We start from the raw sequence: 57,671 nt of genomic DNA, 5'->3' as shown, positions 1-57,671 counted from the left end.
TGATGCTGAAAACTTGGCGGCCAAGCTTAATTACAAACGTGGGCTGGCTATGGCTTATCAAGAGGAGGCAGAAGTATTCCGGCAGCATGGTTATACCAAAAAGGCCCTGGAGTTATATTACCGATCTATTCAGTTAAGCCGCCAAACCAATGATGAATATAGTATAGCTAAAGCTAATCAGCATATTAGTACGATACAGCGGCATAACCATAATTATATTATTGCCTGGCGATTGCTAAATGCCAGTTTAAAAACATTTGTAAGCTTAAATAAAGCTGCGGATATAGCCGATATTCAATTGCGGATTGGATTGTTGCAGGCTGATTTGAAGAATTATCAAGCTGCCGTTAGGTGCTATAATGAAGCTTTGCGTTTAAGTATGCAGGTTAAATATTTATATGGTGAAAAGAAAAGTTACTATAATCGCGCCCTATTGTACGAAGATTTAGCTAAACCTGATTCTGTGGTTTATTATCTGAACAAAACGCTGCACATTGATACGCTGACTAAAGATACCTACGGCAAAACATTAGCCTATATTGAATTAAGTAAAACATACGCCAGTACAAAGCAGTGGGATAAATCATTATACTACGCGCAACAAGCTTATACCAATGCTAATAGTGTAAATGCGGCAGCTCTGAGTCAGGATGCTTTAAAGCTGCTAGTTGGTGCTAACAAGTTTTTCAACAATAGTGCGGCTGTAATTAAGTGGCAGGATGAACTGGTACGCATAGACAACTTAATAGCCACCCGCGAAAAAAAGGAGACCATAAACTTTTTAGATGTATTGCATAATGAGGAGTTACAGCAGCTCCGTATGCAGCGGAAAGTGACGGCTATACAAAGCCAGTTGCAAAAGCGGACTTTATTTATTGCGGCTTATACCTGTGTGCTCTTAGTGGTAATTGTTATTATTCTGAATTTAAATTACAGCTATAAAAAAGCAAAAACATACAGCCGTGAGCTGAATATCAAGAACGTACAGATTAACCAGCAGATGGCTTTGCTTGACCAGCTGAATACTGAGGTTATTCAGCAGAATCAGAAGCTGGAAGATGATAACGAGTTGAAAAGCAAACTGCTTTCCATTATATCGCACGATTTGCGTAAGCCATTGTCTAACACGCAAAGTTTGATGCAGCTAATTAAGATGGAATTATTATCGGCCGAAGAAATGGAAGCCACGCTTGCGCAACTGGAAGCCCAGTATGCCCGGGCTTTAAACCTGCTTGATAATATGCTGTTCTGGATTAAGGGACAGCTAACCGGCATATCAGCCGAAACTGTACCGGTTAATGTAAGCCATCTGGCTTTAAGTGTGATAGAGGAACAAAGAATATCAGTTTGTGAAAAAAAGATACAGGTTCGTAATCATATCGGTTCTGAGTTAACTTGGCATATTGAAAATGAAGTCATTAAAATTGTATGTCGTAATTTGTTAACCAATGCTATTAAATTTACGCCAGTAGGCGGCTGTATTGATTTATATGCACAGGTTAATGATACCAAAACCAGCTTAACCATTAAAGATAATGGTATAGGCATCAGTGCAGAGATGCTAGCGAAAATTAACAGCAAAATTTACCATACCTCTAAAGGTACCTTAAATGAGGCTGGTACCGGTTTTGGTTTAATGTTGATTCGGGATTTGATTAAAAAATATAATGGCGAACTGTTGATTGACAGTTTGCCGGGTAAAGGTAGCGCCTTCACCATCAGTTTTCCGGCCAAGCAGGTGATTATGGACATGCAAAGCTTGGAAAGTTAAAACTGTAAGCGTTATATTTGTTAGCAACCGGCCTGCTTACCGGCTACTGATAAATGCATTTTTCATATCCGGCTTTTCTGTTTGCCTTAGGTACACTGGCTATTCCAGTGTTGGTGCATCTGTTCAATTTCAGGCGTTATCAGAAGGTATATTTTAGCAACGTACAGTTTTTAAAAGAAATTAAGGAACAGCAATCATCTCGCCGTAACCTGCGCGAACGTTTGATTTTGCTGAGCCGCCTGCTGGCACTTGCTTTTTTGGTGCTGGCATTTGCCCGTCCTTACATACCCAATCATAACACCCGTGCAGCCGGACAACAACAGGCTGTTAGCATTTTTGTGGACAATTCATACTCTATGCAAACCTTTAGTAGGGAAGGGAGTTTGTTGGATGAAGCTAAGCGCAGAGCTAAAGAAATTGTATCTGCTTATAACCTGAACGACCGTTTTCAGTTGCTTACGCAAGATTTTGAAGGGAGGCATCAGCGTTTACTAAGACGCGAAGAGTTTAATGATGCGATAGATGCGATCAAAATTAGTGCACAAAGCCGAACGCTTGCACAAATAATCAATCGTCAGCAGAGCTTATTACAAACCCGGCCGGGTGCGCTGCATGCGGCCTACATTATTTCCGATTTTCAGAAAGCCCCGTTTAACCAGCAGCAATATCAAGCCGATAAAAGTTTACAATTAAGCCTGGTGCAGCTAAAAGCCAATACCTTGCCCAACGTAGCAGTAGATTCCGTGTGGTTGCTCAGCGCTGTTCACCGGCCCGACCAAACTGAAAAGCTGGTTGTAAAGCTGCACAACTACGCCGGGCAGGATGCAAAGGGAATTCCCCTCAAGTTATTAATTAATGGTACACAAAAAGCATTAGGCAGCTTTTCGGTAAAAGCACGTTCCGTGAGCCAGGATACGCTTACCTTTTCGGGCTTACCGGCGGGCTGGCAGCAAGGCGAAATTCAGTTGCAGGATAACCCCGTTATTTTTGATAATCAGTTTTATTTTACTTTTAACGTAAAGCAGCAAATGCCGGTACTGTTGGTTGATGGCGGCTTACCTAATAAATACCTGCAAACGGCTTTTACAGCTGATGAGTTTTTTGCACTTACGCGTACATCTGATGGTAACGTAAATTATGCAGGTTTGGGTACTTACACCATTATTATGCTGAGCGACATAAAAGCTATATCGGCTGGATTGGCTCAGCAACTAAAAACGTATGTAAATAAAGGTGGTACATTGGCTGTATTTCCGGCTACAGATGCTGACTTAGCTAGTTACCAATCGTTTTTGCAATCTGTTAATGCTGCTTACCCGGAAAAGCTGATTACTGAAGGTACACGCGTGGCGGCTTTAAACTTGCAGAATCCATTATTCAAAACCTTGTTTGAGGAAGTGCCCCGCAATCCTGATTTGCCTATGGTAACAAAGTATTACCCTTTGCATGCCACAACAGCCGGCGAAAGTCTGATGGAGTTGCCAGGCCGCCAGCCATTCTGGGCCGGGTACCGGAGTGGTGTCGGGAAAGTGTATATAGCTGCCGTGCCGCTTGATGAAGCTTATAGCAACCTGCCACACCATGCTTTGCTGTTGCCGGTTTTATTCAGAATGGCTTTATTAAGCGGGCATGATATGCCTTTGTTTTACACCATTGGCGAGCATGAAACTATTGAAACAGCACCTATACCGCTTACTGAAAAGCAAATTTTAAAGCTGAGTAAAGGTAACCAGACTTTGATACCGGATGCCCGTCGGCAGGAAGGAAGTTTGCTGCTTTACGTAGCTGATCAGGTGCAGCAACCGGGTAACTACCGGCTGCAAAAGCAGGATAGCACCGCAGCTATTGTCGCCTTCAACAGTAACCGCCAAGAGTCGGATTTAACTTATCTGGATAAAGCTGAGTTGGATAAATTATTGCCTGCTGGCAACCGTGTCATTGAAGCAGGTAAAGCTTCAGTAGCAGGTGTAATCAACGAAACAAATTTTGGCCTGCAATTATGGAAACTTTGTATAATTTTGGCCCTGATATTTGTGGCAGCCGAAATACTGCTGGTGCGGTTTTTTCGCCCAAGCAAACAGCAGCCACAGGTTTAAGATTTTACATTTTATCAAGTTTAAAGCCACCTTTACATGAACTTGCTCATTCAATCCGCTACCATTTTGTATCCTGGTTCGCCCTTTCATCAGCAAACAGCCGATGTTTGGATTAAAGATGGACGAATTGAAAATATAGGCACCCGTTTAGAAGTAGCCGATGCCGAGGTTATTAACGCTAATGGAAAATACTTAGCTCCCGGCTTTTTTGACCTGAACTGTAATATTGGTGACCCCGGACTGGAAACCAAAGAAGATTTAACCACTGGGTTAAAGGCCGCAGCAGCCGGTGGCTTTACGGCTGTAGCCTTAATGCCGACTACCGAGCCTGCTATACATAGTAAAACCGCTGTAGAGTACGTACTGAATAAAGCGAAAGGAAACCTGGTAGATGTATTCCCGCTAGGGGCTGTATCTTACAAGCGTGAGGGCAAAGACCTGGCCGAAATGTACGACATGTACCTGAGCGGTGCCGTTGCCTTTACTGATGCCGATCATCCGGTAAGTAATGCGGGCATGATGGAACGTGCTTTATTGTATGCTCAAGGTTTTGGTGCTTTAATTTTCTCCTATCCTGAAGATGTTGCAATTGCGGGTAGCGCTAAAATGCATGAAGGCGTAGTAAGTACATTGCTGGGCATGAAAGGTATACCTTCATTAGCCGAGGAGCTAATGATTGCCCGTGATTTGTATTTAGCCGAATATACCAACTCGCCTATCCATTTCAGTACCATATCAACCTCCCGCTCAGTCGAGCTTATCCGTGAGGCTAAACGTAAGGGTTTGCCGGTAACGTGCGATGTAGCAGTCCATCATCTGATTTTAACGGATGAAGCCTTGATGGGCTTTGATAGCCAATATAAAGTAAAACCGCCACTACGCACCCAAGCTGATGTTGATGCTTTGCTGCAGGGCTTGCAGGATGGTACCATTGATACCATTGTATCACAACATACGCCACACGAAATCGAATTTAAAGATGTAGAGTTTGAAGTGGCTGCTTTTGGTATAATTGGTTTACAAACCGTATGGCCATTAGCTTTGCAAACCGGCTTACCTGTAGAGTTGCTGGTTGAAAAGCTAGCCATAAACCCACGCCTTTTACTTAAAAAAGAAATACCGGCACTGGCAGCAGGGCAGGTAGCTAACCTGGTATTGCTGGATACCACTGCCGAATGGACGTTTAATGCGCAAACTAATTTTTCCAAATCGGCTAATTCTCCTTTTATAGGGCAGAACTTAAAAGGTAAAGTGCTGTTAACCTGTAATAATCAACAAGTATTTAAATTTTAAAAGAACTTCTACTCATGATTGATTCTAAAATAGATACCGCCATTCGGGCTGCATTCCAGTCTTATTCCGCTTATACTCCCATTAACGTGGGTGTATTAACCGACGAAATGGTTAAAGTATTTTCCACCGACAAAGATTTTATGGATAAGGTGGATGATATGGATGATGTATTTGATGCACATCCACATGCCGATGATTTGCGCGAAGTATTTTTTGATTTGCTGATGGTAAACTTTTTCAGTGCTGATTTAAACCGCTTGGAAGCAGATTATCTGGACTCTCCAGAATGGGAGAGCATTGAAGAAGAAACGCTTGACCGGGGTACCGAATTACTGAACCTGCTGTTGTACCTGAACGAGTGTGCTGATGAAGATATCGAACCCTCATTAGAAGATTACTTACAAGAATTTTTATTAATTGATGAGAGCGAGTTCCAGGATGAGTATCAGATTTATGAGCCAATTATTGCTAACCAGATATTGGTAGAAAGCTCGCCATCTGAAGTAAGGCGTGTAGCTGATACCTTGCCCGAAGATGAAGAACTGGGTTCACTGTTTTATCCGATGTTAACATTTTTCCAGAACATGTATCCATCTTTAAGTGATAAGCAAGAAATAGCAACCACTTCAGCAGCGCCTGATTTTGACATGTCTGTAATTGCTATACTGGAAACATTTAACCCGCGATAATATTGGATATCCTGCTTAGAAAAGAAGGTGCCCTGCGGGGATTGCTGTTTGGCGGCATTTTGCTGGCGGTTAATATTTTACTTATTTATTATACCGCTTACATAGCGCAGGTGCCTGGAGTATTTTTCGTGGTATCTTTTATCGGCAGCTTTGTGGTGCAAATCGGTTTAGCTTTATTATTCACAGCCAGTTTGCGCAAAAAAATAGGTGGCTACTGGACTTTAAAGCAAGCTACCAGCGGTTTGTTTGTAATGCTGTTTGTTACCTATCTAATATCCAGCGTGGGCAGATGGGTTTTTTCCAACTATATTGATCAGGCAACGGTACAAAAAGCTAATACAGAGACTTTGGCTATACAACGCAAGGCGCTTCAATCTACACACCGCTCTGAAGCTGATATTCAGAGTACCTTAGAAGCTACGCAGAAAAGTATGAATGAAGGAGATACGTTAAGCATCGGTCGTGTTATCCAAAATCTGCTCATTTCCGTTATCCTGATTTTTGCTATAGCAGCTATTTTAGGCGCTTTATTTAAGCGTGAGCCGCCTTTGCTCCGCCAGGTTCCTGATGATGCAGAATTATAATTATATTTTATAACGAATATAAAACGCCATTGTGGTAGAACTACAATGGCGTTTTGCTTTATAAAGATTTCAAAGTTGGTGTTAAATTATGCTATATTACAGAATAGCTCTGGTTGTTATAAGGGTGTAAAGCCTAATGTCTATCTTTATCACCAATATCTCCTGAATTTACTTTCATGACCGTGTTACATAAACTGTTTTTACCGTTTCTGCTGTTGCTAACGCTGCATAGCTTTGCCCAAATCACCTTGCCTGCACCCGTAAATCTGCAAAAAACTTACATTCAAGGCACACGAAGCCTGAATGGCGCACCGGGAAAGAATTATTGGCAAAACCGGGCTGACTACTTAATTAAGGTAAATTTTAATCCGGAAACCCGGGTACTGAATGGTACAATAGATGTGGACTACTTGAATAACAGTCCTGATACATTAAAACAGGTTTATTTTAAGCTGTATCCTAACTTATATAAAAAAGGTAGCATCCGTAATTCAGTTATTCAGCCCGAAGATGTGACCGATGGCGTACAAATCCAGCAATTAAGCATCAACCAGCAACCGCAGGAAGCTCGTAAATGGCGTATTGATGGTACCAATATGGTGTTAACAGTACCGGCTATTGCGCCTTCAAAGCAAACTCATTTTACTATCCGATATTCGTATGTGCTAAACAAAGGATCGCACACCCGTACCGGACAGGTAGATAGCGGTGCATTTTTTGTAGCTTACTTTTTTCCGCGCATAGCCGTGTATGATGATATAGATGGCTGGAACCGTTACCCTTACCGGGGTTCGGAAGAGTTTTATAATGATTTTTGCCACTTTAATGCCGAAATTACAGTGCCAGGCAATTATCAAGTTTGGGCCACTGGCAATTTGAAAAATGCTGGTGAAGTATATACCCGGCATATTACAGATCGTATTGTGGCAGCCGAAAAGAACGATGCTATTACTGATATTATTACCACCAGCGATTTAAAAGATGGTAAGATTACTACGCCAGGCACTTCACATACCTGGAAGTTTGAAGCCGATAGTGTTACCGATTTGGCTTTTGCCATCAGCAACCATTATGTTTGGAAAGCCAGCAGCTTGGTGGTTGATCCGGCCACACACCGGCGCACGCGGGTAGATGCTGTTTTTAATCCGAATCATCAGGATTACCTAACTGTAGCTGAACATGCCCGTAAAACGGTAGAAGCAATGAGCTATCAGTTTCCGAAGTGGCCATATCCTTATCCGCATGAAACTGTTTTTGACGGATTAGACCAGATGGAATATCCCATGATGGTGAATGATAATCCAACACCTACCGTTACTGATGAAATCGAGTTAACCGATCATGAAATATTCCATACCATGTTCCCATTTTACATGGGCATTAATGAAACCAAATACGCCTGGATGGATGAGGGTTGGGCTACCATTGGCGAATGGACAATAAGCCCGATTATAGACCCTAAGATAGTTGATGATTATGGTATGGATGGCTACAACCAGAGTGCAGGCACAGAAGAAGATCTACCGATCATGACGCTGACGCCAGCATTGATAGGCGCTTCCAAATTTACCGATTGTTATCCTAAACCGGGTATGGGCTACTGGTATGTGAAAGATATGTTAGGCGATGAATTATTTACTAAAGCTTTACATTACTACATTGGCCAATGGCATGGTAAGCACCCAATGCCCTTTGATTTTTTCAATTGCATGAACACCGGCGCTGGCATCAATCTGAATTGGTTTTGGAAAGCCTGGTTTTTCGACAATGGTGTACCCGACCAAGCCATTACTCAGGTCACCCATCAGCAAAGCAAATACACGGTAACCATCACGAATGTAGGCACCAAGCCTGTGCCGGTAAACCTGACCATCTATTATACAGATGGCACTAATCAATTAGTGCACCGCAGCATTGTTTGCTGGAAAGATGAACAGAAAACTTGTGTACTAAACTTTACCGCTCAAAAGCCAGTAACGAAATTGGTTTTAGGCACTACTTATGATGCAGACGTGAATAAAGCCAACAATGTGTATATAGTGAAATAGATATGAGCTGTGCTTCGTATTAAGCAGCTAACGGTCAAGTTAAGGCTGAGTAATAGTAGCTGGTCTGACAGAAAGAATACTATCTACTACAAAAACTGATACGCCACGCCAAGGTAGGGTATGGAAGTACTCTTTATAGTGTAGTTCTAGAAAAGCGCCTGCATTACGGTTCAACTCTTCCGCCACTTTAGCATCGGTTACCGAAAATTTAAACTCGTTAGATTGGATGCTACCTTGCGTAGGTGTAGTACGAATACCAGATTGTATCAATCTACCTTCGTAGGTTTTAAACATATATCCTTTATGCACAAAGTAATTCATGGTACCCGCCTTGATGCCATCGCCAAATACAAAATAATAACGATAATATACCACACCAGCTATAATCAGCAGCAGAACTAGCGTAACAATAGTAATAATACGTCCTTTCATGAGTTACAAAGTTTTGATATGTTAACCTAACAACCTTTATAGCAAATTGTAATAAACTAATTCGAAATACAAGATTTCTTCCTATGGAGGTCATTACTACTGCGAGTTGAATTGCAAAAGTTTATTTAGTCCTGTTCATGGGTGTTCATGAACTTTCACACACTTTCAAAAAAGGACACAGAGGCAATTGATAAAATAATTCATATTGTGTAGATGTGCAATCGATTGAAATGTTAACTTACTTCACCATATAAACTACCTGGTTATGTTCAAGAGAAATCAAAAACCTTTGTCAATCCTAAGCTTATGCCTCCTGGTGTGTTTAAGTTGTTATTCAGCCGTTGCGCAAAAGCTTAACAATGGGGCAGGTGCTTATGCTACTCACCATTATCGTGATTTATTTCAGGAAATGGGGCATTCGCCAAAACAGAGTAAAGCAAAAATAGAAGCAGCCTTCCAACAGCTGTTTTATGGTGATACTTCGCAGGTGATCTACTTTAAAGCCGGAAGCAATGAAAATGGTCCGATGGCCTATGTAAGTGATATAGCACATTATGATGTACGTACCGAAGGGATGTCGTACGCTATGATGATTGCTGTACAGCTAAATAAAAAAGCGGAGTTTGATGCTTTATGGAACTGGTCGGTAACGCATATGTACGTAAGCTCGCCACAGCATCCATCCGAAGGATATTTTTCGTGGTCAATGAAAACAGATGGTACTCCTAACGAAGAAACACCTGCACCTGATGGAGAAGAATATTATGTAATGGCATTGTATTTTGCTTCCGGGCGTTGGGGCAACGGACAAGGTGTTTATAATTACCATGCCTGGGCCGATAAGATACTTACTACTATGCGCCATCATCCGCTTAAAACAGGACCTACTAAGTTTGGCGAACGTACGGTATCCGTAATGGTAAGTGAAGAAAAAAAGATGATCCGTTTTGTACCCAGCACCAACCGCTGGGACTTTTCAGACCCATCCTATCATTTACCTGCTTTCTATGAACTATGGGCTCGGTGGGGGCCGGTAGCCGACCGTAGCTTTTGGGCTGCCGCGGCTGATAGCAGCCGTAGTTACTTTCAGAAATCCACTAACCCGCAAACAGGTTTAGCACCCGATCAGGCTGATTTTGAGGGCCAGCCTACCAAGCGGCGAAACGGGCAGTTTTCACATTTCGGGTTTGATGCCTGGCGTACCGCCAGCAATTGGTCGGTTGACTGGAACTGGTGGCATAAAGACACAAACGAACAAGTACTAAGCAACCGGATACAAGCTTTCTTCGCTTCGCAAGGCATGAATACTTACGGTTGCCAGTACACGTTGGATGGCAAACAACTACTGGATGCCCGGCATGCCAGTGGTTTGCTTGCCACCAATGCAGTAGCCAGTTTGGCAGCTACTCAACCTTTATCACGCAAGTTTACCGAAGCCTTATGGCAGGCACCTGTTCCGCACACTTGGGTTGAGCGCTACTACGATGGCCTATTATATATCATGAGCCTCATGCATTGCAGCGGTAATTACCGTATTTATTCACCTCGGTAAATTGGGAAACCTGATAGGTTGATTCATGTAAAAGCTGCTTTTAAGGTGGCTTTTCTTGTTTAAAGAGGTTAAGTATGATAATGTGTTGGGCAGCGTACACCTAAAAGATATAAGTTCAGTTTAAACAATTAAGGGTTTGTCAATGTATTTCTAATGAACATTTTCCGATCCTTTTAAAGTTTTTTCATGTCTGTATTAGCTGCTGCTACACCAGTCTTTGGACTTGTTGTAGCCGATCCTGTATTTCAAACTGCCGCCAAGCCTTTAACCGAACTTAAAGTGTGCGTTGTAGTGCCTGTAAAAGATGAAGCTTTGCACCTGCAACAAACTTTAGATGCATTACGCTGCCAAACTGATGAGGCTGGTGTACTGCTTAATGCGCAATATTATGAAGTATTGGTGCTGGCTAATAATTGTACAGATCATTCATACACCATAGCACGCGCTTATCAGCAACAATATCCTGATTTCCAGTTGCATGTTGATGAGGTTTTTCTTCCACCCGCATCAGCTAATATTGGTACGGTGCGCCGTATGCTGATGGATGAAGCTTACCGCCGCTTACTACAATCAGGTAATATAAATGGTATTATTGCCTCAACCGATGGCGATACTATAGTGGATAGCCAATGGATATACCATGTAATTAATGAGATTGCAGCAGGTAATGATGCTGTTGGTGGTCGCATACTGGCCCATAGTACTGCCAATAGTGCCCGGTTGCATCATTTACGCAATGTAACTTATCGTTGTTTGCTGGCTAAGGCAGAGGCATTGATTGATCCGCAACCGCACGACCCTTGGCCGCGGCATTTCCAATATTTTGGAGCCAGCCTGGCAGTAACCTGTGCTATGTACCACAAGGCAGGTCGTTTACCGCAAGTGCCTTATTTAGAAGATGATGCTTTTCATAAAGCGTTGGTTCGGCAGGATGCCCGTATCCGTAAGAGTTACAAGGTTAAAGTTTACACTTCCGATCGTACCTCAGGCCGGGTAAGTATTGGCTTTTCAGAGCAATTGAAAAAATGGACGGATGAATCTGATGCACAAATACCACAATTGGTAGAATCGACCATAGGGACATTGCATAGTTATCATATTCGCAAAAAGTTACGCGATTGCAGAGAACATTATTTACAAATCGGAGCCGTTAGCCGTAAAGCTGTTACGCAACTATCTCAAGAGTTGCAAGCTGATGTAATTTGGCTGCAACATCAAATTGAAAATCTGCCATCTTTCGGTCTGTTATGGGAAGTAGTAGAACCTTTATTGCAACGAACCACTTTGTATAACCATTATCAACCTGAGTTTATTGGTCATGCTATTCAGCAATTGCGTTCTTTCGTAAAAGAGAAATAAGGTAGAATGTATTAGATGCTATTGCCGCTCCAGTAAATCTAAACGGTAGGTTTCTGCATGTTGGCCATGTACATGTTTAAAAGGCTTATCTGGGCCGCATAGTTGCAAAAATTGTTCATGCACTTGGTCGCCGGTCAACGGATAATCATGCACAAACGGTGTCCAATGCACCAGCAGCAAATGTCCACCAACTTGTAAATGATCAGTAATTTGTTGCTGTAGTTTCTTTAAATCAGGTAAAGCCAGGTAGTAGCCAACTTCCGACATTAAAATTAAGTCAAACTGCTGTTCGGGAAACTCATGCGGTACAGTCATCTTTTGTACTGTTACCTGTGGGAAATTTTGTAGGCGGTGTTTGGCTTTCAATAATGGTGCATCTGCAATATCAACTGATAAAAGATGCTGGCACTTTGGCGCTAGCATTTGACTCAGTACGCCGATAGAGCAACCAATTTCAAAAACTTGCTGATACAAAGGTTTAGGTAGTGCGGCTACTGTAGTTTGGTATTTGCCTCGTTCATATTCACTAGCTTCAAAATTCCAGGGATCATCATGAGCTTGGTAAACATCATTAAAGTAATTTTCAGGTAAGGAATGTTCAGGTACTGGCATGTTAGGCAAGTTTATTAGATTCAACAAAAATTTCGTAAGGTTTATCAAAATGTGCCAACACCTCGGGCGACAGCATGAAACCTTCCGGGTCATCATCAATCAGGCGGGTGGTTTGCGATAGATGAGCAGCTATAGCTTGTTTTTTCAATTCGATAACTTGTTCAATATTTACTTGCCATATTTGCATTTCTCCAGGTTGTGGTAAATCGTTATCAGCAGCGCGTTCCCAGAGCCAAATCAAATATTCAAGTTGCCTTGCTGAAATGCCAGTTTCATTTATGGCTTCATCAACAATTTGCCAGGTGGCCCGGTGGTCAGTATGAGGGTCACGCCGCCAGGGCAGGAGGATAGTTTGCGGTTTAATATCCAGTAAGAGTTGTTGCATTTGGTTAACAGCTCCAGTAAATTGCGGATCGCCGTTAAAAGGTACACTGCCATCAGGCAAATGCATAAAAGTTACCTGATTGTTATTTATCCCTAAAATCTGTAGAGCAGCCAAAGCTTCCTGCTCACGCAAGGCTATACGTTTCTCAGTTGGGTATTTTTTAGAGTTAGGGTGCGATAGGCTGCCATCGCTCACAAATGCAACATGCACTGGTAAACCTGCTTGCCGCAATAAGGCTATAGTACCTCCACAACCTAATGATTCATCATCCTGATGTGGTGCAATAACCAGTACCTTGCCCAATTCTCTCAAGGAATTTATCGATAACGTGCCAGCATGCTGATGCCAGTTTTGTTGTGGCTTAATTCCAGATGTCATGTGTTGCAGGTTGATTAAATACGTATGCTCCTATAGCCGTCAAAGTAGCGTCAGGTGCTGGTTGTCGTAAATAGGTAGTTAAGTCGCGATGTACTCTTTCTAATCTATCAGGTCGCATCAATCCGCGCGAGCCTACCGAGCGTTCAGCTAATTGTAGGGTGCGCAGGCATATTTCTTCTATCATGGTGCGGGTCATGTTGGCATAAGCCAATATTTGGTCTGTTCGGTCATCACTTTGCAACCATTCATCTGTTTTTGCGCCGGCCTGGTTAATCCACAAATTGCCGCTTTCTGTTAAATATGTAATTTCTGCCATACGTGCTTGCTGAAATGGATCCTGCGTGCGGTTCATCATCGTGATAAAATGGTGCATTTCTTCCATTACAGCTTCGGCGCCACCCAACTGTACGGCCGCAAAGCGTATAGCACCACCACTAAAATAAGGCTGCTGGTAATAGGCATTTGGTGGTCCTAATAAATCCTCTTCACTAATCTCAATACCCGTAAAGTCCATTTTAAAGCTGGCTGAAGCTTTCATGCCTAAAGGTTTCCAAAAGCTACGATCTTCTACTATAATTTTTACCTTTTCGGTAGGAATAATGCACATTTGCCAACCTTTCTTGTCAGGCGATACCAACTCACCAGTAATAAGTGGTCGGGTTACATGGCTGCCGCCTGAGCAAAAGGTTTTACAACCTTCCAATCGGTAACGCCCGGAACCTAAATCATGAATACGAATACCATCTTGTGCTTGCGTATTCCAAACGCCAAAAAGTTGATGATGTTGGCTAACATCCGTATACCAGCGTTTTTGCTGCTCGGAAGTGGCATACAGATGAATTAGATATAAAGCATTAATATGACCCTCATAAATACGGCCTACTGGTAAACTAGCCCGCCCTACGTTTTTAAGCAACTGTAAAAGTGTTGGGGTGTTGCCACGTGTAAAATCCAGCAATTGCCCCGGTAAAGTAATTTGCAGCAAACTAGCATCAGCCAACCATGTAAATTCCTGTTCCGGGAAACACCCATCCTGATCAATGAGCGGCGCATGGCTAACAATATTCTGGTAAATGGTATTGAGTAAGTTCAAGTTGATAGTGTTAGTAACGGAAAATAATTTTGATCATTCATACAAAGAGCAACCTTTTAGTTTTGTTTGATAGCTCAACTATTTTGTATCCTATCCATTGAATGTATATAAGATATAGGTTGTAAAACAAACTATTTTACTAGTACCAAATATTCCTGCTGGAAAGGGCTAACTTGCTCGATTTTTTTTACATGATGAAAGATAGGAAGGTACCATAAATTGAAAATTTATTTGACAGTGTTATGCTTCCTATTAGGCCTATTTCACTATAAAATCGATTAAATTTTTGAGTGTGTTATTCTTCTGAAGTATCTTATAATCAGATAGTTGAGTTTTAAATTAGCTCAATTTCTTTAAATTTTTAATAAAGTAGCCGAATGTAACATTTATGTAACGTTACTTTGTAATTGTTATGCTGTATTTGCGTGTAGCTATAGCACCAATTTAATAAACCTGTTACGAACTAATCTTTCTTTTACCCAACAGAAATGGCTTTATGACGAGGCGATCAGTGTTGATTATTGGACTGTTTTTAGTTGGCTTTTAACACAGACTTATTAATATACCAGAGTAAACTTATGAGAAAACTTTTACTATTAATTAGCTTAACAATTGCCTGTTTGCAGACCCAAGCGCTGGAAATTAGCCGGCTTGAACCTGCCTGTTGGTGGACTGGCATGAAAAATAAAGAGCTACAATTAATGGTATATGGCAAAAACATTGGCCATGCTAAGTTTAACCTAAACTACCTGGGCATTACCGTTAAAGAAGTTGCTCATACCGATAACAATAATTACCTTTTTATTTACCTGAATATTGCTGCTACAGCTAAACCAGGAACTGTACGCTTGCAGTTTACTGATGCTGGTCAGCATGTAACTTATAACTATCCGCTTAAAGCACGTACTAATCAGGGAGCAGCTGGTTTTAGTACATCAGATGTATTGTACTTGATTACTCCCGATCGTTTTGCCAATGGTAATCCTAATAATGATGCTTTAGAAGGCGTGAACGTGAACCGCCAAGACCCTAACGCCCGTCATGGCGGCGATTTGCAAGGCATTGAACAACATCTGGATTATATCAAAAACTTAGGCTTTACAACCATTTGGCTGAACCCGGTACAAGAAAACCGTATGCCAGGTGGCTCGTACCACGGTTATGCCATTACTGACTTTTATAATATTGATCCACGTTTTGGCACGAACGAACAGTTTGCCTCGCTAGTGCAAAAAATGCATGGCAAAGGTTTAAAAGTGGTAATGGATATGATCTTCAATCATTGTGGAAGTTCACATTGGTGGATGAATGATTTGCCTGCTAAAGATTGGATTAACAATAACAGCGGTACTTATGTGCAAACCAACCATGCCAAGTATACGCTGATGGACCCACATGCAGCACCTATTGACCATGATATTCTGGTAAACGGCTGGTTTGTGCGTGAAATGCCCGACTTAAATCAGCGTAACCGCCATTTGGCTACTTATTTAATTCAAAATAGTATATGGTGGATTGCTTATGCTGGTATCGATGGCATCCGTCAGGATACTTATCCTTACCCGGACTATGATTTTATGGTACGTTGGGCTCGTGAAGTGCAGGCTGAATATCCACAATTTAACATTGTAGGCGAATCATGGTACGGTCGGGCTTCTGCATCAGCCTGGTGGCAAAATCATGATGTTTTAAATAAAGGTAATGCGGCATTAAAAACGGTGATGGATTTCCCATTAACCTTCATTGCTAATAGTGCTTTCAACTACAAGGATAGCCAATATGAAGGAGAGGGTAGCCAATTGTACCCTTTGTATGAAGAAATTGCACAAGACTTTATGTTTGCTGACATAGATCATGTACTTACTTTTTTAGATAACCATGATTTAGATCGGTTTGCCAGAAGTGACGACCCCGACTTGCGCCGTTATAAACAAGCTTTAGCCTTTTTGCTGACTACAAGAGGCATTCCACAAATTTATTATGGAACTGAAATTTTGATGGATGGCAAAAAAGCAAAAAGTGATGGCTATGTACGTCAAGATTTTCCAGGCGGATGGGGAGGAGATGCAACCGATGCCTTTACCGCTGCTGGCCGTACAGCCAAACAGAATGAAGCTTGGAACTATTTACAAAAGCTACTGGTATGGCGCAAAACGAATACAGCGGTTACGCAAGGTAAGCTGATACACTACATACTGGATAATACCGGAGTGTATGTGTATGCCCGTATAAAAGATAACAAAACTGTTTTGGTAATGCTGAATGGTACTAATCAGGATAAAACAGTTGCCATGAACCGTTTTATAGATGTAGTAAAAAGCAATAGGCAAGGCCGTGACGTAATTACCGGCAAAACCATGTCTGTTATTCAAAGCATTACCGTACCAGCCAAAGGCGAATATATTTTAGAATTAACTCAATAATAACCTTTATGCATAAACATTTACTCCCAACCTAAAAGGTTGCCATTCATTATGGTTAACCATAAAAGACCTTCTTAAACCTATTACAAGTTTTTAAACCAATTATTTATTAATAATCAAGCTTTTACAGAAAATTAAAAGTGTATGAGAAAAATTTATTTTAAACAGTATGCGCTTGTTTGTTTACTGCTCGTACTATCGTGCGCAGCATTTGCACAAACTGGCAGCATTACAGGCCGGGTGTTGGATAACAACAGCCAAACCTTGCCAGGTGTTACTGTAGGCCTGAGCAATAGTACCTTAGGCGCATCAACCGATGTAGATGGTAATTACCGTATCAACAATGTACCAGCTGGTACTTATACCATTTCGGCCCGCTTTTTCGGGTTTGTTACCCAACAAAAAACAGTTACGGTTACCGCAAGCGCGCCTGCTGCTGTCAACTTTCAGCTACAAGCCCAAACTCAGGCTTTAAATGAGGTTGTTGTAATCGGTTATGGTACCACTACTCGTAAAGAAGCTACTGGTGCTATCACTACTGTTTCTTCTAAAGATTTCCAGAAAGGTACTACAACATCGCCTGCCGAATTAATTCAAGGTAAAATTGCTGGTGTGGCGGTTACTACAAACAGTGGTCAACCTGGCGCTGGTGCTACAATCCGTATTCGTCAAGGAGCTTCTTTAAATGCCAGCAACGATCCATTGATTGTGGTTGATGGTTTACCATTAAGTCCTAACGGTATTTCTGGTGTTGCTAATCCATTATCATTGATTAACCCTGATGATATTGAAACTTTCACTGTGTTGAAAGATGCAGCTTCAACGGCTATATACGGTTCAAGAGCATCAAATGGTGTAATTTTCATTACTACCAAAAAAGGTGCATCAGGCAAACCTCAAGTTAACTTTTCATCTAAAAATTCAATAGCAACCCTGCGTAATAAGCTGGATGTTTTAAGTGCTGATGAAATACGTAGTTATGTAAAAGCATATGATGCTGCTCATGGTACTAGTAAGTCTTCACTGTTAGGTTCAGCTAATACTGACTGGCAAGATCAGATTTATCAAAATGCTTTAACATCAGATAATAACTTGAGCATTGCGGGTTCTACTAAAAAATTGCCTTACCGTGTATCTGTAGGTTACCTGGATCAGCAAGGTTTGTTAAAAACTGACCGTTTGCAACGTACCACAACTGCTATCCGCTTAAGCCCTAAATTTTTTCACGATGATTTGAAATTAGATTTCAATCTAAATGGTAGCTATGGCCATAGCCGATTTGCTAACCAAGGTGCTATTGGTGCTGCAGCCTTTTTTGATCCCACTCAATCAGTTTATTCATCTACATCACCTTACAATGGCTATTATGAGTGGTATAATACACCAGGTAATGCATCATCAGGCTTAAACCCTAATGCACCACGCAACCCGGTAGGCGTACTAAATGACTATCATAGTGTAGGTGATACTTACCGTAGCTTTGGTAACTTTACTGCTGATTACCGTTTCCCATTCCTGAAAGCTTTACGTGCTAACGTAAACTTGGGTTATGATTTATCAAAAGGCGGTGGTAGTGTATTCGTACCAGCTAATGCAGCTCAAGCTTATACAACTTTAGGTACCAGTTCAGAATATCATCAAAAGAACTATAATTCTGTTGCTGAAGCTTACTTGAACTATACTAATACTTTTAAATCAATTAAGAGCAAAATTGATGCTACTGCAGGTTACTCTTTTAATGATTTTAGAACGTCAACCCGCAACTTTGCTACTTATAATGCAGCCGGTACATTAATTGCAGGTACAACTCCGCTGTATAACTTTGATATTCCACGTTATACTATTGAATCCTACTATGGCCGTGTAATTTACACTTTTGATGATAAGTACATTTTACAAGGCTCTATTCGTACAGATGGTTCTTCTAAATTTTCGCCAGAAAATCGTTGGGGCGTATTTCCGGCAGTTGCTTTTACCTGGAGAATTATTGACGAAAACTTCTTGAAAGATTCAAAAGCGATATCTGATTTAAAATTACGTTTAAGCTACGGTTTAACAGGCCAGCAAGATGGTATTCCATATTATAGCTACATACCAACTTACTATCTGGGCGTACAATCATCACAGTATCAATTTGGCAACAACTATTACTACATGTACACGCCATCAGCTTACGATGCTAACCTGAAATGGGAAAACACTAAAACTACTAACGTAGGTTTTGATTTTGGATTCCTGAACCAGCGCATCAGCGGTACTATCGATGCTTACTATAAGAATACCTCAAACTTGTTGTCAACCGTGTATTTAGCGGCTGGTACTAACTTTACCAACAGACTTACTACCAATGTAGGTAATATGGTAAACCGTGGTATTGAATTTAACTTGAATGCGGTAGCTGTTAAGACTAAAGATATTAATTGGTCTTTAAACTATAATATTGCTTACAACTACAATAAAGTTACTAACTTATCAACTACGGGTAATGGCACCACAACACAAAACCTGGTAGGCTCAATTTCTGGTGGTACCGGAAATACAGTTCAGGTACAACAAGCAGGTTACACAGCTAATGCCTTTTATATTTACAAACAAGTGTATGATTCCAAAACCGGTAAACCTTTACAAGGCGTATATCAAGATTTGAATGGTGATGGCGTAATTAACTCTAGTGATTTGTATCAATACAAAACTCCATATGCTAAATTTATTATGGGCTTTAGTACGCAATTCACTTATAAAAAGTGGACAGCTAGTACTGTATTGCGCGCTCACTTAGGTAACTACATGTACAATAACGTACAGTCAAATTCGGCTACTGAAAACACTTTAATCAGTTCAACCGGTATTATCAATAATGCAAACAGCAATTTGTTGAGTACCGGATTTACCAATAGCCAGTACTTGTCTGATTATTACGTTCAAAATGCATCTTTCCTGCGCATGGATAATGCTGGTTTATCATACAACTTTGGTAATGTATACCACAAAAAAGTTAGATTAAACGTAGGCGCTAACGTGCAAAATGTATTTGTAATCACCAAATACAAAGGCTTAGACCCTGAGGTTTATGGTGGTATAGACAATAATTTTTATCCACGCCCAAGAACTTACACTTTAAGCTTGAATGTGGGTTTTTAATTAACTGATAGATTAGAGAAGGCATGAAAAATAATATAGTAAGATGTTTAAGTATTGCAGTATTAATTACCGTGAGCTTAGCATCGTGTAAAAAAGATTTAGACCGGACGCCTACCAACGCAACTACAGCTGATCAGGCATATAGTACGGCTACCGGTTACAAACAATCATTAGCTAAAGTTTATGGTGCTTATGCCTTAACAGGTAGTAGTGGCTCGGCCAGTTCTGACTTGGGAGGTATTGATGCGGGTACTTCTGACTTTTTGCGCTTATTCTGGAGCGTTCAGGAATGGCCTACTGAAGAGGCAGTTTGTGCCTGGAATGATGCTGATGTGCCTGACTTTCACAATTTGAACTGGAGTTCAAGTAACAGCTTGTTAAAGGGTTTATATTTTCGTTCCATATACCAAATTACTGTAGCTAATGCATTCATTCGTGAATCAACAGATGACAAAATTGCTAGTCGCGGATTTACTGGAACCGATGCCACCAATATTAAATATTACCGGGCTGAAGCTCGCTTTTTGAGAGCTTTCCAATATTGGGTTTTGATGGATTTATTTGGTAATCCTCCATTTGTTGATGAAACTACACCTATTGGTAAATATCTGCCAGTTCAAATAACCCGGGCTAAGTTGTTTGCTTACGTCGAGTCGGAGTTAAAAGCTATTGAAGGTTCAATGGTTCCTGCCCGTCAAAACGAGTACGGACGCGCTGATGCTGCAGCAGTTGATGCATTGTTAGCTCGTATGTACCTGAATGCTGAAGTTTACTTAGGTACTGGTAATGGAAAATATACTGAAGCTATTACTTATGCTAATAAGGTAATTAGTGCTGGTTATTCATTACAATCAAACTATGCTAAATTGTTTTTAGCTGATAATAATGTGAGTAATACTGAAACTATTTTGGCAATTAACTATGATGGTGTAAGTTCACAAAACTATGGTGGTACTACCTACATTATCAATGCTGCTATTAATGGTGCTATGACACCATCACTGTACGGTGTGCCTAATGGTGGATGGGGTGGTAACCGTAGTACTAGTGCATTGCCTAATATGTTTTCTGATTACAGTGGTAAAACAGACAAGCGTGCCATGTTTTATGGTTCGAACTTGGTTATAAGCAATATTAATGATTTTACACAAGGCTTAGCCGTAGTTAAGTTCAAGAATCTTAATTCTGATGGTACAACTCCATATTCCGTTAATGGTAGCGCAACTAATACAACATCAGGTGGTGTATATGCCTCAACTGATTTTCCATTGTTCCGTTTAGCAGAAATGTACCTGATTCGTGCTGAAGCTACCTTGCGTGGTGGAGCTGGCAGTACATCTTCAGCTCTAGCTGATATCAACATCTTGCGTACACGTGCTTATGGCAGTGCCAATGGTAACTTAGGCAGTGTTAGCTTAACAGATGTATTGAATGAGAGAGGTCGTGAGCTATACTGGGAAGGTTTCCGCCGTACAGATTTAATTCGTTACGGTTTATTTACTTCTTCAAGCTACTTATGGCCTTACAAAGGTGGTGTACAGAACGGTAAAGGTGCAGAATCATACCGTACATTATATCCAATACCTAACACTGACATTATAGACAACCCGAATTTAGTTCAAAATACAGGTTATTAATTTAATAACACCCTGCCTGATTAGGCAGGGTGTTTAACAAATTTTGTTATGAGAAAAATATTAACTACATTATTAGCAATAAGCAGTATTTTACTGTTGTTTTCTTCCTGCAAAAAGGATGAAACTAAAGTGTACTCATCTGTTGGTAGCGCGGGTACTTTAACAGCATCAAGTACTTCACCAGCTTTAACGCAAGCTACCAGTACTAGTACTGCTGTAACTTTTAGCTTGTCGGCAGCTACACCAGTAACAGGGTATCAAACCGGAGTAACTTACACTATTCAAATTGGTAAAAAAGGTAGCAACTTTGTGGCCGCTCAGGAAATTAGCGCTGCTCCAGGCAATACTTCAGTTACTGTAGGTGATCTGAATACTATGTTAAGTTCATTAGGTTTAACTACAGGTGTATCTACTCAGGTTGAGGTACGTGTTAAATCAACTATTGCCGCTAACGTTGATCCGGCTTACTCTAATACAATAAATTTGACTGTTACGCCGTACGCCGTACTTTATTATGTGTATGTACCGGGTGGTTATCAAGGCTGGACTCCGGCTACTGCACCAAGTTTGTCTTCAACTACAAGTAATGGTGTTTACACGGGTACAGTTATTGTTCCGGCAGGTACAACCGACTTAGGTTTCAAAATTACACCAGCACAAAACTGGGATACGAGCTATGGTGGTGCCAATGGTGTATTGAGTACTTCAGGAGCTAACTTAGCTTTCCCAAGCGCAGGTACATTCACGATAACTGTGGATATGACCAAACTGACTTATACCATTACTAAACAGTAATGAACACAGGCCATCAAACACTACTGATAGCCTGATACGTCTCTCATCTTTTACCCATCAATAGCAAACGTAGCTATTGATGGGTTTACACATCACAACTTATAAAACTAATTATGGCAAAATTCTTATGCCGGGCATTGTTTGTTTCGTTTTTAGCCGTTTCTTTAGGTACAGCAGCTGATGCGCAAACAAATCCGGTTAAAAGTATAGGCAATGTAAACAATGTACAAATTAACGGGCAACAGGTTAAACTGACTACCGACAATGCTCATGCAGAAGTAACCGTATATAGCCCATCAGTTATTCGGGTACGTATTGATAAACAACCACTAGGCCGGGATTTTTCCTTTGCGGTAATTGCATCGCCAGAAAAAACAAAAGCTAATGTTACTGAAAGCGCAAATGACGTTACTGTATTAACAGATTCCGTAAAGCTGATAATTTACAAAAAGCCTTTCCGCACAGCTTTCTATACGCTGGATAACAAAGTGATTAGTGAAGATGAAAAGGGCTTAACCACTTCATGGGTAAATGAATCGGTAACTACTTACAAACACATGCAACCTGATGAAAAGTTTATTGGACTGGGTGAAAAAACGGGAGGTTTAAACCGTAGAGGTAGTGGTTATACACATTGGAATTCAGATACATTTGGCTATCGTACCGATCAGGATCCTATATATTCTACTATCCCTTTCTATATGGGGGTGCATGATGGCTTGAACTATGGTATCTTTTTAGATAATACTTACCAGAGCGACTTTAACTTCGGTGCCAGTAATAACCGTTTTTCATCATTTGGTGCCCGTGGCGGTGAAATGAATTACTACTTCATTTACCACAAAAAAGTAGCCGATATTATTACTTCTTATACCTGGCTTACTGGTCGTATGAAAATGCCACCACTATGGAGCTTGGGTTATCAGCAAAACCGATATAGCTACTATCCCGAAACTGAAGTAATGCGTATTGCGCAAACCTTGCGTGAAAAGAAAATACCGGCTGATGGTATCACTTTGGATATCCACTACATGGATAAATACAAAGTGTTCACCTGGGATAAACAACGTTTTCCTGATCCGGCTAAAATGAATGCTAAGCTGAAAGACATGGGCTTTAAGCTGACCGTAATTGTTGACCCTGGTGTTAAGGTTGAACCTGGCTATGGCGTTTACGAACGTGGCTTGAAAGAAAATATCTTTGTTAAGTATCCTGACAGTACCAATTACACGGGTGAAGTATGGCCAGGTTGGTGCCATTTCCCTGACTTCACCAGTGATAAAGCACGTGCTTGGTGGGGTACTGAAATTAAGAAATATGCTGCCGATGGCATCAGTGGTATCTGGAATGATATGAACGAGTTTTCAACCTGGGGCCAAAAAAATCCGGATAATATTCTATTCAATTATGCTGGTTTAGGAGCATCTCATTTACAGGCTCGCAATGTTTACGGTTTTAATATGGCTCGTGCCAGTTTTGAAGGTTTCAAAAACGCTATTGGCAAACGTCCGTTCATATTAACCCGCTCTGGCTATGCCGGTTTACAGCGTTATACTGCCATCTGGACTGGTGATAACCGTGCTGAAGATGACCACATGTTATTAGGCGTACGCCTATTAAGCAGTTTGGGCTTAAGCGGCGTGCCATTTACTGGAATGGATATTGGTGGTTTTACGGGTAATCCCAGCATTCCGTTATTTGCACGGTGGATGCAGATTGGCGCTTTCAGTCCTTACTTCCGTAACCATACGGCGGTAAATACTAAATCAGCCGAGCCTTGGGCTTTTGGTGAAGAAGTGCTGGAAATATCACGTAACTATGTAAACCTGCGTTACCGTATGCTGCCTTACCTGTATTCAACCTTCTATGAGGCTACTCAAAATGGTGAACCGGTGGTACGTTCATTAGCTATCGACTATACGCATGATCCTAAAATTTACGATACTAAATTTGAAAACCAATACAAGTTTGGCAGTAGTTTAATGATTGCTCCGTTTATTGGTTCAGCTAATTACGGTACTGTATATTTTCCAGGTGGCGATTGGTATGATTTATATAATGATGAGCTGATTTCAGGCAAGCAGGAAAAAATTATGAATGTAAGCATGAATAAGCTGCCCGTATATGTGAAAGAAAGCAGCATTATCCCCATGCAATCATTAGTACAAACTACAGCCGAAAAGCCAACAGATACTTTAACGGTTCATATTTACAAAGGTAATCGTAACAATAGCTTTGTGTATTATGAGGATGATGGCGAAAGCTATAGCTACGAAAATGGTGCTTTTTACAAACGTACTATCAGTTACAATGCTGCTCAAAAACAAATTGTGTTTGAAAAGGCAGAAGGTAGTATATCATCTAAATTCAAATACCTGAAGCTGCAACTGCATGGTTTTGGCAGCAATGCTAACATTAAAGCCAGTGGTGCAAATGGCAAAGTATCTACTGAGTTTGTATCTTTACTTACACCAATCTCCAAGTTTGATCCACAGGGTACAGCTAATCAGGCTGAAGGTCATAATGTACAAAGCATGATAATTAGTAACAGCAATAATCGTGTTGTTATTAACTACTAAATAGATTTCAAATAAGTATAATATTAGCCCCGGATTGAAGTTAATCACTTAAATCCGGGGCTTTTTTGTGTGATTAGATTGGGTAACGTTTATATTTCCTAACCAAAATTGCAGATTACCCCTTACTTTTGTAAAGTGTTGAAAATTAGTATTAAAAGCTTCTGTACCCTGTTGTGCTTAATGGTATGTGCCAATATTGCTTTGGCTCGTACTAATGATTTGATTAAACAACTGGAAACAGAACTTGGTAAAAAAGAAGCTTACGATCATCAGAAGCAAATAACTCTTCATTCGCTAAAAGCTGAATTGAAGCAAATGCCAGCTAGTAGCCGCTTGCAGCAGTATGATTTGTGCAATCGTATCTATAATGAGTACAAATCCTACCAATACGATTCGGCTGCGGTGTATGCTGGTAAAATGCAGCTTCTAGGCAATCAGTTGAATGACAAAGCCAAGGTATATTACAGCCAAATCAAAATGGCTTTCATCCTGCTGTCGTCAGGTATGTTCAAAGAAACATTTGATAACCTGCGCAATATTGACTCTCATTATCTAGATACGAAGGCAAAGTTCGAGTATTATTCTATTCTGACCCGCGCCAATTATGACTTGGCAGCCTATGACGATGATCACCGTTATTCTCCTCGCTATAACAATGATGCTAATCGGTATATTGATTCAGCAATTGCCATTAGTAAACCCGGATCATACGACTGGTTGTACCTGACGGGATTTAAGGCTTTTAAGAACAAACAATATAAAGTTGCCGAGCGTGCTTTCATCCAGCTGATGACTAAATACCAACTAAGCCGTCACCAGTATGCTATTGTCACATCCACCTTAGGCGACTTGTATATTACCAGTAACCAGCGGCAAAAGAGTATTGATTTGTTGACTAAAGCTGCTATAGCCGATATTCAGGCATGCACTAAAGAAGCTGTTGCACTTTTTTGGCTATCACAGCAATTGTATCAGGATGGAGATAGCCCTAATGCTTACCGGTTTATACAGCAAGCTATGGCTGATGCTGAGTTTTATGGAGCTCGCCAAAGGCAGTTTCAAATCAGCAATGTGTTGCCCATTGTAGCTGCTCAAGAATTAAATGATTCAGAAAAAGCCCGTATGCGGTTTTTGATTTACCTGATCGTTATTACGGTATTGGCTTTGTTGGTCGTGTTGTTTTCTTTTATCCTGTTCAAACAGCTGAAAAAAGTACAGGCTAAAGAAAAAATTATTGAAGATAAAAATACCGAGTTAGAAGCTATTAACGAACGCTTACAAGAAGATGCGCGCATTAAGGAAGATTATATTGGTTACTTCTTTAACATTATTTCCGGCTATATTCTAAAATTAGAAAAGCTGAAGAACTCTATCGATACCAAGCTATCTATCAAGAAGTATGAGGATATTCAGCAAACCATTAATAAAATCAATATCAAAAAGGAGCGTGAAACCTTGTTTTACACCTTCGATCATGTGTTCTTGAAAATATTCCCGAACTTCATACCTGCGTTCAATTCTTTGTTTGCTGAAAAAGACCAGATTTGGCCGAAGGAAAATGAGGTGCTGACCACCGACTTACGGATATATGCTCTCATCCGGATGGGAATTACCGATACCGAAGCTATTGCCAACATTCTGGAATATACCGAAAAAACTATTTACGTGTATAAAATGCGCATCAAGGCCAAAGCTTTGGTACACGGCGAAGAGTTTGATAAACGCATTATGGCTATTAAGGCGGTAGACACGCTGCAATCTGAAATACAGCACCTAGCACAGCGCATAGTTCCGCAAGCTACTACTACCAATAAAAAAGCAGAATCTAAATCTGTTTAAGCTAGCACCGCTGGTGCAGATACACGCCGGATTAAAAATCCTGACTTACTTTAGTGTTAGGATATTCCAGCTTAGTGCTTTTGCGTACGCTATTTACCGTCATGTGTACAATGTTAATCTGATCGTCGTATAGGTTGTGCAGTAAGCTAACGTCGGCAGTTTCTTTTTTGATAACTGGCAGTTTGTTCGATTCCAGATAAACATTTACGGCTTCCCGGTCAATTTCATAACCTAAGTAATTCAGAACAATGGTTCCAGCACCGCTCCTGATATGCAGATGGCTGTTTATATAATTTTTAACCAAAGCATCCATCGCGGTATGCATGGTTGGCTTGGTTAAATCTGTTTTGGTATTATACTGCTTGGCTAAAGCTTGTTCAAAATCATCGGTAAAAATAGTGCAGGTCACTTCCAGCTTATTATCCTGCCCGTTGTAGCTAATATCACTGGTGCTTACATGTAATGGGTGGGGAACAGGTAAAGGCTTATGCCCGAAAAAAGATGAGCCTGTAAACAAGTAGCAATACAACACGGATTGATAAATTAAAGCATACATAATTGCCTAGAAGTTTTAATTATGAAAAAACGCCTTAAATTTAGCGTTTTGCATACTGAACGTTGAATGTCTGATTTTATTTTTTATTTTAAGTTAGGGTGGGAGCACATTATCAGCGCCGATGCACTTGATCATCAATTGTTTGTGCTGGCACTGGCTTCGGTTTTTACTTTCAAAGATATCAAGCAGGTACTTATCTTAATTACAGCTTTTACCATCGGGCATTCTTTAACATTGGTGCTGAGCGTGCTGGATGTCATTCGTTTTTCAAGTAAATGGGTAGAGTTTCTGATACCTTGTACCATATTCATTACCGCCATCAACAACCTAATACAAGTTGATCGTAAGGAGCAGAGTGCACGTATTAATTATTATCTAGCCCTGTGCTTTGGACTTATACATGGTATGGGGTTTGCCAATGCCATCCGCATTATGCTGGCTCAGGATGAGAGTTTAGGTTTAGGCTTGTTCGGGTTTAATGTTGGACTTGAGGCTGGGCAGGTGTTTGTGGTAGCGATAATTTTAATAGTAGCTTTCATTTTCCTGGATATTATAAAAGTTAAAAGAAGAGATTGGATTTTCTTTCTAGCATCGGCTGTTTTTGCCTTATCTGTAAAAATGGCGATAGAAAGGTGGCCATTCTGATGAAAAAAGTTTAATTTTATTCCAACATTGTTATTTGTCACCTTATACTATGATAAAAAAAATACTTTCTGTTACATTTTTATCGGCCAGCCTAATGCAACTGGCCTACGCTCAAGACATTCAAAACAATCCGGGTAGCAACCATGGCAACAAGTTTGAACAGCTGGGTACAATTTTAACTACACCGAACGAGCAAAGAACAGCCAGTGGCGCTCCTGGTGTTAAGTACTGGCAACAACGTGCTGATTACAATATCAAATGCGAACTGGACGAAAAAAATCAAAAGCTTACCGGTAGCGAAACCATTACATACTTTAACAATTCACCCGATCCGTTAGACTATATTTGGCTGCAGTTGGATGAAAATGAGCATAATAATATTAATAATTCAGGTTACCAAAGCAGCACAATTATGCCACGTGGTGGTGTGAATGCGCAAATACTGGAACGTGCGGACAAAAGCGGTGAGGATAACGGATATGGTGATAAAATAACATCGCTTACTGATGCCGCAGGCAAGAAGCTGCCTTATGTAATCAACAAAACCATGATGCGGATTGATTTGCCTACGCCGCTAAAGCCAGGTCAGCAATTTGCGTTTAATGTTAACTGGAACTATAAAATATCAGACCGTATGGCTATGGGGGGCCGAGGTGGTTACGAGTTCTTCCCTGAAGATGGCAACTACTTGTTTACCATGACCCAGTGGTATCCTCGTTTGTGTGTGTACAGCGATTTTCAAGGCTGGCAAAATCACCAGTTTACCGGTCGTGGAGAGTTTGCCCTGACTTTCGGTAACTTCCGCGTACAAATGACGGTTCCTGCCGACCACGTGATTGGTGCTACCGGCGAATGTGTTAACTACAACGCAGTATTAAGCCCTGAACGTTTAGCCCGTTACAACAAAGCTCGAAACTCAACAGTTCCGGTTGAGATTGTAACTTTAGATGAAGCCAAACAAGCGGAAACTCACCCGAGCACTGCTAAAAAGACTTGGGTATTCCAAGCTAATAACGTGCGAGATTTTGCCTGGGGATCATCACGTAAATTTGTTTGGGATGGTATGGGGGTGAACGTGGAGGGCAAGAAAGTAATGGCGATGAGCTATTATGGCAAAGAAGCTTACAACCTGTATAGCAAATATTCAACCCGCTTAATTGCGCACACTATTAAAACTTATTCAGACTTCTCTATTCCGTTCCCGTACCCGGTGGCGCAAAGTGTTGAAGCATCAAACGGTATGGAATACCCAATGATTTGCTTTAACTATGGGCGCACCGAAAAAGATGGTACTTATAGTGAAGCTACTAAAAACGGTATGATCGGCGTAATCATTCACGAAGTAGGGCACAACTTCTTCCCGATGATTGTGAACAGCGACGAGCGCCAGTGGACTTGGATGGATGAAGGCTTAAATTCATTCGTAGAGTACCTGACTGAAGAATTATGGGATAATAAGTTCCCAAGCAAGAAAGGTGCAGCTTATACCATTGTTGATTACATGAAGCTACCAAAAAATGAGTTAGAGCCTATCATGACCAACTCTGAAAACATTGTTCGTTTCGGGCCAAATGCTTACTCAAAACCAGCTACAGGTTTGAACATTTTGCGTGAGACAATTATGGGCCGCCAGTTGTTCGACTATGCTTTTAAAGAATATGCTAAACGTTGGGCTTTCAAGCATCCAACTCCTGCCGATTTCTTCCGCACAATGGAAGATGCCAGTGGCGAAGATTTGGATTGGTTCTGGAGAGGCTGGTTCTATGGTACTGATCCGGTAGACATTTCATTGGATTCTGTTAAAGTAGGTAGAGCTGATCTAAACGGTAGTCCTAACAATGTAGTAGGTTTTGGTGGCCGTCGTGAAAACAGAATGGCAGCAAACCGTGCTGATGCTCCGCAAGTAAACAGCTTTGATGATATTTCAAAAGTTCGTAACCGTGAAGACAAAAACATTAAGTTTTACGTAGAGCGTGATCCGGCAGTACAGGATTTTTATTACAAGTATGATCGTGGTTTGGCTGCTGTAGATACAGCTAAGTTTAACAGCATTGCTAAAGCAAAAATGCCACCACAAAGAACAGCTACATCAGCAGATGGCTTTACTGAACAAGATAAAGCGTTATACGGCCGCAAATATTTTTATGAACTTAAATTCAGCAATAAAGGTGGTTTGGTTATGCCAATTATTGTAGAATTTACTTTTAAAGATGGTACTAAACAAGTAGATCGTATTCCTGCCCAGATATGGCGTCTGAACGAGAAAACTGCTTCTAAATTCTATGTACAAGATAAAGAAGTAGCTTCTATCAAATTAGACCCAATGCGTGAAACTGCCGATATTGACGAAACCAACAACTACTGGGGTAAATTGCCGGAGCCATCCAAGTTCCAGGTGTTTAAACAAAGAGGTGCTGGTGCTGTTCGTGGCCAATCAGTAGGTACTAACCCGATGCAGGCTTCAGGTACTAAATAAAAAAATTAGCACATGAATCGTCCTGAAATAGGTTGACAGATTTTACGATAGTCCCAGTTACGAGAGTAGCTGGGATTTTTGTTTATAAACACTTTGCGGTGTTTTCATTATCAAAGATAAGTGTGGCCTTCGATTATTGTATAGATCAATGGCCTCTTCAGTCAATAATTTTGCATGTAGTTTTGATCTCATAACATTACCAAGGCCAAACTCTTCTTTCAAGGTCCTGTTCATTCGTTCCGCTAATGCATTTTCATAAGGGTCACCATTCTCTGTCATACTCATTTTTATTTCGTGCTGATCAGCTATACTTACATATTCTGCGCTGCAATATTGCAGGCCCCGGTCTGAATGATGAATCAACGGATATTGTTTATTTTGTCTGTTCTTAACAGCCATCTGAAAAGCCTGCTTCATTTGGGCTGCTTCCATATTGTCAGCTATAGCATAGCCCATTATCTTCCTGCTGTAGGCATCGGTAACCATATTCAGGTAACAGTTCCCCTCGTCAGTTTTAAGATAGGTGATATCACTTACCCAAACTTCGTCAGGTCGTCCGGCAACAATGCCTTTGATCAGGTTAGGGTATTTTCTTAACCAATGCTTTGACATCGTTGTCTGTACATACCGACGCTTGGGCAGAATAAGCATACTGTGCTTTCGCAGCAATGCAAACAGTTTGTCCCGACCGAACTTGATCTGCTGTGCCTGTAGACTATCTCTGATCTGGTGGTGAAGCTTTCTGCCGCCTAAGCGGGATAAGACCTTGCGCTCTTTATCGACAAGTTGTTTTACCTGTAATTCATGCGCTGCTCTGTGTGCCTGCTCTTTACAGTGTTTATAGAAATACTGTCGGCTGTATCCTAAAACTTTAGCTACTGATCCAACGGTTCGCCGTTCTTGCTTTGAGCCTGTTCTGTAGCTTCTGACAACAGGCTCAAATACTTTTTTCTGATATCTGTATGCAACTGACTATCGGCTATATCGATCGCCCGGTTCAGTATTTCTTTCTCTTGCTCCAGGCGCTTTAGCTTCTTCTCCAGTTCCCTGATCTTTTTACTGGGCGTATCTCTTTTCATGGTTTCCGATTCTTTCCAATCTAATCTACCATGTTTTCGCAACCAAACCAAAACGGTACTTCTTCCTTGGATGCCATAACGCAGTTGGGCCTGTTTGTAAGTAAGCTCGCCTTTTTCTACCGCATCTACGATCTCCAGTTTAAAAGCTAAACTGTAATCTTTTTGAGTCTTCCTTTGATAACTCTTAACTTCTTGTTCTTGCATTTGTTAACACTTATTGTGTCAACTTATTTCAGAACCTTACAACATTTATAAATAAAAAAGCGCCTTAAATATTTAAGGCGCTTTTTTATTTAAGGTACTTATTGGAAGTCTATTTTTTTGATTCTTGGGGTTTTAATAAAAGGTGAAAAATAGACGGTATCAACTAGCTAATAAATCACGGGCATTTTGTAGGGCGCTTTCTCCCGGTTTGTCGCCGCTTAACATTTTAGCAATTTCTACTACTCGTTCCTTGCCGGTTAACTGGCGTATTTGGGTGTAGGTAGTAGCTGCTTTGGTGTCTTTATAAACAAAGTAATGGCTTTGGCCCTTGCTGGCAATTTGCGGCAAGTGGGTAATGGTAATTACCTGCAAGTTTTTTGATAAACGTTCCATAATGATGCCTACTTTGTTAGCTACCTCGCCTGATACCCCGGTATCAATCTCATCAAATATAATAGTAGGTAACGCAGTGTAACGGGCAATGATTGATTTAATGCTCAACATCAATCTTGATAACTCACCACCGGAAGCTACTTTACTCATTTCAGCCAGGTTATGACCTTTGTTGGCAGTGAACAAGAAACGGATCTGATCAATACCATTCTTGGTAAGTTCGTTGTTTGGAGTAGTTTGTTGCTCTACTTTAAGTTGTGAATTACCCATACCCATTTCAGCCAATGTTGCCAAAACTTGCTTTTCAATAGCCGGAATAGCTTTCAAACGGTTGGCTGATAGCTGCTGTGCTAAATCTTCCAGCTCATCTTTTTGCAGTTTGATTTGCTGTTGCAAACTTTCAATCTCTTCATCACCAAATAATACCTGCTGGATTTTGTCTGATAAGTTTTGTTGTATTTCAAGTAACTCTACATTGCTGCTAACCCGATGTTTTTTCTGCAAATTGTAAATTAAACTCAGGCGGGTGTTAACTTCATCAGCTCTGGTTTCGTTGGTTTGTGTGCGCTGTTCTAATTGTTCAATCTCTGAAGAAACATCACGCAGTTCAATCAAGGCGCTATTTAAACGTTGGTGCAGATCGGCCACTTCAGGGCTAAATTTTTCTAAAGCCAACAACTGCTGCCCGGCCTCTTTCAATTGCAGGGTAACTGCCGATTCACCATCTTGTAATAAATACATGGTGCCGGTCAGCTTACGTTTTATTTCTTCGGCATTGTTTAGCGCATATAGTTCCTGTTCCAGTTGTTCCTGCTCGTCGGCAGCTAAGCCGGCTTTATCCAATTCATCAAACTGAAATTGAAAGTAGTCTAAATCAGTTTTGGCTTTATCATTATCAGCAATTAACTGGTGCAGGCGTGAGCTCAGTTTTTTGTAGCTGCGGTAATTGGTTTCATATTCATTCAGCAACGACTGGTGCTTAGCTACCGAATCTACAATCAGCAACTGAAACTCCGGGTCGTTCAGTTCGCGCGTGGCATGTTGGGAATGAATATCAATCAACTGTTCACCCAACTGTTTTAGCGTAGTCAGGTTAACAGGCGTATCATTTACAAAAGCTCGTGATTTACCATCGGCTGATATTTCGCGACGCAATACAGTTTCAGCTTCGTAATCCAAGTCATTATCTTTAAAAAAAGCTTTCAGGTGCTGAAATCCGGCTACTTTGAAAGTGCCCTCAATAACGCATTTTTTTTGCTGATTAAAAAAATACTTACTCTCGGCACGTTGACCTAATATAAGCGACAGAGCGCCCAAAATAATAGATTTACCCGCACCTGTTTCGCCGGTCATGATATTTAAACCTGCATCAAAACTGATTTCCAGGTTATCAATTAACGCATAATTATTGATGGAAAGCTGCTGCAGCATGTAAATATATACTTGTTGTGAAAATACAAAGTTGCAAAATTAGTGCCTAATATAGAGGCAAATGTCAATATTTCAGCTAAAAAAGTTAGTAAATAAATTTAGTTGCTACTTGTCTCTATAAGCAGTTCTGGTTACTGATGAAATCACTATTGATGTTTTTTTACTATAAACTGTATCAACAGCATTTACAAGTGAGTAGGCTAGAAAATAAAAAGCCGTCATGGCTATTGCTACAGCCATGACGGTTACTCTAAGAATTATAAGTTTTTACTGCCTTAATGTCTGGTATATATTGCCATTAGCCGGGTCGGCTTGGCTTAAAGTGTTCATGGCTTGTAATCTTTCCTGCGGACTGGCTTTGCTGTAAATAGAAACCAATTCATCATGCTTGGCCAAAAAAAAGAGGGTAGGCCAGGTAGCACCCAAGCGCGTACGGTCAAGCTGGGTAAGTACGGGTAATACAGCATCAATAGCTTGTCGGCCTTTATTCAAATCGTCAGCCATTACATCTAAACCTAATCGATGGTAGTCATACAAAAAGCCTCTCAACGGAATGTAGGTTTTATTCATGGTATTTTCAGATAGCCAATACCGGTTCGTGTTGCCATCGAAAGCTTTCCAACCTTTATACGTGCTGCTTTGTGCATTAATTACTACAGCCTGTGCATTGGCATAATAGGCTGTACCACCATAACGCGAAAAACTGTCATAATCCATAGCTACAATCATGTAAGCATAAAAAGCCATAACCGAGCTCAGGTTGCTAACAAAGGTTTGGTTGTTAAAATCAATGGTTTGGCCTTCGGTGTATGAAAAATCAAAGTCGCGGTCGTTTATACTTAATAAGGTAGTATTATAAGCCGAGTTATAAACTGGCCGGGTTGACTGTACCTGCAATTCGCCGCTAAAACCGCTGCCATTATCCCAGGCAGTAATGTTTAAAATAAAACTGCAGTCTATCTTTTCCTGCGGCTGTATAGTTTCGGCACTCCACCTGCGCCCGTTCAAAAACTCTTTCATGGCAGTTTCGAGCGTTTGAAAAATACGCTTGTTGGTGGTTTGTATTTTGGGCGATAACACCTGTACACGTGCATTCAAATCTTGTGCAGATGCAGCACTATCCAGGCAAAACAAAAGTAAATAGCAAAACAGCTTTTTCATGATGTAATCAATTCTACCAGTTTCTGGCAAATATCGGCGGCAGCTTCAGCTTTGCTTTTTAGTGCAAAGGTGGTTTTTTGCAACTGGGCATCAATAATGGTAATCTTATTGGTATTAGTTTTAAAACCGGCACCCTTATCATTCAATGAGTTCAGTACAATAAAGTCCAGGTTTTTTTTCCTGAGTTTCTCCATAGCATACTGTTCTTCATGCTGTGTTTCCAGCGCAAAGCCAACCAATATTTGTTCGGGGCGTTTGCGTTCGCCCAACGTCTTTAATACGTCGGTTGTTTTTTTAAGTTCGATGTTAAAGCTATCTGTTTGTTTTTTTATTTTTTGTGATGCTACCGTAGTAGGCGTATAATCGGCAACGGCAGCATTCATTACACAAGCTTTGGCTGTTTCAAAATAATGTAAACATGCCTCCAGCATATCTTGGGCCGAAGTAATATCTACACGTTGTACCTGTGGTTCATGGCTCACCTGTGTCGAAGGACCAGCTACTAATATAACCTCAGCTCCCAAACGCGCCAGTTCATCTGCAATGGCAAACCCCATTTTACCTGATGAATGATTACCTATAAAACGTACCGGGTCAATCGCCTCATAAGTAGGGCCTGCTGTAACCAATATCTTTTGCCCTTCAAGCGGATGGCTTTTATTAAGATGTGACGCAACGAAAGCAACAATTTCTTCTGGTTCAGCCATTCTGCCTTCACCGTGTAAACCACTGGCCAGTTCACCAGTACCGGGTTGTATCAGAATGTTACCATAACTTTGCAGTTGCTGCACATTGTTGCAGGTAGCCGGGTGTTTCCACATATCCAAATCCATAGCCGGGGCAAAGTAAACCGGGCATTTGGCTGAAAGGTAAGCGGCCGTAAGTAAATTGTCGCACTGCCCGTTAGCCATTTTCGCCAGCGTATTGGCACTGGCTGGCGCTATGATAAACAGGTCGGCCCATAAGCCCAGTTCCACATGGTTGTTCCATACGCCAGTTGTAGGTTCAAAATAATGTACCAGAACCGGCTTTTTCGATAAGGTTGATAAAGTTAAAGGCGTGATAAATTGGGTAGCATCGGTAGTCATGACTACCTGTACATCAGCACCTGCCTTAATTAGCAAGCGTAACAGGGTTGCGGCTTTGTAAGCAGCTATGCTGCCACACACACATAAAACAATTTTTTTGCTATCAAGCATCCTGCAAAAATATCATTTTCAGGTGCAATCCATGAAAAAAGCCTTCCCTGTTTGCAAGAAAGGCTTTCACTATATTTATGTACTTCCCCATAGGGGAACCGGGAAGTTTACTCTTTGTTCGGGTTCCGATAATATACTTTATCATCCAAGAACTCCTGAACAGCTACTAACACCGGTTTAGGTAATTTTTCGTAGTGCTTAGAAATTTCAATTTGTTCGCGATTTTCAAACACTTCTTCCAGGTTATCATTTGAAGATGCAAACTCAGAAAGTTTTTGGTGCAACTCTTCTTTGATGTTGTTGGAAATCTGGTTGGCACGTTTACCCATAATTACGATAGATTCGTAAATATTGTTGGTTGATTTATCCAACTCACGTAAATCGCGCGTTACGGTACTGCCGGCGACGGTGGATGGTTTATTGTTATTAGTATTGCTCATGCTCTGCTTATTTTATTGATTTTGCGGACTTCTTTCGTTTTGTTTACCTACTACAGATTGTGGCTGACCAGTAGTTGTATCTTTTTTAGCCAGTTTTTTAGCTACTTTACTATCTACTGATGCTTCTGCAACTAATACCTTAGCTTGTTTTATGCCTTGATCACTTATTTTACGGTAAGATGCTGCTTCGCGCAAGTATTTACTGTTAGGGTATTTCTCCGTAAACTGATCGGCGTAACTGATAGCCTGATTATAACGATCTTCCTGTTTATAGTATAAACTGTTTCTTGCGTATAGATACTGAGCCTTAATCATCATGAACTCCATCTCCTCAGCATACTTGGTGTCAGGATAATCACGCAGTGAATTATTGAACGCCATAACTGCTGATAGGTAATCACCAATATCGTAATACAATCTGGCATCTGCGTACGATTTCTCTTCCAGTTTGTTACGCAGGTTTTGAATCAACTTACTAGCATCAGCTACACGCTCACTCTTTGGGTACAAGTTGATGAACAATTGTAATTGTTCAATAGCCTTGGAAGAATTGGTTTGGTCAAGCTGATAATTTGGCGAATCCAGATAAGAACAGTAAGCGGCCATATAACGGCACTCTTCTGCACGTGTACTGCTCGGATAGTTTTCGGCAAAGTTCTTGAAGTGGTACCCAGCCGATGTATAATCTTTTAGTTTGTAGTTAGTATAAGCGTAATAGTAAAATAAGTCTTCGGCTTCTGCCTTACCACGATAACGCTGGGTAAGATCATCAAATAAGTCGAGTGCCTTATTATAGTCTTTCTTATTATAGTACTTAACAGCCTCGCGGTATTTTTTAGCAACATCATTGCTGGCTTTCAGTTTTTCGTAGTCGCTTTTACAACTACCAAACATAAGTGATACCGCAATTAATGCACTAGCCGTTAATATACGTTGTTTTTTTAACATCCTGCAAAGATAACTATATAATGTAAATCAATCAATTATTTATTTAACCGCTAAGTTAGTGGGTTATTATAAAGGATGATTGTTAAAATGCGTTAAATAACTAACCTGGGCAAGTATATTATACTACTATATAGTAGGCCAGTATATCTCACCTATTAATATAGCCACAATAGGTTATCTAGAGGCAGCCCGGGCCATACTAGCCCACACATCAATTAAAGTGACTTAAGTTCAGCGGTTTAACGAGGCATAACAAGAAAAGGCAGGAAATTGTTTGCGGGATGGGGAAATAAATCTACCTTTGCACACCGCAAACGAGAGGATGCGGGTAGTACATTGAAAGGTTAGGGTTGAAGCGAGTAGAGCAGGGGCATCAAATGAATGAAACGTAAGTTTGAAGATGCTGCTAAAACTTTTTTCAAAAAGTACTTGACGGGAGGTATAAAAAGATATACTTTTGCACTCCGTTTCGGAAGCGAGACGGTTAGTACATTGAAAGAGGGGGAAAAAGGGAAATGGGACCTGGAAGCTGAAGCGGCGGAAGGGGAGCTGGAGTGCCAGGGATTTAGCTGAGAAAGTAGGCTAAAAAAAACTTTAAAAAAGTACTTGACACGAAAGAGAAAGAAACTTACCTTTGCACTCGCAAACTGAAAGCCAGAAAAGTTCTGAAGTACGCTGAAAAGGCGGAAAGCTCCGAAAAAAATTAAAAAATAAATTTGGAGAAAAAGAAAAAAGCTTTACCTTTGCACTCCCAATCACAACGAAAGGGAAAATAAAAAAAAAGAAATCTTCGCAACGAAGATGGATTAAAAATCAGAAAGTCTATTCATCGCAATGATGACAGATATAAAAGCCTAAGCGAGATGCGGCGGCGAGAAAGTTCTTTTAAGAAGTAACATGTAGCGTAGCGGGAGGTAGTAGAAGTACTACACTCTGTCAAGAAAAACAAACCTTTAAGTTAAACTTCTGAATACTGTATAAAGATACAAATAATCAGATTTCTATTTTGAGTAATAGGGTCTGGATACAAACAAAACATTTTACAATGGAGAGTTTGATCCTGGCTCAGGATGAACGCTAGCGGCAGGCCTAATACATGCAAGTCGGACGGGATTGAGCTTTCGGGCTCATGAGAGTGGCGCACGGGTGCGTAACACGTATGTAACCTACCTTTATCAGGGGGATAGCCTCTCGAAAGAGAGATTAACACCGCATAAAATCACAGTGCAGCATTGCATAATGATCAAATATTTATAGGATAAAGATGGGCATGCGGGACATTAGCTAGTTGGCGGGGTAACGGCCCACCAAGGCGACGATGTCTAGGGGATCTGAGAGGATGGCCCCCCACACTGGTACTGAGACACGGACCAGACTCCTACGGGAGGCAGCAGTAAGGAATATTGGTCAATGGAGGCAACTCTGAACCAGCCATGCCGCGTGCAGGAAGACGGCCCTACGGGTTGTAAACTGCTTTTGTACCGGAATAAACCTTTTCACGTGTGAGAAGTTGAATGTACGGTAAGAATAAGGATCGGCTAACTCCGTGCCAGCAGCCGCGGTAATACGGAGGATCCAAGCGTTATCCGGATTTATTGGGTTTAAAGGGTGCGTAGGCGGCCTATTAAGTCAGGGGTGAAAGACGGTAGCTTAACTATCGCAGTGCCTTTGATACTGATGGGCTTGAATGCAGCTGAAGTGGGCGGAATGTGACAAGTAGCGGTGAAATGCATAGATATGTCACAGAACACCGATTGCGAAGGCAGCTCACTAAAGTGCGATTGACGCTGAGGCACGAAAGCGTGGGGATCAAACAGGATTAGATACCCTGGTAGTCCACGCCCTAAACGATGAATACTCGATGTTGGCGATATACGGTCAGCGTCTAAGCGAAAGCGTTAAGTATTCCACCTGGGGAGTACGCCCGCAAGGGTGAAACTCAAAGGAATTGACGGGGGCCCGCACAAGCGGAGGAGCATGTGGTTTAATTCGATGATACGCGAGGAACCTTACCCGGGCTTGAAAGTTAGTGAATGATTCAGAGACGAATCAGTCCTTCGGGACACGAAACTAGGTGCTGCATGGCTGTCGTCAGCTCGTGCCGTGAGGTGTTGGGTTAAGTCCCGCAACGAGCGCAACCCCTATGTTTAGTTGCCAGCATTTAAGGTGGGGACTCTAAACAGACTGCCTACGCAAGTAGAGAGGAAGGAGGGGACGACGTCAAGTCATCATGGCCCTTACGTCCGGGGCTACACACGTGCTACAATGGGCAGTACAGAGGGCAGCTACCTGGCAACAGGATGCCAATCTCAAAAAGCTGTTCACAGTTCGGATCGGGGTCTGCAACTCGACCCCGTGAAGTTGGATTCGCTAGTAATCGCGTATCAGCAATGACGCGGTGAATACGTTCCCGGGCCTTGTACACACCGCCCGTCAAGCCATGGAAGCTGGGGGTACCTGAAGTATGTAACCGCAAGGAGCGTCCTAGGGTAAAACCGGTAACTGGGGCTAAGTCGTAACAAGGTAGCCGTACCGGAAGGTGCGGCTGGAATACCTCCTTTCTGGAGCAGTATTCAACCAAGAAGAGACGAAAGAAGGCCAGTAAGGATAGAGAATTCTGCTACGCACATGTATTTCTTAAGATTAAAAGAAGAAAAGAGAAACCCAAAAGAAAAAGCCATATCAGTACTATAGCAATATAGAGTGGCTGTTATACCAACCAAAGTCTCGTAGCTCAGTTTGGTTAGAGCACTACACTGATAATGTAGGGGTCAGCAGTTCAAATCTGCTCGAGACTACTACTGGCAGGGTTGAAAGTTCAAGGTTAAAAGTTCCAAGCGAAAAGCGCGGAGAGCGAATAACCGGTAACTAACAACTATTCTTATGGGGAATTAGCTCAGCTGGCTAGAGCACCTGCCTTGCACGCAGGGGGTCAACGGTTCGAATCCGTTATTCTCCACGATGTGGTACAGACTCAAGAATATAGAATACAGAGTCAAGATAATAAAAAGTCTTGCATCCTGATTCTAAGCGCTTGATTCTAATCACAAAAAGTTCTTTGACATATTGGAAGAAGTAATTGAAAAACTGAGAAGACAACAGTGGGACAGTTAGTAAGTTACGAGTAATGCGTTGTGCGTTGCGGGTTTACCCGGAACAAACATCGCAGAGCACGCAATAGAAAACTATCCAAATAAAAGCATACCTATCTGAGCAAAAGCAGATAGTGTAGAAGAAAGTAAGAAAGGGCACACGGAGGATGCCTTGGCTCTCAGAGGCGATGAAGGACGTGATAAGCTGCGATAAGCTCGGGGGATTAGCAAATATGAATTGATCCCGAGATTTCCGAATGGGGAAACCTAATCTATTGAAGATAGATTGCAAATAGCGCGAACCTGCTGAACTGAAACATCTAAGTAAGCAGAGGAAGAGAAAACAACAGTGATTTCCTGAGTAGTGGCGAGCGAAAGGGAATTAGCCCAAACCGTTTATGTTACGGCATAGACGGGGTAGTAGGACTACGATGTGGTACAATATAAAGAAGCGGAAGGGCATGGGAAGGCCCGCCATAGAGCATGAGAGCTGCGTACGCGTAATGAGTATTGACCTAGTAGGATCCTGAGTACCGCGAGGTCGGAGACGCCTTGTGGGAATCAGCCGGCACCATCCGGTAAGGCTAAATACTCCTGAGAGACCGATAGTGAACCAGTACCGTGAGGGAAAGGTGAAAAGAACCCCGAACAGGGGAGTGAAATAGAACCTGAAACCGTGTGCTTACAAGCGGTCGGAGCAGACTTTGTTCTGTGACGGCGTGCCTTTTGCATAATGAGCCTACGAGTTACTCTTCTCTGGCAAGGTTAAGCGGTTAAGCTGCGAAGCCGAAGCGAAAGCGAGTCTGAATAGGGCGTGCAGTCAGAGGAGGTAGACGCGAAACCTTGTGATCTACCCATGGACAGGTTGAAGGTGCCGTAACAGGTACTGGAGGACCGAACCGATAAACGTTGAAAAGTTTCCGGATGATTTGTGGGTAGGGGTGAAAGGCTAATCAAACTGGGAAATAGCTCGTACTCCCCGAAATGTTTTTAGGAACAGCCTGGCGGTTGAGTTATTCAGAGGTAGAGCTACTAATTGGGTGCGGGGGAGTCAAATCCTACCAAATCCAGATAAACTCCGAATGCTGAATAACATTACGCTGGAGTGAGGCTCTGGGTGCTAAGGTCCAGGGCCGAGAGGGAAAGAACCCAGACCATCAGCTAAGGTCCCCAAATTACTATTAAGTTGAACTAACGAGGTCCGGCTGCACAGACAGCTAGGATGTTGGCTTGGAAGCAGCCATTCATTTAAAGAGTGCGTAACAGCTCACTAGTCGAGCGGCCGGGCATGGATAATAAACGGGCATTAAATAGTATACCGAAGCTATGGATTACATCATTAGATGTACTGGTAGGGGAGCATTCTGCCGCCGGTGAAGCATGACACGACAAGTGCATGTGGAGGTTGCAGAAAAGCAAATGTAGGCATAAGTAACGATAAGGCGGGAGAGAAACCCGCCCACCGAAAGACTAAGGTTTCCTGATCAACGCTAATCGGATCAGGGTTAGTCGGGGCCTAAGGATCAGCCGAAGGGCGATTTCCGATGGACAACAGGTTAATATTCCTGTACTTTTTACCACTGCGATGCAGTGACGGAGTAGTGACACTTCCGCGTTCTGACGGAATAGAACGTTAAAGGCCGTAGGTATAGATTGGGTTGTAAAGTACGCCCGGTTTGCTGAAAGCTGATAGTACCCAAAGCCCTCGGGTGGCGGGATAGTGAAGGTAATCAGACTTCCAAGAAAACCTGCTAAGCTTCAGGTGGTAAAAACCCGTACCGTAAACCGACACAGGTAGTCGAGGAGAGAATCCTAAGGTGCTCGAGTGATTCATGGCTAAGGAACTCGGCAAAATGGCCCTGTAACTTCGGGAGAAGGGGCGCTGTCAGCAATGGCAGCCGCAGTGAAAAGGCCCAGGCGACTGTTTAACAAAAACACATGGCTTTGCAAAATCGAAAGATGACGTATAAGGCCTGACACCTGCCCGGTGCTGGAAGGTTAAGAGGGGATGTTAGTCGCAAGGCGAAGCATTGAATCGAAGCCCCAGTAAACGGCGGCCGTAACTATAACGGTCCTAAGGTAGCGAAATTCCTTGTCGGGTAAGTTCCGACCTGCACGAATGGTGTAACGATCTGGGCGCTGTCTCAGCCATGAGCTCGGTGAAATTGTGGTATCGGTGAAGACGCCGGTTACCCGCAACGGGACGGAAAGACCCCATGCACCTTCACTACAACTTAACATTGATATCGGATACAGGATGTGTAGGATAGGCGGGAGGCCGCGAAGCGGGTTCGCTAGGACTCGTGGAGCCAACCTTGAAATACCGCCCTTTCTGTATCTGGTGTCTAACCCGGTAACGCCGGGGACATTGTTTGGCGGGTAGTTTGACTGGGGTGGTCGCCTCCAAAAAGGTAACGGAGGCTTTCAAAGGTAAGCTCAGTACGCTTGGTAACCGTACGGGGAGTGCAATAGCATAAGCTTGCTTGACAGTGAGGCAGACAAGCCGAGCTGGGTCGAAAGACGGATATAGTGATCCGGTGGTTCTGCATGGAAGGGCCATCGCTCAAAGGATAAAAGGTACGCTGGGGATAACAGGCTGATCTCCCCCAAGAGCTCATATCGACGGGGAGGTTTGGCACCTCGATGTCGGCTCGTCACATCCTGGGGCTGGAGAAGGTCCCAAGGGTTCGGCTGTTCGCCGATTAAAGTGGCACGCGAGCTGGGTTCAGAACGTCGCGAGACAGTTCGGTCCCTATCTGTTGTGGGCGCAGGAAGTTTGAGTGGGGCTGACCTTAGTACGAGAGGACCGGGTTGGACAAGCCTCTAGTGAATCTGTTATGACGCCAGTTGTACTGCAGAGTAGCTACGCTTGGAATAGATAAGCGCTGAAAGCATCTAAGTGCGAAACTAGCCACAAGATGAGACTTCCATTGAGGGTCGTGGTAGACTACCACGTTGATAGGTTACAGGTGTAAAGGTGGTGACATCATAGCCGAGTAATACTAATTGCCCGAAGCTTTCTTCGTCAACAGATCAGGTGCTGCATTCTTTCCGGATGCAGCACCACAATCAAAAACAATCAGCTGTGTCTTTTCAGCCATCAATCACTTCTTTCAATACTATGTCATTGTTGTATAGTCAGCGTCTTTAGCTACGGGATACCCGGATCTGAAAACCCGCAACGAAAAACAACATTAAAAATATTCAGGTGCCTATATCGGCGGTGTCCACCTCTTCCCATTCCGAACAGAGAAGTTAAGCCCGCCAGAGCCAATGGTACTGCGGTAACACGTGGGAGAGTAGGTCGGCGCCAACTCTTATCAATTACCCCCTCTAGGTCCATCCTACGAGGGGGTTTTTGCTTTTACAAACTTTGGAAATCCTGTAGGCTCACTCCGTACTCCATACAAAGAGCTACTGCCCCTTTGGGGAATGCAGTAGCTCTTTGTAACTATCTACTTATACATATACTCATGAAATATGGCTATTTCAATACTAACTACGTTATAACTTTTATTTGGGGTATGACCAAGAGTATAATAAAGTGCGGAAAATGCTTATAATACAGTGTGTAAGGCTTGTAACATCTTTAAAGGTGTAAACATTACATCAGCCTTTATAAAGCTCTTTAGTAAAAAGATACAAAATAGAAAAGCCTGCTTATGTAGGCAGACTTCATTTTAAATGTAGTGTCAGCTATAATCTCTAGAACTTCTGATAAAACTCATTTACAATTTTATACAATGTCCAGTTATCTGTAACATAAATGCGGTGCAGGTATAGGTTTTTCTTTTCATGTATACCTTCAATGTAATCTTCTGTAAGCTGTGTGTAGCCTAGCATAGGGTTTACGTTATTGGCAATAAGTAAATAGCCGCGATATTTTTCAGGCGCTTCTACCGCACTCAGATAGTCTATTTGATAGGGGAGTGTGAACTTGGTAATATCATTAACATAGCCTACAATAGCATAAGCCACAGCGTCATCAGCCAGAATGCGGGTTCCTTTCGGCATCTGCTTTATATAATCAGCCAGTTCATAGCTTTCTTCTTCCACACGATCTGTGTTGCGTTGTAAAGCTGCGGATACAAAGTCTTTCTCTTCTTTAATGCTTGATTTGTTCAGGAAAACATAGCCCAAATAAATTTGAACTGCCACGACTACTACTATACCCAATTTCAGTGTACGTTGTTCTTTAACAAATCTTGCTCTGTAGATAAGACATAATAAAGCCAGAACTAAAAAAAGCAAATAATACTCGTTAGTTAAATGTACCTTTTCATACTTTATTCTCAGAAATTCAATTAACCCGAATGGCGTAAGTAATGTAAGTACATGGTAGGTATTATGTCTGAATAGATATACTGCTATAACAATTAATGGGCAGAATATCAGTACTCTTAATGAGATTAAAATTGACATATCTGATATGTCATATTTAGATACTGTTTGCGTGATATTATATTCCAGATTGTCAGTTATAATATTCCAGGTAGCATAAGGGCTATCAATAAAGTAATTAAAATCATCAGCATGGGTTAAATTAAGCATCTTGTAAACGAATACAGATGCTAGAGGCAACAAAAAGATGATAGCGTAAATTGAAAAAGTTTTATTAATCAATTTACGGCGCAGCGAGCTGTTGTTAAAGCTCAAGAATACCCTAAATACGGATTCTTTCTCACTCAGATTAAGACTGTTGATAGCAATAGAAAAAACCAGCGGAATAAAAAATATGGCCAGCCATACCATCTTATAATCACTAAATATAAGTAGTACAAAACAGATACTAGCGATAGACACATGGAACGTAGTATTAGAACTGTAATATTTTAGCATGTTCAAAAAGAACAGGAAGAAGAAGATAAGCACCATATAAACCGACTTACCCGAACAGGCGATGTAAATAATGCCTGGATGAAGAACGAATATGGCAATTATCAGGTACAAGTAGAAGTTATCTTTATTTCGGCGAACCATGGCTGAAGCCATGATATAAAATAATACAGCGGTACCAATAGCCGAAGCAATAACCGGTGCCAGATCGTGATTAATAAAGCTGAACAGAGCCGAGCCATAGAACGGCAATATGGGCGATGTTAAGCCCATAATGCGCAATTTGTCGCCCATGCCATTGAAAATGATTTGAGCTTTTTCAATATAAAATAATGACTCCTGATTGGAGTAGCCTACTTTATTCAGGTATAAGCCGATGAGCAGGTAATAGGCAGCTAATATGCCTGTGGTAATGATCAGGAATATGGCTTTAGATGGTCTCATACAGAAGCTCTGTTGGGGTTATTAGCTTTACTTAAACCATGATTGGTTTTTTCCCAGTAAAAAGGTTTCACAATAAGCTGATACAAACCTTTATAAGCCGCTACCGAATGCATAAGCCAGTAAACAGGATTGGCAATAGCAAACAAAATTAGTTCGTAAAAACGCCGTTTAAATACAGCCATCATGTTTACATAAATCATGAGGATATTACCTACCATCAGGTTGAAAATGGAGATAAACAATACCCAATCTGGAAATAAGGTGCGTATAAAGGTCAGATCAAAAACAACGTAAGCAATAAAAATAAGCAGCAAAATTGGATTAATCAGGAACATAATGGGCGTAGCGCCCACAAAGAAGTTAAAACCTAAAAAGCCTTTAATCCCAATTTTACGTATCAATGCGGCAGGGTTACGCATATGTACCAAATAAGTTTGCATATACCCCTTTATCCAACGTGAGCGCTGACGAATCCAGTTGAAGAAATCGTTGTTTGCTTCTTCGTAAGTAGTTGAATTAATAACCGCAATTTTGTGTCCTTTAGCATAGGCTCTTACCCCTAAATCTGCATCCTCAGTTACGTTAAAAGGATCCCAGGCACCTAGCTCAACTAATTCATCCAGTTTAAAGTGGTTGCTGGTACCGCCTAATGGAATGGGAATATCCAACGTATCTAAGCCGGGTAGCACGTAATCAAACCAGTAAGAATACTCCAGCGTAAACATGCGGGTTAGGAAGTTCTCATTCCTATTAAAATAATTTAGAGCGCACTGTACACAAATATAACTCTCAGGCAGCTTGTTAAACATGGCTACTACCTTTTTCAACTGATCGGTATCTGGTATATCTTCTGCATCATAAATAGTTAAGAATTTACCTTTTGAAAAATGCAGACCGTAGTTGCAAGCCTTAGGCTTAGTTTTCGGCATATGGAAGGGCACTACAATCACCTCAAATATGGCCGGGAAATCTAGATTACGTACGGCATTTAAGGTTTTGTCGTCATCCTCTTCAATTAAAAGTTTAATATCCAGTTTGTGACGCGGGTAGTCAATACTTTGCAGGTTCCAAATTAATTTTTTAATCAGCTTATCTTCTTTATACACCGGTAAATGTATAGTATAGATAGGTAGCTCATCATCATCAATGCTTTTTACTTCGCTTTTTGTTACCGCTTGGTACAGTTCAAAACGTGAACCGACTAACGACAGGAACAATTTAAACGTAATAGTAAACAGAAAGAAGGTACTCAGAATAATATTAACGATGATAGAGGTAATGCGGAAATCCAATACCAATCCTGCTGCTAAAAGGGCCAGAAATGAAAAGATCACCACCAACTGAGGCGTAGTAAAAGTCGTTAGGGCAGAATTACCCGGATCATCATTCAATAATTCAAAAACTGCTGATTTTACATACTTTTCGCCGAGTAGTTTATGACTGAGCCAAGTAATATCTAAGTCGGATGCTACTATTATTTCTGGTTCCAAATTAAATGTTACCCGAATGAAATCAAGATACAACTGATCGCTAGGATCGGCCATAGCAGTAATTACCTTATCGTTTTCAATACGTAAAGGGAGTGCTAACCGTTCATCCGCAAACTTTAAATCTATTTTGCTGACTACAGCAGTGTCATGTGCTTCGTTACGGATATTTTGAAAAGGATACCCAGCACTGGTTAATGAACGTTCATAATTTTTACGGGAGATGAAACCAAAGTTCAGCGCTATTTTTATAAATGAGGTACCGTTCTGCGAAAGAATGTAGTCAATTTTATCAAAATCAGCTTCTGATAAAAACTCATCCTGCCTCAAAAACTCAGAAATAAAGGAATGGCGAACGCTGTCCTGATATGCATCAAAACTACCGGTGCCTATACCTTCTGGTATCAAAATACTCATAGTTCATGGTTTATAGCTAATTGGCTAGCTCTTGTTAAATAAAAAGCAGGAACAGTAAGCTGCCCTGCTTTTATGCTTTTATCAACTATAGCAGGTGATTTTAGTCATTAATAATATCTTGCGACCGTTGTACTTTAGAACGTACATACAGGAATGCCAACAATATTAAAATAAGTACGCCTAACAACACGTATAAGTTATAGTTATCCCAGAAACGGGCAAACCCGGTTTTACCATCAGTATATTCCAGATTATCACCATTCTTTTCAATGTTGAACAAGTATTTGTTGTCATTTATATCGGCAATACATACGTTGCTGGTTAGGGTAGAGAGCTGTTCGGTAATCGCTTTTGATGCGGCTACTAAAGCATCAGATATGTGCTGACCGGTACCTGTAATAATCAATACCGAATTGCTGCTGCCGCGACCATAAAATATCTGCGCCAAACCGTTCGATACCGAATCGGAAAGTGAGTAAATCACCTTGTTATCCTGGTTGTTGTACAAACGGAAAGCATGGTTAAATTTAACCGGTGCATCCGGGAATTTGTCCATCAGTGGATCGTCTTTAGACAGGATAGCGATAATGTGTGATTTCTTCAAATCACTTTCACTTACTTCTTCCGCATAGCTAAATTCAGGGAAGTTACTTGCGTTGATGTTGTTGTTTAATTCAAACAAAATTTCGCCAATAGCGCCGGCTGCATACTTAGCTAGGTTTTTACTAACAATAATGCGTGTGGAACCAGAATTAAAGGCTTCAGGGTATTGATAAAAGCTTAAATTGTTGTTGACGAAAGGATTGCGAGATTCCAGATAAGATTTATCCACATCAATTTCACCAAAGAAGTTCAGGAACGCATTCTGGCAGTTACCACTGTTCGGGTAAAAACGGAACTCGGTTGTAAGTGAGTTATATTTACGGTGCTGATAACGGTTTACCACTACTGAAGTATTCAGCTTACCGGATTCATTCAGTTTTTCACTGCTGATAAGCATACCGTTCAGGTACACGTTGAAGAAACCCCTGTCGCCAGGATTTAAGCCACTGTAAGTACCGGTCAGTTTAATCTCTATCTCTTTAGGCGTAAAATCGAAGTCGCTGTTTTTGAAATTATATACGCTTTTTAAAGAGCCAATACCCGACAGGAAATTGCTTACGCCACCTACCTGGCGGAAGGTTAACCGTGACCGGTTTTCACTTAAGCTTTTCACCAAATCATGGTTGGCAGTGTTAACAACCAGGTAATCACCGTAAGCTGAATTAATAACGTTTAAGTTAGCCAGTGCTGTAATCGCTTTTTCATAACCAGCATCATCAGCACCGGTCACGAATAGAATTTCATTGTTGGCGAAGGCCTGGCGTGCACCTGCGCTGGACCTAACGAAGCGATAACCGCCTGCACCTGAAGTATCGGTAGAAGGGCCTTTATACAAGTACAACAACCCTTGGCCGCTTTGTGGTGTAACTGATATTAAGCTGCGTTTGTTGGCAGGCAGTTGCTCTATGTTGCCTACCATTACGTAGTTTTTTACCGAATCAGGCACACGATCAGCCGGGAATACATGAATATCGCTGGTGTTTACTGATTTTCTCATGCGTGAGTAAGCCCAAGCTACAGCTTTCAAATCGTTCAGGCTGGTTAAAGCAGGGTAAACAATAGCGGTTTTAGTATCAAATGAATTACTGATGTTTACATTACGATAAGCAGTACGGTTATTACCGGCTAATGAAAGGTAAGAGTAACCTTTTACTTTAAGCCACATGGCCGGGTTATCCAAATCTTTACACTTGTTGTCGGTAATGGTTAATAAAGTTTTAACCTGTATCTTTAGGTATTGGTGGTTTTCAGTAAGATAAACATCTTTTAGAGGCAACACCAAACGCTGTATAGAATCGCGGGTGAGGCGGCCACTATATACCGGCTGATCGGCAATAAGTACGTTGATGTACGATAAATCTTTAATAAGAGCTTGTGAAGGCTCATAATAAATTACCACTTTACTTCTGTTCATATCCACCAACGGATCTATCTTGAAATAAAAGGAAGTGGCTCCGCTCATCCCAAAAATCGAATCATCATCATGGCCCAAGGTTTTAAAAGTAATATTAGTTTGTGCTAATGCTACCTGGCCAATTAATAAAAACGTTAATAATTGTAATAGAGTAAAGATTTTCTTCATTGTAAAACAGCAGTTATATTAATTAGTAGCGTAAAATTCAACTTTGAAATAGTTTCCGTTTTCATCACTGCGGTAAGTAAGTTCACCGCCCATTTCTTGTGTCATTAGTTTAGCAATTGAAAGTCCTAAACCCAAGCGGCTTTCCGTAACCGTGCCTGAAGCATCGTTCAAAGTTTTCAGTCGGTTAAACATAATGTCCAGCTCCTGTAGGCCTATTGCAATACCTTCATCAACTACTTCAAACACAAATTTTTGCTTTTGTAAGCTGGTTACTACGCGTATATCATTATTAGTTTGTGAAAACTTAACGGCGTTGGATAACACGTTTTGAAATACCTGACCGGTAAATACTTTATCCAAGCGTACATTCAACGGCAGCTTCAGTATGTTATCCACCAAATGCACATTTTTCATCTGGGCAGTATCAATTAACCCTTTGAAAACTTGTCTTACTATGGTATTAGCATCAAAAGTTTCCATGTTGAACTTAAGCTCTGGTGATTCCAGTTCTTTTACATCCATCAGCGTTTTCAGCAGATACTGCATTTTTTCGGCAGATTCCGATATGTAGTTGGTGAACTCTTTCTGATCGGCACTCAGGCGGTAGTCTTCTTCCTTAATCAAGTCATTGCTCATCACAATAGAACCAATCAGGTTCTTTAAATCATGGCCGGCAATATTAATGAAGCTGTTTTTTTGTTCATCCAACCGGCGCAGCTTTTCATACTGCAAGTCAATGATGCTGTTCTTTTCAACAATATCGCGGTTTTGCGCTTTTAACTGCTCGTTTGATTTTTCAATCAGCAACTGCGACTTAACATCACGCTGAATAACTTTGTAGCGTGCTATTGGGATAAGACAGGCAATCAGGGCAATGATAAAAAAGTATTGACCACCATTAGATAGAACCAAATCAAGATTATAGTTGCTTAACAAGTTAAAAAAGATAGCCAGTAACACAATAGACACTATCGACTGAACGATAGAGTTAACTGGTTCCCAAAATACCTGTAGGTTAAATAATAGTACAAGCGCCGAATAGACCAAATAGTAATTAGTAAGATACTTAATATCAACCACGTTGCAGAAGATAGCCATAACCAGCGATAGCATGGTAAAAGCAATATGCAGCAGGATACGGTAATGAACCTTGTGTTGTTCAAAGTATTTGTAAGCACCATAAATTAGCATGGTGGCAATAATGCGCACAAAGGCAAACTGAAGCCAGTTCTGGTTTTCGTAAACAAAATCAACGATGATGAGTAACGGAAACAAACATATTATGCTCCAAATAATAATGTTGGTTTCGTACCATGCTCTTTTTTGAATTTCTTTTTGATACTCTTGTTTGTCTATTTGGGTAATCATTGAATTAATTAGGTAATATTCACAGGCTCAAGTTAACTCAGGTAATGTGCGAGATTAACTTTTACACAAATAATTTACTTGATAAATATGAATATCAAAGTAAACTTTTACGGTATGTTAAATCATAAAGTTACTTTGGTATTCTTCTCAATAGTTGCATTTGGTTGTGCAAAAAGCAAACCAATAAACCTGTTTAGCTATTTGAGCTTATTCAAGCGGAACTCATTTTTAATAAATAATGGCTATGCTATTGGGCATTAAACAAAGGGGATGGTTTAATACTATAGTTAAAAAGTAAGTTACTGGGGCAAATTTCCTACTACTTAAAGAAGCCGCATTTTAAAATAATTTTTGATAATCTATTTTATACAAATTCTAGATCTCTGTTAAGTATAATCTGGCAGCATAAATTGCAGTAATCATTTTTACTCACATTTTCACTAATTGATAGGAGATGTTTAGTGAAGTTAGCGGAGGTCTGTAAGTGGGGCTGCAATTCCCCTATAGTGTAGAAAAAAATTCCAGTCATAAACGCTGTTAAACTACTGTTGCTGTAAAAGTTAACTATAATTTGGTGCCAAAAAACATCCTGGTGCATGAAACATGGCACAGAATGTGTTATTAAAACTAATAACAAATAGCATATAAGCCAGCAGAAATGTGTAGCTTTGCTTACTAAGTACGACTATGAAATTTTTTGAAGACAAGAGACGTGAAGTGATGAAGCATATTGAAAAATACATGCTTGAAAAAATGCATGATTTTTTAAAGCCCATCGAGCAAATTTGGCAACCATCAGATTTGCTGCCTGATTCTACACGTGATACTTTCTTTCAGGAAATTAGAGAATTGCAGGAAAGTGCCAAAGGCTTATCTTATGATTTGGTAGCTGTGCTGATAGGTGATACTATTACTGAAGAAGCATTACCTACTTACGAGTCATGGCTGAGCATGGTAGAGGGAGTAGATAAAGATCAGCATAGCGGCTGGATGACCTGGAACCGCCATTGGACGGCTGAAGAGAACCGACATGGTGATTTGCTGAATAAGTATCTGTATTTATCAGGTCGTGTTAACATGCGTGCTATGGAAGTTTCTACGCAGTACCTAATTGCTGATGGTTTTGACATTGGTACTGGTGCTGATCCATATCGTAACTTCATTTACACTTCATTTCAAGAAATGGCTACCAACATTTCTCACCGTAGGGTAGCATCATTGGCTAAAAAGGATGGTGATACGCTCCTTTCAAAAATGTGTGGCGTAATTGCATCTGATGAAGCACGTCATGCTAAAGCTTACAAACATTTTATCAGTAAAATTTTCGAGGTAGATGCTAATGAAGCCATGCTGGCTTTTGAAGATATGATGCGTAAGAAAATCGTAATGCCAGCACACTTTTTACGTGAAATTGGAATAAAGATAGGACAGACGTTTGGTCACTTTACGGATGCTGCGCAACGCCTGGGTGTTTATACCGCTACAGATTACGTAGATATTATGAAAGTTTTGTTAGACGAGTGGCAAATTGAAAGCCGTACTGAATTGAACGAAGCCGGTGAAAAGGCCCGTGATTTTCTGATGAACTTGCCTGATCGTTTACTGCGTATTGCAGAACGTATGAAAAACCCGATGTTGGAGTACAAGTTTTCTTGGATACACGGATAAGCTTTTAGCTGATTATTTTAAAGATATTTAAGCATGATGCCCTAAGCATCATGCTTTTTTTATGATTGTTTTTACCGAATAAGAAATGCTTTCTGTGCTTAAAAGTTGCATTGTTACGAGTAGTAAGGTAGGGTTTGCAGAACTTAATAGCAGGGATACTGTTATATTGAAGGTAATATCTTATCAATCTTATGAACTACAAATTATTAGGCCGTTCAGGTCTGAAAGTATCTCAGCTATGTTTGGGTACAATGGGCTTTGGCACTGAAGCAGGCTGGGGAGCCGATAAAGAAACCAGCTTTGCCATTATGGATGCCTTTGCTGAAGCAGGTGGCAACTTTTTGGATACCGCTAACGTCTATAAGCTAGGTACCAGCGAAAAGATAATTGGCGAGTACTTAGCTCAGCGTGATCGTGATTACTTTGTACTAGCTACTAAATACACGTTAAAAGATAATACAACCAATCCTAATGCATCAGGTAACAACCGCAAAAACATGATGCGTAGTGTAGAAGAAAGCTTAAAACGTCTTAAAACCGACTTTATTGATGTGCTATACTTGCACATTTGGGATAACATCACCCCAATTGATGAAGTGTTGCGTGGCTTAGATGATTTGATCAGGCAAGGGAAAGTAAATTATGCAGCCATTAGTGATACACCGGCTTGGGTGGTAGCTAAAGGGAATACCTTAGCCGAGCTAATGGGATGGAGCCAATTTATTGCTTTACAGGTAGAATATAGTTTAATACAGCGTACTCCCGAACGTGAGTTGATCCCGATGGCCAAACATTTTGGCATGACCGTAACACCATGGGCTCCTTTGGCGGGTGGTGCTTTAACTGGTAAATACTTACGCGGCGAACAAGGACGCATTAAAGCAGAAAGTAACCGCTTAAATGAGAGTAGCCAGCGTATAACCAAACAGGTAATAGCTATTGCTGATGAACTGGGGGTACAACCTGCTCACGTAGCCCTGGCCTGGACCATGCAGCAAGGTTTTTCCTGCATTCCGATAGCAGGTGCTACCAAGGTAGAACAGTTGCAGGAAAATTTGAAAGCACTTGACGTAACCTTAAATGCTGAACAGCTGCAAAAGCTGGATGAAGTAAGTAGCATTTCGTTGGGCTTTCCCGGAGATTTCTTTAAGGAAGATGGCGTGAAGATGAATTCATTTGGTGGTTTTTACGACAGGGTAGAAAAACGATAATTTCAAAAACGGTCGGTTTTACAGATGATGTGAAGCCGGCCGTTTTGATTAGTGGCTAACTTTACTTTGTTCTGAACATTGGCACTTCTGTACTGCTTTAATTAATTTGTATCTTTGCATTTGCATGCAAGTAACAGAAGCTACAGTTAATCAGGGATATAAAGGTTATAATAATTACGGGCCGTGGCTGCGTAAAAAGTATAACGGACAACGGGTATTTAAAGTAATTGTGGATGGTGGTTTTACCTGCCCTAACCGTGATGGCTCAAAAGGTTACGGCGGTTGTACCTATTGCAATGTAGATTCATTTACACCTTCAGTTTCTCGCCAAAATCCATCATTACGTGAGCAGGTAATACAGGGAATGGAACGGGCACGTAAAGGCAACAAGGCCGATAAATTTATTATTTATTTTCAACCCAATACCAATACCTACGCGCCGGCACATTATTTAAAAATGTTGTATGATGAGGCGTTAAGCGTTAGTCCGCAAGATGTGGTGGGCCTATCGGTAGGTACCCGGCCTGATTGTATTGATGCTGAAAAAATAGCTTTACTAGAAAGCTATACCGACCGCTTTGATGTGGATTTAGAGATGGGGATGGAATCTATCTACAACGATACCCTGGCCCAAATAAACCGTGGCTGTACTCATGATGATTTATTGAATGCGTTAAAGCTTACTGAAAACAGCAAGCTTGACGTTTGCGTGCATACCATCTTTGGCTTTCCATGGGAAACCCAGGAAATGATGCTACGCTATGCCGATGAAATTAACCGCCATACGCAAATTAAATTTGTCAAGTTCCATCATCTGCATATTGTAGAAGGTTCAGTAATGGGTGTTAAATACAAGCGTAATCCCTTCAAACTGTTTACACTGGATGAATACGCCAACTTCCTGTGCGAATTATTACCTTTAGTTCGACCTGATGTGGTAATACAACGTTTGTTCGGCATCTCCGATTGGGAATTACTGATTGCTCCCAATTGGGGGCTTAAAAAATCGGAAATCCAATACTATATTGATCAAAAAATCGAAAGCAGAGGTGTAGTGCAAGGTTCTGCTTTAGTGTAAAACTTTGATGCATATTTTACGCTGAGCTGTGTAGTTTTATAGCTTAAAATGTAAAAATTTGTGAATTGGTATTTGTTTTGTAATCAATAGGTAATTAAGTTTGAGCTTAATTTAACTATTGTGTCAAATAAACCTTTACTCAATTACATTCCGGCTTTAACGGGTGTGCGGGCTTTGGCCGCTTACCTGGTATTCATATCTCATTATGAATACGTGTTCGATGGTAATTTTCCTCACGCTGTGCAACGGTTTCTACAAGAGTTTCATATGGGGGTTACTATCTTTTTTGTGCTCTCCGGGTTTTTAATTGCCTATAGGTATTACAATAATTTTCACCTCACGAAAGATTGGTTTAAGCAATATTTGAAAAATAGGGTAGCCCGTATTTATCCTATGTATTTTCTGCTTACCATAGGCGCGTTTGTATATTACTATTTTACACACGATACGCGCATTACTAAAGATTATCCGTCGCCCATAGGTTTGCTGCTGATGCACGTAACTTTTGTTCGCGGCTTTTTTCAGAATTTGTGGGACACCGGCATAGCTCAAGGCTGGTCGCTTACGGTAGAAGAATGCTTTTATTTTTCGGCTCCTTTTGCTTTCCTACTGGCTAAAAGATACGGCAAGCTTTTCTTGCAACCCGTAGCTATTACTGCCATAGGTATGCTGTTGGTATTGGTTTTCAGGAATGTAAACTGGTATGGCTTTTTCGGCAGTTTTACCTTCATGATGATTTACACCTTTTTGGGGCGTTGTTTTGAGTTTTTTGTAGGCATCCAATTGGCTTTAATTCTGCTCAAAAAAGGTACTGTACGCAACAACAAGCTGAAATATACTTATATCGGTTTTTTGCTGATGATGGTTTGTGTGTTTATCATGTCGAAATTGGCGATTCCAAAAGGGTGGATGGCCGGATTGCATAATCCTTGGGGTATCATCACCAACAATTATTTATTAGCCGTTTGTATTGCCTTGTTCTTTTACGGACTAGTTACAGAAAATACCATTTTTAAGAAAGTGCTGGCTAAACCATTTGTAGAGTTATTAGGTAAAAGCTCTTACATCTTTTACCTCATCCATCTGGGATATATTTACAATTATTTGCGCGATGGCATCAACTGGTTGAATGACCGAATTTTTGATTACTACGATAAAGTAGGCGTTGACTGGCATTCACCGCTAGAGTATGATTGGTTAAATGTGGTTTATCTATTCATTCTGCTAAATGCTATTTCCATATTGTTATTTAAAACTATAGAAGAGCCGCTTAACCATTATATCCGCCAGTCAGACTTCCTGATTAAAAATCCAAAAAGAAACCCGCAGAACGATTCACAACTAATTAAAAGCTGATAGCTGTTTTTACAACCTGTATATTGATGAAGAGACTTTACCTGTTTGTTGTTGCCTTATTACTGCTTTATATACCTACAGAGGTGTATGCTGGCTGGCCTATTGGTAAATACCGGCATGTGTTCACCCCATCGTTCATGCTTTATTCTTCCAAAAACTATTGGGATAAGCAGGGTAACAAAATAATAGCTCCATCAGGTACCAATTTTACAGCTGTATCATTAGGATTGTACGGAGGCATTGGCTTAGGCCGCCGTACTGATTTATACGTGAGCTTACCCATATCAGTACAACATAGTACTTATGCTGGCGAAAAGCAATCTACCCCATCGGGCTTAGGTGACTTATCAATAGGCTTGAGTTACAACTTGGCTCAGTTTAGTTATAAAAGATTTTTATCTGTACAAGGTACGGGCATTATTCCCTTATACACCGTAGCTAAAACCAACAATACTCTAGGTTATGGCGTATTAGGAGGCGATATTAAGCTGATGTATTGTGGTGTACTGGCCGGCCCATCTTACTTCAACCTGGAAGGCGGTTTTAGGCGCTATCTGGATGCTAAAGGACCTAACCAAGGCATATTTCTGGCTAGTATAGGTTCTGCATTAGATGCACGCAAAAAAAATCAATTAAGCTTAGATGTGTCAGGTATTTATTCCTTCAGTAGCAACCGTGATTTAATTTCAGTTAACCCCAACTTGGTTTATGATGGGTACTACATCAAGGGTTCTATTAACTACGGTTACAAGTTTACCAACAAGCTTTCGGTTTTTGCTGGCGGTTTTTACAACATTATTGGGCGTAATGCTCCTGTAGGATATGGTGGAGCCTTGTCAGTAATTTTCAAATATTAAAATTAGGCTTTTGCAGCAGTCACATCAACATGCTTAAAATTAAAACGATATTGATTAACCTGTTTCTGGTAAGTAGCATAGGCTTAGCTTACGCACAGGATAGTAGCGATGAAGAAATGTTTATTACTCCCAAACCAGGCCACAAAAATGCAGTGTTTGATGATAATAGTAGCATTACCTACAAGCTGGCGGTAAAAAGCACTTATAAAACTCGCCAGGATGGTGCCTTAACAACTGAGCTGCTTACAGACGATTGGAAAAAGGTTTGGACCAGTACCACCAATATCAGCTTAAGTAAAAAGGGTTCACACACCTATAGCGTTCATATTCCGCACCAAAGTGCAGGTATTTATCGCGTAAACTTTAGGTTGAACTTAACCGATTATGATGATACGATAAGAAGAGTAGTAGCGATTAGTCCGGAAAAAATAACC

38 protein-coding genes, 2 tRNA genes, 3 rRNA genes and 1 pseudogene (2 of these 44 running past the window's edge) are annotated in these 57,671 nt (G+C 41.0%); 28 read left to right on the top strand and 16 right to left on the bottom strand.

The genetic code is table 11. The annotated features are described in order from the left end of the window. The 6 genes from HH214_RS03890 to HH214_RS03865 form a co-directional block, all read left to right on the top strand. Window positions 1-1,771, top strand: the 3' portion of a protein-coding gene (locus HH214_RS03890; RefSeq protein WP_169606095.1) for a sensor histidine kinase. Its footprint begins 167 nt before the window's first position; only the last 1,771 of its 1,938 coding nucleotides appear in the window; its start codon lies beyond the left edge, outside the window; the stop codon is at window positions 1,769-1,771. 53 nt (window positions 1,772-1,824) lie between these two features. Next, window positions 1,825-3,867: a BatA domain-containing protein gene (locus tag HH214_RS03885; protein WP_169606094.1), complete on the top strand. Its 2,043-nt coding sequence runs from the start codon at window positions 1,825-1,827 to the stop codon at window positions 3,865-3,867. A 36-nt stretch (window positions 3,868-3,903) separates the two neighbouring features. Continuing rightward, window positions 3,904-5,160, top strand: coding sequence for a dihydroorotase (locus HH214_RS03880; RefSeq protein WP_169606093.1), 1,257 nt, complete (start codon window positions 3,904-3,906; stop codon window positions 5,158-5,160). 14 nt (window positions 5,161-5,174) lie between these two features. After that, window positions 5,175-5,849: a hypothetical protein gene (locus HH214_RS03875; protein ID WP_169606092.1), complete on the top strand. Its 675-nt coding sequence runs from the start codon at window positions 5,175-5,177 to the stop codon at window positions 5,847-5,849. Window positions 5,850-5,851: 2 nt separating this feature from the next. Next, window positions 5,852-6,433, top strand: a complete 582-nt coding sequence (locus tag HH214_RS03870; protein WP_169606091.1) for a DUF4199 domain-containing protein — start codon at window positions 5,852-5,854, stop codon at window positions 6,431-6,433. A gap of 176 nt (window positions 6,434-6,609) precedes the next feature. Beyond that, window positions 6,610-8,481, top strand: coding sequence for a M1 family metallopeptidase (locus tag HH214_RS03865; protein ID WP_169606090.1), 1,872 nt, complete (start codon window positions 6,610-6,612; stop codon window positions 8,479-8,481). A 39-nt stretch (window positions 8,482-8,520) separates the two neighbouring features. Here HH214_RS03865 and HH214_RS03860 read toward each other — a convergent pair whose 3' ends face one another. Next, window positions 8,521-8,913, bottom strand: a complete 393-nt coding sequence (locus HH214_RS03860) for a hypothetical protein (protein WP_169606089.1) — start codon at window positions 8,911-8,913, stop codon at window positions 8,521-8,523. A gap of 265 nt (window positions 8,914-9,178) precedes the next feature. Between HH214_RS03860 and HH214_RS03855 the strand changes: the two genes are divergently transcribed. Further along, window positions 9,179-10,465, top strand: coding sequence for a glycosyl hydrolase family 8 (locus tag HH214_RS03855; protein WP_169606088.1), 1,287 nt, complete (start codon window positions 9,179-9,181; stop codon window positions 10,463-10,465). A gap of 186 nt (window positions 10,466-10,651) precedes the next feature. Beyond that, window positions 10,652-11,824: a glycosyltransferase gene (locus tag HH214_RS03850; protein WP_169606087.1), complete on the top strand. Its 1,173-nt coding sequence runs from the start codon at window positions 10,652-10,654 to the stop codon at window positions 11,822-11,824. Window positions 11,825-11,842: 18 nt separating this feature from the next. On the opposite strand, the gene HH214_RS03845 is transcribed toward HH214_RS03850, so the two are convergent. The 3 genes from HH214_RS03845 to HH214_RS03835 are packed head-to-tail and all read right to left on the bottom strand — an operon-like array spanning window position 11,843 to window position 14,292. Beyond that, a complete protein-coding gene (locus tag HH214_RS03845; RefSeq protein WP_169606086.1) occupies window positions 11,843-12,436 on the bottom strand; it encodes an SAM-dependent methyltransferase in 594 nt (197 codons plus the stop codon). Window position 12,437: 1 nt separating this feature from the next. Next, window positions 12,438-13,199 carry a PIG-L deacetylase family protein gene (locus tag HH214_RS03840; protein ID WP_169606085.1) on the bottom strand — a complete coding sequence of 254 codons (762 nt, stop codon included), beginning with the start codon at window positions 13,197-13,199 and terminating at the stop codon, window positions 12,438-12,440. Continuing rightward, on the bottom strand, window positions 13,183-14,292 hold the full coding sequence (locus HH214_RS03835; RefSeq protein WP_248282197.1) for an acyl-CoA dehydrogenase family protein: 1,110 nt from the start codon (window positions 14,290-14,292) through the stop codon (window positions 13,183-13,185). Before HH214_RS03835 ends, HH214_RS03840 begins: the two co-directional genes overlap by 17 nt. A gap of 578 nt (window positions 14,293-14,870) precedes the next feature. Between HH214_RS03835 and HH214_RS03830 the strand changes: the two genes are divergently transcribed. The 6 genes from HH214_RS03830 (at window position 14,871) to HH214_RS03805 (ending at window position 26,706) form a co-directional block, all read left to right on the top strand. Next, complete coding sequence (locus tag HH214_RS03830) at window positions 14,871-16,715, top strand: glycoside hydrolase family 13 protein (RefSeq protein WP_169606084.1); 1,845 nt, start codon at window positions 14,871-14,873, stop codon at window positions 16,713-16,715. Window positions 16,716-16,859: 144 nt separating this feature from the next. Beyond that, a complete protein-coding gene (locus tag HH214_RS03825; protein WP_169606083.1) occupies window positions 16,860-19,856 on the top strand; it encodes a SusC/RagA family TonB-linked outer membrane protein in 2,997 nt (998 codons plus the stop codon). Window positions 19,857-19,879: 23 nt separating this feature from the next. Beyond that, on the top strand, window positions 19,880-21,493 hold the full coding sequence (locus HH214_RS03820) for a RagB/SusD family nutrient uptake outer membrane protein (RefSeq protein ID WP_169606082.1): 1,614 nt from the start codon (window positions 19,880-19,882) through the stop codon (window positions 21,491-21,493). Window positions 21,494-21,541: 48 nt separating this feature from the next. Then, entirely contained in the window at window positions 21,542-22,288 is a 747-nt protein-coding gene (locus tag HH214_RS03815; protein ID WP_169606081.1) for a SusE domain-containing protein, read from the top strand. Between the two features lie 113 nt (window positions 22,289-22,401). Then, a complete protein-coding gene (locus tag HH214_RS03810) occupies window positions 22,402-24,867 on the top strand; it encodes a glycoside hydrolase family 31 protein (RefSeq protein ID WP_169606080.1) in 2,466 nt (821 codons plus the stop codon). A gap of 138 nt (window positions 24,868-25,005) precedes the next feature. Beyond that, window positions 25,006-26,706 carry a DUF6377 domain-containing protein gene (locus tag HH214_RS03805; RefSeq protein ID WP_169606079.1) on the top strand — a complete coding sequence of 567 codons (1,701 nt, stop codon included), beginning with the start codon at window positions 25,006-25,008 and terminating at the stop codon, window positions 26,704-26,706. A gap of 31 nt (window positions 26,707-26,737) precedes the next feature. Here HH214_RS03805 and HH214_RS03800 read toward each other — a convergent pair whose 3' ends face one another. Next, complete coding sequence (locus HH214_RS03800; RefSeq protein WP_169606078.1) at window positions 26,738-27,262, bottom strand: DUF6702 family protein; 525 nt, start codon at window positions 27,260-27,262, stop codon at window positions 26,738-26,740. A gap of 66 nt (window positions 27,263-27,328) precedes the next feature. Here HH214_RS03800 and HH214_RS03795 point away from each other — a divergent pair, with 66 nt between their 5' ends. Together HH214_RS03795 and HH214_RS03790 are read left to right on the top strand one after the other, a co-directional pair. Then, window positions 27,329-27,907, top strand: coding sequence for a HupE/UreJ family protein (locus HH214_RS03795; RefSeq protein ID WP_169606077.1), 579 nt, complete (start codon window positions 27,329-27,331; stop codon window positions 27,905-27,907). A 49-nt stretch (window positions 27,908-27,956) separates the two neighbouring features. Continuing rightward, on the top strand, window positions 27,957-30,383 hold the full coding sequence (locus HH214_RS03790) for a M1 family metallopeptidase (protein WP_169606076.1): 2,427 nt from the start codon (window positions 27,957-27,959) through the stop codon (window positions 30,381-30,383). A gap of 57 nt (window positions 30,384-30,440) precedes the next feature. Here the strand turns inward: HH214_RS03790 and HH214_RS03785 are convergent. The 7 genes and pseudogenes from HH214_RS03785 to HH214_RS03755 all read right to left on the bottom strand — a co-directional run. Then, window positions 30,441-31,220 (bottom strand): annotated as a pseudogene (locus HH214_RS03785) (IS3 family transposase); the annotation flags it as partial. 38 nt (window positions 31,221-31,258) lie between these two features. Then, complete coding sequence (locus HH214_RS03780; RefSeq protein ID WP_169606075.1) at window positions 31,259-31,666, bottom strand: transposase; 408 nt, start codon at window positions 31,664-31,666, stop codon at window positions 31,259-31,261. Between the two features lie 159 nt (window positions 31,667-31,825). Further along, window positions 31,826-33,490, bottom strand: a complete 1,665-nt coding sequence (gene recN / locus HH214_RS03775) for a DNA repair protein RecN (protein ID WP_169606074.1) — start codon at window positions 33,488-33,490, stop codon at window positions 31,826-31,828. Window positions 33,491-33,757: 267 nt separating this feature from the next. Beyond that, window positions 33,758-34,651, bottom strand: a complete 894-nt coding sequence (gene porD, locus HH214_RS03770) for a type IX secretion system protein PorD (protein WP_169606073.1) — start codon at window positions 34,649-34,651, stop codon at window positions 33,758-33,760. Beyond that, on the bottom strand, window positions 34,648-35,850 hold the full coding sequence (coaBC, locus tag HH214_RS03765; RefSeq protein ID WP_169606072.1) for a bifunctional phosphopantothenoylcysteine decarboxylase/phosphopantothenate--cysteine ligase CoaBC: 1,203 nt from the start codon (window positions 35,848-35,850) through the stop codon (window positions 34,648-34,650). The genes porD and coaBC overlap by 4 nt, the downstream gene beginning before the upstream one ends. Before the next feature lie 107 nt (window positions 35,851-35,957). Beyond that, the gene (locus tag HH214_RS03760) at window positions 35,958-36,290 is read right to left on the bottom strand and encodes a DNA-directed RNA polymerase subunit omega (protein ID WP_169606071.1); all 333 of its coding nucleotides are present in this window, start codon (window positions 36,288-36,290) and stop codon (window positions 35,958-35,960) included. A gap of 12 nt (window positions 36,291-36,302) precedes the next feature. Then, window positions 36,303-37,238 (bottom strand): outer membrane protein assembly factor BamD, encoded by a 936-nt coding sequence (locus HH214_RS03755; RefSeq protein ID WP_169606070.1) that lies wholly within the window; start codon window positions 37,236-37,238, stop codon window positions 36,303-36,305. A 381-nt stretch (window positions 37,239-37,619) separates the two neighbouring features. Between HH214_RS03755 and HH214_RS03750 the strand changes: the two genes are divergently transcribed. From HH214_RS03750 to rrf, 6 genes are all read left to right on the top strand, one after another. Further along, complete coding sequence (locus HH214_RS03750; RefSeq protein WP_169606069.1) at window positions 37,620-37,811, top strand: hypothetical protein; 192 nt, start codon at window positions 37,620-37,622, stop codon at window positions 37,809-37,811. Between the two features lie 469 nt (window positions 37,812-38,280). Continuing rightward, a 16S ribosomal RNA gene (locus HH214_RS03745) occupies window positions 38,281-39,799 on the top strand. 162 nt (window positions 39,800-39,961) lie between these two features. Continuing rightward, window positions 39,962-40,036, top strand: a tRNA-Ile gene (locus HH214_RS03740). 87 nt (window positions 40,037-40,123) lie between these two features. Further along, window positions 40,124-40,197 (top strand) — tRNA-Ala (locus tag HH214_RS03735). 272 nt (window positions 40,198-40,469) lie between these two features. Then, window positions 40,470-43,356 (top strand): 23S ribosomal RNA (locus HH214_RS03730). A gap of 178 nt (window positions 43,357-43,534) precedes the next feature. After that, window positions 43,535-43,646, top strand: a 5S ribosomal RNA gene (rrf, locus tag HH214_RS03725). Together the 16S, 23S and 5S rRNA genes with 2 tRNA genes alongside form the textbook arrangement of a ribosomal RNA operon. Before the next feature lie 389 nt (window positions 43,647-44,035). On the opposite strand, the gene HH214_RS03720 is transcribed toward rrf, so the two are convergent. The 4 genes from HH214_RS03720 to HH214_RS03705 form a co-directional block, all read right to left on the bottom strand. Then, window positions 44,036-45,610, bottom strand: coding sequence for a hypothetical protein (locus HH214_RS03720; RefSeq protein ID WP_169606068.1), 1,575 nt, complete (start codon window positions 45,608-45,610; stop codon window positions 44,036-44,038). After that, on the bottom strand, window positions 45,607-47,514 hold the full coding sequence (locus HH214_RS03715; protein WP_169606067.1) for a glycosyltransferase: 1,908 nt from the start codon (window positions 47,512-47,514) through the stop codon (window positions 45,607-45,609). Before HH214_RS03715 ends, HH214_RS03720 begins: the two co-directional genes overlap by 4 nt. 100 nt (window positions 47,515-47,614) lie before the next feature. Continuing rightward, window positions 47,615-49,699, bottom strand: coding sequence for a cellulose biosynthesis cyclic di-GMP-binding regulatory protein BcsB (locus HH214_RS03710; protein WP_169606066.1), 2,085 nt, complete (start codon window positions 49,697-49,699; stop codon window positions 47,615-47,617). A gap of 18 nt (window positions 49,700-49,717) precedes the next feature. Further along, window positions 49,718-51,067, bottom strand: coding sequence for a sensor histidine kinase (locus HH214_RS03705; RefSeq protein ID WP_169606065.1), 1,350 nt, complete (start codon window positions 51,065-51,067; stop codon window positions 49,718-49,720). A 687-nt stretch (window positions 51,068-51,754) separates the two neighbouring features. Here HH214_RS03705 and HH214_RS03700 point away from each other — a divergent pair. The 6 genes from HH214_RS03700 to HH214_RS03675 all read left to right on the top strand — a co-directional run. Then, a complete protein-coding gene (locus HH214_RS03700; RefSeq protein ID WP_169606064.1) occupies window positions 51,755-52,735 on the top strand; it encodes an acyl-ACP desaturase in 981 nt (326 codons plus the stop codon). Between the two features lie 191 nt (window positions 52,736-52,926). Next, window positions 52,927-53,946, top strand: a complete 1,020-nt coding sequence (locus HH214_RS03695; protein ID WP_169606063.1) for an aldo/keto reductase — start codon at window positions 52,927-52,929, stop codon at window positions 53,944-53,946. Window positions 53,947-54,070: 124 nt separating this feature from the next. Next, window positions 54,071-55,024, top strand: a complete 954-nt coding sequence (locus HH214_RS03690; RefSeq protein WP_169606062.1) for a TIGR01212 family radical SAM protein — start codon at window positions 54,071-54,073, stop codon at window positions 55,022-55,024. A 120-nt stretch (window positions 55,025-55,144) separates the two neighbouring features. Beyond that, entirely contained in the window at window positions 55,145-56,380 is a 1,236-nt protein-coding gene (locus HH214_RS03685; protein ID WP_169606061.1) for an acyltransferase family protein, read from the top strand. A gap of 26 nt (window positions 56,381-56,406) precedes the next feature. Next, on the top strand, window positions 56,407-57,237 hold the full coding sequence (locus HH214_RS03680) for a hypothetical protein (protein ID WP_169606060.1): 831 nt from the start codon (window positions 56,407-56,409) through the stop codon (window positions 57,235-57,237). 29 nt (window positions 57,238-57,266) lie between these two features. Beyond that, on the top strand, window positions 57,267-57,671 hold the 5' end (the start) of the coding sequence (locus HH214_RS03675) for an acetylxylan esterase (protein WP_169606059.1). 918 nt of this gene lie beyond the right edge of the window; only the first 405 of its 1,323 coding nucleotides appear in the window; its start codon is at window positions 57,267-57,269; its stop codon lies off the right edge, out of view.

It is taken from the genome of Mucilaginibacter robiniae, from assembly GCF_012849215.1.
GTDB lineage: Bacteria > Bacteroidota > Bacteroidia > Sphingobacteriales > Sphingobacteriaceae > Mucilaginibacter > Mucilaginibacter robiniae.
Note: the sequence above shows the minus strand (reverse complement) of the source record. Positions and strands in the feature narration are given on the sequence as shown.

Excerpts from the sequence above, each read along its gene's own strand:
- HH214_RS03885 (WP_169606094.1), top strand. The coding sequence starts at position 1,825 with ATGCATTTTTCATATCCGGCTTTTCTGTTTGCCTTAGGTACACTGGCT.
- HH214_RS03880 (WP_169606093.1), top strand. The coding sequence starts at position 3,904 with ATGAACTTGCTCATTCAATCCGCTACCATTTTGTATCCTGGTTCGCCC.
- HH214_RS03875 (WP_169606092.1), top strand. The coding sequence starts at position 5,175 with ATGATTGATTCTAAAATAGATACCGCCATTCGGGCTGCATTCCAGTCT.
- HH214_RS03865 (WP_169606090.1), top strand. The coding sequence starts at position 6,610 with ATGACCGTGTTACATAAACTGTTTTTACCGTTTCTGCTGTTGCTAACG.
- HH214_RS03860 (WP_169606089.1), bottom strand. The coding sequence starts at position 8,913 with ATGAAAGGACGTATTATTACTATTGTTACGCTAGTTCTGCTGCTGATT.
- HH214_RS03855 (WP_169606088.1), top strand. The coding sequence starts at position 9,179 with ATGTTCAAGAGAAATCAAAAACCTTTGTCAATCCTAAGCTTATGCCTC.
- HH214_RS03850 (WP_169606087.1), top strand. The coding sequence starts at position 10,652 with ATGTCTGTATTAGCTGCTGCTACACCAGTCTTTGGACTTGTTGTAGCC.
- HH214_RS03845 (WP_169606086.1), bottom strand. The coding sequence starts at position 12,436 with ATGCCAGTACCTGAACATTCCTTACCTGAAAATTACTTTAATGATGTT.
- HH214_RS03840 (WP_169606085.1), bottom strand. The coding sequence starts at position 13,199 with ATGACATCTGGAATTAAGCCACAACAAAACTGGCATCAGCATGCTGGC.
- HH214_RS03830 (WP_169606084.1), top strand. The coding sequence starts at position 14,871 with ATGAGAAAACTTTTACTATTAATTAGCTTAACAATTGCCTGTTTGCAG.
- HH214_RS03825 (WP_169606083.1), top strand. The coding sequence starts at position 16,860 with ATGAGAAAAATTTATTTTAAACAGTATGCGCTTGTTTGTTTACTGCTC.
- HH214_RS03820 (WP_169606082.1), top strand. The coding sequence starts at position 19,880 with ATGAAAAATAATATAGTAAGATGTTTAAGTATTGCAGTATTAATTACC.
- HH214_RS03815 (WP_169606081.1), top strand. The coding sequence starts at position 21,542 with ATGAGAAAAATATTAACTACATTATTAGCAATAAGCAGTATTTTACTG.
- HH214_RS03810 (WP_169606080.1), top strand. The coding sequence starts at position 22,402 with ATGGCAAAATTCTTATGCCGGGCATTGTTTGTTTCGTTTTTAGCCGTT.
- HH214_RS03800 (WP_169606078.1), bottom strand. The coding sequence starts at position 27,262 with ATGTATGCTTTAATTTATCAATCCGTGTTGTATTGCTACTTGTTTACA.
- HH214_RS03795 (WP_169606077.1), top strand. The coding sequence starts at position 27,329 with ATGTCTGATTTTATTTTTTATTTTAAGTTAGGGTGGGAGCACATTATC.
- HH214_RS03790 (WP_169606076.1), top strand. The coding sequence starts at position 27,957 with ATGATAAAAAAAATACTTTCTGTTACATTTTTATCGGCCAGCCTAATG.
- HH214_RS03780 (WP_169606075.1), bottom strand. The coding sequence starts at position 31,666 with ATGCAAGAACAAGAAGTTAAGAGTTATCAAAGGAAGACTCAAAAAGAT.
- recN (WP_169606074.1), bottom strand. The coding sequence starts at position 33,490 with ATGCTGCAGCAGCTTTCCATCAATAATTATGCGTTAATTGATAACCTG.
- porD (WP_169606073.1), bottom strand. The coding sequence starts at position 34,651 with ATGAAAAAGCTGTTTTGCTATTTACTTTTGTTTTGCCTGGATAGTGCT.
- coaBC (WP_169606072.1), bottom strand. The coding sequence starts at position 35,850 with ATGCTTGATAGCAAAAAAATTGTTTTATGTGTGTGTGGCAGCATAGCT.
- HH214_RS03760 (WP_169606071.1), bottom strand. The coding sequence starts at position 36,290 with ATGAGCAATACTAATAACAATAAACCATCCACCGTCGCCGGCAGTACC.
- HH214_RS03755 (WP_169606070.1), bottom strand. The coding sequence starts at position 37,238 with ATGTTAAAAAAACAACGTATATTAACGGCTAGTGCATTAATTGCGGTA.
- HH214_RS03750 (WP_169606069.1), top strand. The coding sequence starts at position 37,620 with ATGAAACGTAAGTTTGAAGATGCTGCTAAAACTTTTTTCAAAAAGTAC.
- HH214_RS03720 (WP_169606068.1), bottom strand. The coding sequence starts at position 45,610 with ATGAGACCATCTAAAGCCATATTCCTGATCATTACCACAGGCATATTA.
- HH214_RS03715 (WP_169606067.1), bottom strand. The coding sequence starts at position 47,514 with ATGAGTATTTTGATACCAGAAGGTATAGGCACCGGTAGTTTTGATGCA.
- HH214_RS03710 (WP_169606066.1), bottom strand. The coding sequence starts at position 49,699 with ATGAAGAAAATCTTTACTCTATTACAATTATTAACGTTTTTATTAATT.
- HH214_RS03705 (WP_169606065.1), bottom strand. The coding sequence starts at position 51,067 with ATGATTACCCAAATAGACAAACAAGAGTATCAAAAAGAAATTCAAAAA.
- HH214_RS03700 (WP_169606064.1), top strand. The coding sequence starts at position 51,755 with ATGAAATTTTTTGAAGACAAGAGACGTGAAGTGATGAAGCATATTGAA.
- HH214_RS03695 (WP_169606063.1), top strand. The coding sequence starts at position 52,927 with ATGAACTACAAATTATTAGGCCGTTCAGGTCTGAAAGTATCTCAGCTA.
- HH214_RS03690 (WP_169606062.1), top strand. The coding sequence starts at position 54,071 with ATGCAAGTAACAGAAGCTACAGTTAATCAGGGATATAAAGGTTATAAT.
- HH214_RS03680 (WP_169606060.1), top strand. The coding sequence starts at position 56,407 with ATGAAGAGACTTTACCTGTTTGTTGTTGCCTTATTACTGCTTTATATA.